Below are 55808 nucleotides of genomic sequence, written 5' to 3'. Positions count from 1 at the left end.
CGAGTGCGCGAAGCGGTCGGAGGCGTCAACGAGCGCTGTCAGCTTGTGTGTTGCGGTTGCTGAGGTCACGGGGAACACCCTTCTGTGAATAGCAACTCAGCCGTATCATTCGCACGGTTGGGGTCCCCGCACAAGAGGGAGGATGCCGTGAGCGAGAACGCCATTCCGCCCCGGGTCCGGGCGGGGCGGCCCACCCGCGAGCAGGCCGAGGCACGTCACCAGGAACTCCTCGACGCCGCCCTCGACTTGTTCCTCGAGCGCGGATTCGAAGTGACGACGATCGAGATGATCGCCGCGCGCGTCAGCATGACCAAGCGCACGATCTACGCCCGCTACCCGGACAAGGCGACCCTGTTCCGCGCGGCGATCCAGCGCGCCGTGGAGCGGCAGATCGTGCCGCAGAACGTGCTCGACGCCCTGGACCGGGGCGAGTTGAGCGCTACGCTCGAGGCCATCGCCCGGCTCCGCGTCGACCAGATCGCCTCGCCGCACGGGCTGCGCCTGCAGCACATCATCAACGCCGAGAGCCACCGCTTCCCGGAGATCTTCACGGCGTACGTCGAACAGAGCACACGCCCGCTGATCGAACACGTCGCCACGGTCCTCCAGCGCGCGGTCGACGCGGGGGAGATCGCTCCCACCGACGTCGACCACGCGGCGTCGGCCTTCATGAGCATGGTGGTCGGCGGCCGGGTCCGCGCCATCGTGGGCGGCCTCGATCCGACCCGAAGCGAACTCGACGAGCGGGTCCGATTCGCGGTGCGCCTATTGCTCGACGGGCTCCGGCCGCGTCCCGACATGTAGCCCCCCGATGTGCGGGCTGCTCGCCTGTAGGAGGACTGCCTTGATGTTCGACACGTCTCGCCCCGTCGTGGTGATCACGGGGGTCAGCTCCGGGATCGGGCGGGCCGCGGCCCGCCGACTCCTCGCGGACGGCGCCCAGGTGATCGGGGTGGGGCGCGACCCGCGGCGCACCGCCGAAGCCACAGCGGAACTCCAGGAGGCGGCCCGCGCGGGCGGTGGTACGTGCCTCATGCTGCGCGCGGACTTCGCGCTGATGGCGGAGGTGGCCCGGACGGTCGACGCGATCAAGGAGCATGCCCCGCACGTCGACGTCCTGGTCAACAACGCCGGCGGGGTACGGGACCGGCGGATCGTCACCGCCGAGGGGACGGAGGCCACCTTCGCCGTCAACCACCTGGCTCCGTTTTGCTGACCCGTGAACTGCTGCCGCGGCTGCGGGAGGCCGCGGCACTGCCCGGCCGCCGGCAGGCGCGGGTCATCACCGTCTCCTCCGAGGCCCACCGCCAGGTCGACGGGCTCGACTGGGACGACCTGCAGAGCTTCGAGGCCGCGCACAGCGTCGTCGGATACTGCCGGGCGAAGCTCGCCAACGTGCTGTTCACGCGCGAACTGGCCCGGCGCGAGCGGGCGTTCGGACTCGTGGCCCAAGCCCTGCACCCAGCCGTCGGGCGCGACGGACCCGAGTCGCGCCGCGCGGGACGGCGACGCCGCCCGACGGCTGTGGGACGAGAGCGAGGCCCTGCTGCGCCGACTGGGTCAATGAGGGGAACTCCGACGTGGTGCGGGAGTCTTACTTTCAAGAAATGAGAATGCTATTCTCGCCGCGTCCGGTGAGAGGAGCCACCCTGTGGATCAGATCCTGTACGAGGCGAAGGACGGAATCGCCGTCATCACGCTCAATCGTCCCGAGGCCGCCAACGCCCAGTCCATGGAGCTGCTCGACGCCCTGGACGCGGCCTGGAGCCGGGCGGCCGAGGACGACGACGTGCGCGTGATCGTGCTGCGCGCCAACGGCAAGCACTTCTCCGCGGGGCACGACCTCAAGGGTGACTCGCACACCCCCGACAAGATCACCCTGGAGCACATCTACGGCCTCGAGTGCCACCGCTACCTCGGCTATTCGCTGCGCTGGCGCAACGTGCCGAAGCCGTCGATCGCGGCGGTGCAGGGCAAGTGCATCGCGGCAGGGCTGATGCTGTGCTGGCCGTGCGATCTGATCGTGGCGGCGGAGAACGCCGAGTTCTCGGACCCCGTGGTGCGGATGGGGATCAGCGGCGTCGAGTACCACGGCCACACCTGGGAGTTGGGGCCGCGCAAGGCCAAGGAGATCCTGTTCACCGGGCGGGCGCTGACGGCCGAGGAGGCCGAGCGGACCGGCATGGTGAACAGGGTCGTCCCGCTCGACGAACTCGACGGCGCGGCGCGGGACCTGGCGGAGCAGATCGCACAGATGCCGGCCTTCGGCCTGCGGCAGGCCAAGCGAGCCGTGAACCAGACGCTCGACGTGCAGGGCTTCCAGTCGGCACTGCAGTCGGCCTTCGACATCCACCAGACCGGACACGGCAACGCCATCAGCGTCGACGGATACCCGATCCTGACCCGCCTCGACGACATGAAGAAGCACATCAAGCAGGCATGAGCACAGGGAGGGAGAGCCCATGGCTTCGCGCACGCTGCCATATCCCCTGTTCGACGCGGACAACCACCTGTACGAGACCGAGGAGACGCTGACCAGGCACCTGCCGGACCGGTACCGCGGCGCGATCCAGTACGTGCAGGTCAACGGGCGCACCAAGATCGCGGTACGCGGCCAGATCAGCGAGTACATCCCCAACCCCACCTTCGACGTGGTCGCGCGCCCCGGCGCCATGGAGGACTACTTCCGCCACGGCAACCCCGAGGGCAAGAGCCGCCGGGAGATCTTCGGTGACCCGATGCGCTCGGTCCCCGCCTTCCGTGCGCCCGAGCCCCGTATGAAGCTGATGGACGAGCTGGGCATCGACCGCACGCTGATGTTCCCGACGCTCGCCAGCCTCATCGAGGAGCGCATGCGGGACGACCCGGAGATGATCCACGCCGTGGTGCACGCGCTGAACCAGTGGCTCGACGAGGTCTGGTCGTTCAACTACCACGACCGCATCTTCACGGTCCCGGTCGTCAGCCTGCCCATCGTCGACAAGGCCATCGAGGAACTCGACTGGTGTGTCGAGCGCGGCGCCAGGGCGATCCTGGTGCGCCCGGCCCCGGTGCCCGGATTCCGTGGCCCGCGGTCCTTCGCGCTGCCCGAGTTCGACCCCTTCTGGAAGCGGGTCGTCGAGCACGACATCCTCGTCACGATGCACTCCTCCGACAGCGGCTACGCGCGGTACAGCAGCGACTGGGAGGGCGCCGGCGGCGAGATGCTGCCGTTCAAGACCAATGTCTTCCGGATGATGGACCAGTGGCGGCCGGTGCAGGACGCCGTGTCCTCCTGGGTGTGCCACGGCGCCCTGTTCCGGTTCCCGGAGCTGAAGATCGCCGTCATCGAGAACGGCTCCGACTGGATCGCGCCGCTGCTGCAGAACCTCGCCGACGTCTACAAGAAGGCGCCCGAGGGCTTCGCCGGCGACCCCGTGGCGGCGGTCAAACGCAACATCCACGTCAGCCCGTTCTGGGAGGAGGACCTCGGCGCGCTCGCGGATCTCATCGGCGAGGACAAGGTGCTCTTCGGGTCGGACTACCCGCACCCGGAGGGCCTCGCGGAGCCGACCAGCTACGTGGACGCGCTGGAGGGCATGAGCCAGGAACGGCAGGCGAAGATCATGGGTGGGAACCTGGCCCGGCTGCTCAAGGTGTGAGGTCCGTCGAACGGGTCGTGCTCAGTCCGCCTTGGCGAACCCGTGCGAGCAGAACGCCCACACCTCGTCGGCGGTGAGCGGATGCGCGGTGTCGTCGTCCGGGGCGCCTGCCGCCTGCGCGTTGAACATGACGGTCTGCATCGTCAACGCGGCCATCCGGTGCGGCGAGACGTCGGAGAGGAGCCGGCCGGCCTCCGCCGCCTCGTCCATCAGCTCGGCGAACAGCGCGAGCAGCGGGGCGTGCGCGACCTTCACCTCGGCGGGGTGGGAGACCAGCAGCTTGGGGGCGAAGTCGGTGAACAGCGGGCGCTGGGCGGCCGGATCGGGCACCGACAGCTCGAAGAGCAGGTGCACGGCGGTCTTGAGACGGTCCAGCGGATCGGACTGGCCGGCAGCGGCGGCCCTGATCTGCTCGGCCGTGCGCCCCAGCGCGTCCTCGAGCAGTGCGAGCAACAACTCGTGCTTGCCGTCGAAGTGCTGGTAGAAGCTGCGCAGCGACTGACGGGACCGCTCGACGACCTCCTGGACGGTGAAGCCGGTGGTGCCCCGCTCGGCCATGATGGCCTGCGCCGCGTCGAGGAACCGGCCCACCCGTTGCTCGGCGCGACGTATCGCGGCCTGAGTGGAGCGCTCGATCGCGCGCTGCTTCCATGCGGGTTCTTCGCTCGCCGTGCTCACCGACCCGCTCGTCTTCTGCGCCATACCAAGAACATTACTGCAGGGTACCCACGGGCCAGGCGGGGAACCGGCCGCCCGGCCCCGCGAACGAGACCATTACTTTCGCGGAACGAGAATGTTATTCTCTCGCGGTGCGCGGCAGCGTGCGGCGCGACGGAGCGCAGGCAGGAGGCCGGGATGCTCTTCGAGTTCGACTCGGATCAGCGACTGTGGCAACGGACCGTCCGGGAGGCCGTCTCCAAGGAGTGCACCCCGGCCTTCGTCCGGTCCGTGGCGGAGGGCGGGGCCGACCCCGCGCCGCTGTGGCGCACCTATCAGAAGCTCGGCTGGACCGAGTTCACCGACCCGGCCGACGCCGTCGAACTCGGCATCGTGCTTGAGGAGTTGGGGTACGCGGCCGATCCGACGCCCTACCTCGCGACCATGACCCAGTTCGCCCCGCTCGCCCCCGAGGTCGCACAGGAAGGGGTGTCGGGCGCCGCGGTGTTCGACGGGGTGCGGGTCCGCCGCGAGGGCGCCGGATGGACCCTCAGCGGCACCGCCACGTACGTCCTCGACGCCGACCGCGCGGAGCGGTTCGCCGTGGCCACCGGCGAGGGCGTCTTCGTGGTGCCCGCCGGCCAGGTCGCCGTGACCCCCTTGCCGGTCTTCGATCCGCTGCTGCACGTCGCCGATGTCACCTTCGACGACGTACGTGTCACCGACGACATCCGCACCGGGTCCGACCCGGGGCGTGCGCGCCACCTCGCCCTGGCGGGCCTTGCGATGACCATGGTGGGAGCCTGCCGGCGCATCCTCGACCTGGCCCTCGACCACGTCCGCACCCGCCACCAGTTCGGCGTGCCGGTCGGGTCCTTCCAGGCCGTGCAGCACAAGGCGGTCGACATGCACGTGGCGGTCGAGCGGGCGCGCGCCCTCGCCTACTTCGCCATGATGACCGTCGCGGCCGACGATCCGCGCCGCGAGGCGGCCGCCGCCATGGCCAAGGCATCGGCAGGAGAGTGCCAGTCCCTCGTGTTCCGGCACGGTGTGCAGCTGTTCGGGGCGATGGGGACCACCTGGGAGAACGATCTGCAGTTCGCGCTGAAGCGGGCCAAGGCCGGGGAGCTGATGCTCGGCGGCGCCGCCGAACACCGGGCCCGGATCGCCGAGCTCGCGAGCCGGAACGGGGGAGTGGCATGAAACTCACCTTCGACGACGAAGTCGAGTCCTTCCGCGCCGAATTGGCGGCCTTCCTGGAGGCGAACCTGCCGCCCGAGGCGGAGGCGGCGGAACGCTCCCGCTCCAGCGCCCACCTCCCCGACTGGGCCCGGCGCTGGCAGCGGACCCAGTTCGACGCGGGCTGGCTGCTGCCCGGCAACCCGCCCGAGTTCGGCGGCCGGAACGCCACCGTGGTGCAGCAGTACGTGCACCTGGAGGAGCTCGCGCGGCGCCGCATCTACCACACCTTCAACCCCCAGGGCGTCGGCATCATCGCCGCCTCCCTGCTCTCCTTCGGCTCCGAGGAGCAGAAGCGGCGCTGGGCAGTGCCGATTCTGCGCGCCGAGATCAGCGCGGCCCTCGGCATGAGCGAGCCCGGGGCGGGGTCCGACCTCGCCTCGCTGCGCACTCGCGCCCAACTCTCCGACGACAGGACCCACTTCACGGTCAACGGCCAGAAGGTGTGGACCTCCGGCGCCCACGACGCCGACGTGCTCCTGACGTTCGTACGCACCGACCCGGAGGCCCCCAAGCACAAGGGGATCAGCGTGCTGCTGATCCCCACCGACACCCCGGGCGTGACCCGCCGCCCCTTCGCGGCCTTCACGGGCCCCGACGACAAGGACTTCAACGAGGTCTTCTTCGAGGACGTACGGGTGCCCGCCGACAACCTCGTCGGCCCGCTCAACGAGGGCTGGCGGGTGGCCAACGGCTCACTCGGCCACGAGCGCACGCTGATGTGGCTGGGCGACGCCGAGCGCATGAGCGACCTGCTGCGCGACTTCCGGCCGCGTACCCCGCTGGAGAAGGACTGGTACGCCACCCTGGTCATGGACCGGCAGGCGCTCACCCTCCTCGGCACGGCCGCCCTGGCACGCGCCGCCCGCGGCGAGACCGATGTCCCCGCCCTGTCCGTGCTCAAGGTGTTCGGCTCCGAGGCCTCCCAGAAGGGCCTGGAACGAGCCCTGGAGGCGGCGGGGCCCGAGGGGCTGATCCATCCCAAGAACACGGCGCCGTACCACCACATGAGCTTCGACGACGCCTTCTCCAGCTGGTTCCACCGCTACGGACGCAGCTTCGGCGGCACCATCGCGGGCGGCACCTCCGAGATCCAGCGCGGCATCGTCGCGCAACGAGTACTCGGCCTGCCGCGCGGCTGAGATCTCCAACATCCGGTACGTGCACGGGACTTGTCGATCCGCGCGAAACCAACCTACCTTCACTTCAGTAGGTTGGTCGAAGGAGACCGGATGCCCGAGCCGATGGCAGATCAGGTGCCTGATCAGCGGCCGTACGCCACGCTGCTCGCCAAGGGCGAGGAGCGGCGTCGGAAGATAGTGACCGTGGCGCAGCGACTCCTCGTGCGCCACGGATGGCGCGCCATCACGCTCGCGCAGATCGCCCGCGAGGCGGGCATCAGCACGGCCGGTCTGCTGCACCACTTCGACTCCAAGGAGCAGCTGCTGCACGCGGTTCTCGACGCCCGCGACGTGTCCGACGACGCCTACCGCCAGCAGCCGGGCGACCCGCTGCGCCAGATGGAGAGCCGCGCCGAACGGTTCCACCGGGCTCCGGAACTGGTCGGCATGTTCGCCGTGCTCCTGATCGAGAACCTCGCGCCCGACGCCCCGCTGCACGACCGCTTCCTCACCCGGTACCGGGCCGGAGTCGACACCATCGCCGCGTTCATCCGGCAGGGGCAGGACTCGGGCAGGTACCGCACCGACCTCGACCCAGCCGTCAAAGCGGTGGAGATCGTCGCCTTTCTCCACGGGATGGAGACATCGTGGTTGCTCGACCCCTCGATTCCGCTCAGTGCCGTGTTCCGCGAGTACGCCAGGTCGCTCGCCGCGCAGCTCGCCCGGCCGGCCGGAACGCCCTGAGGCCGCGCCTCGTCCTCCTCGCGCCGACCGCGGCCGACGCGGTGCGCGGCGCGGGCGGCTGGCTGTTCGACCGGGCGGCGGCCGGCTGGGACGCCACGGCGCTCGTCGTACGCCGCGGCGACGAGCGCGCCCTGCGGATCCTCGGCGCGCACGCGGCCGATCTGGCGGCGGCGCCCGTGGCGTCGGCTCCCGGGCCGGGACGTCTCGCCGTCGCGGTGGAGGCAGGTCTGTACGCCACCGACGAGCGGGTACGACACCTGGTGGCGCGGACCCGCGAGAGCGGCCTCGCCGACATCAGGTTCTGGGGCGCGACCACGACGACGGACCTCGGCGACGGCGGCGGGCCGGCACACCACCGGCTCAGCGTCGCCGCCCGCGCCTTCAAACGCCGGGCGCTGGACGCGGTGGCGCCCGGCGCGTCGGAGCCGGTCGGCGCGGAGGAGTTCTTCCGGCGGGGCGGGGCGCTGCGGGCGGACCAGGGGCCGGCGGCCGTCGCGAGGAGTGTGCGCTGAGCCACCGGCCTTCGGGTCAGTGCGTGTACGTCGTACCGAACGCCTCCAGGAACTCCAGGGTTGCCGCCGCCGAGCGGTGCGGGCACGACACGGCAACCCATGTCACCCCGGCCTTCTCCAACGCGGCGAACGCCTCCCGGTGCCGGTCCGCCTCCAGGGCCGGCTCGCCGAGACCTGCGTCCTGGTACGAGTGCAGGACGTCGATGCGCTCACCGCGTCCCGCCGCGGCGGTGGCGCGGCGCACCTCCTCGATGGCGCGGGCCAGTTCGGGGAGCGGCCCGAGCGCCGGCGTGCGGGCCGTCGCGCTCAGTTCCGCGCCGCCGGACATCGGCATCCAGCCCTGCGCGCGCTCCGCCGCCCGACGCCGGCTCAGCCGCGAGTTGCCGCCGATCCACACCGGTATCGGCTGCTGCGCCGGACGCGGCAGGGCCTGCGCGTCACGGACGTTGAAGTGCCGCCCCGCGTAGCTGAACGGCTCCCCGCTCCAGTGCAGCGGCAGCACGTCCAGGACTTCGTCGAACAGGGCGTTGCGCTCCTCGAAGTCGACTCCCAGGGCGTGGAATTCGCCCTTGAGGTACCCGGCGCCGAGGCCGAGCGTCAGGCGCCCGCCGGAGAGCCGGTCGAGCGTCGCCGCCTGCTTGGCCAGCAGGAGCGGATTGCGGTACGGGGCGACGGCCAGATACGTCAGCAGCCGCAGCCGCGTGGTAACGGCCGCCGCGTGGGACAGCGCCACGAAGGGGTCCAGCGTCTGGTGCCCGCCGTGGTTCAGCCACCGCGCACCGGGTGCGGGGTGTTCGCTGAAGGAGAGGCCCGAGAACCCGAACTCCTCAGCGGCACGGGCCACTTCGGTCAGCTGCCCCGCGTCCAGCAGGTCGGCGTCCGGCCCCTGCGCCTCCGGGTAGTGGAACAGGAATCGCATCATCACGCATCCTCCGGTTCTGTGCGGATCTGTCGGCCGTGTCGGCCGCTGTGGCGGGTACGGCGAGGGCCCTGCCTGCGCGGACCGCTTGACGCACGATCAGACGGGAGAATACCGTTCTCACAACTAGAGATCGAGGTTATCGAATCTAGCGAGTACCGAGTCATCGACCGTGAGTGGTGTCGTCGGACTGGAGGGTCGGACCCCATGGCGCATTTCAAGAAGCCGGCTGAGGGCAGCTGGACCGAGCATCTGAAGATCGGCACCAAGCCGATCAGCTACGAGGACTCGATCTCGCCCGGGCACTACGAGCTCGAGCGGGACGCCATCTTCCGCAGGACGTGGCTCAACGTGGGCCGGGTGGAACAACTGCCCCGCAAGGGCAGCTACTTCACCAAGGAACTGGACGCCGCACGCACCTCGGTGATCGTCGCGCGCGGCACCGACGACGAGATCCGCGCCTTCCACAACGTCTGCCGCCATCGCGGCAACAAGCTGGTGTGGAACGACTTCCCGAAGGAAGAGACCAGCGGCGTGTGCCGCCAGTTCACCTGCAAGTACCACGCCTGGCGCTACGACCTGGAGGGCAAGCTCGCCTTCGTCCAGCAGGAGGACGAGTTCTTCGACCTGGACAAGGCCGACTACGGGCTCAAGACGGTGCACACGGAGGTCTGGGAGGGGTTCATCTTCGTCAACCTCGACCCCGACAACACCACGCCGCTGCGCGAGTATCTCGGCGAGTTCGCCAAGGGCATCGAGGGCTACCCGTTCCACAAGCTCACCCAGGTGCACAAGTACCGGGCGGAGATCGGCGCCAACTGGAAGCTGTTCATCGACGCCTTCGCCGAGTTCTACCACGCGCCGATCCTGCACTCGGGCCAGTACATGGCCGACGAAGCCCGCAAGATCCAGAAGTACGGGTACGAGGGACTGCACTACGCCACCGACGGCCCCCACTCGATGGTGTCCTCCTGGGGCGGCATCGCGCCCCCGCACGACCGCAAGATGGTCAAGCCCATCGAAGCCGCCCTGGAATCCGGCCTGTTCGGCCCGTGGAACGCCCCGGACATCGGCGTGGAGACCAAGGACCTGCCGCCCGCCATCAACCCGACCCGCGACAAGCGCTGGGGCATGGACTCGTTCGTGTTCTTCCCGAACTTCATGCTGCTCATCTGGCGGCCCAACTGGGTGCTCACGTACCACTACTGGCCGACCTCGTACAACACGCACATCTTCGAGGGCACCTGCTACTTCGTGCCGCCCTCCAACGCTTTCCAGCGCCTCCAACAGGAGCTGGCCGCCGTCTCGTTCAAGGAGTACGGGCTGCAGGACGGCAACACGCTCGAGGCCACGCAGACCATGCTCGAATCCCGCACCGTCGACACGTTCCCGCTCAACGACCAGGAAGTGCTGCTGCGGCACCTGCACGACTCCGCGCGCTCCTACGTCGACGAGTACCAAGGCTGAATCCCGGAGGTTCACCCCGCCATGGCCAATGTCTTTCCCGCCGGTTTCGAAGCCCTGGAGCCCTTCGCCGACTGGGCGGTCCAGGGCGAGAAGGCCCGCTACGCAAAGCGGCTCGCCAGCACCATGGACGAGCTCGACGCCTTCTACAACGCCGCGTTCCCGCTGCTCCAGGCCAACAAGGAGTACCTGGAGCGGGTCACGCTCGACGACATCTCGGAGCAGGACAAGCGGCTGCTGTGGCTGTTCTGCGCGCTGGTGACGGTCGCCTTCCCGGTCGAGGCCTGGCGGCAGCCGCGGGTCCCCGACTCCGGCCCCTCCAGCATCGACGCCGTCCTCGAACCGGCCGTCTGACCCGGGAGGCCGACCATGCCCCGCCCGCACACCCCACAGCCCCCCGTCCTGCTCCGCGCCGCCCGCCTCCTCGATGTGGACAAGGGTGAGTACGTCACCCCGGGCGAACTGCTCGTCGAGGGCGAACACATCACCCGCGTCGGGTCCGGCGCCGTTCCCGACGATGCGGTGATCGTCGACCTCGGCGACCTCACCCTGCTGCCCGGACTCATGGACATGGAGGTCAACCTGCTGCTCGGCGGGCCCGACCACCGCAGCCCGCTGATCGCCGTGCAGGACGATCCGGCCGTGCGCACCCTGCGGGCCGTCGCCAACGCGCGCAGGACCCTGCGCGCCGGATTCACCACCGTGCGCAACCTGGGGCTCTTCCTGCAGACCAACGGACTGCTCCTCGACGTGGCACTGAAGAAGGCCATCGACCACGGCTGGATCGAAGGCCCCCGAGTCGTGCCGGCCGGGCACGCGATCACACCCACGGGCGGGCACCTGGACCCGACGATGTTCCAGGCGTTCGCCCCGCACGTGCTGCCGTTGACGGTGGAGGAGGGGATCGCCAACGGTGTCGACGAGGTGCGCAAGGCGGTGCGCTACCAGATCAAGCACGGCGCGTGGGTCATCAAGGTGTGCGCCTCGAACGGCGTGATGTCGCACACCGGCCCGGCCGGCGCCCAGCAGTACTCCGACGAGGAACTGCGCGCCATCGTCGACGAGGCGCACCGCGCGGGACGCAAGGTCGCCGCGCACTGCATGGGCGAACAGGCGGTCACGGCCGCGCTCGACGCCGGCATCGACTGCATCGAGCACGGCTTCCTCACCAGCGGCGAGACCCTCGACCGGATGGTGCGCGAGGGCACCTTCCTGGTGGCGACCACCTCCCTCAACGACGAGATGGACACCTCGCACGCCGACCCCGCACTGCAGGCCAAGGCCGCCGAGGTGTTCCCGCGGGCGCGCGCCACGATCTCCGAGGCCATCCGCCGCGGTGTGCGAGTGGCCTGCGGCTCCGATGCCCCCGCGATCCCGCACGGGCGCAACGCGAAGGAGCTGATCGCGCTCGTGAAGCGAGGCATGTCCCCACTCGACGCCATCCGCGCCGCGACCACCGTCTCCGCCGCCCTCATCGACGTCGACGACCGTGGCAGGCTCGACACCGGCCTCCTCGCCGACGTGATCGCCGTACCCGGCGACCCCCTTTCGGAGGTCGCGGTCACGGGCGACGTCCGGTTCGTGATGAAGGGCGGCAGGATCCACCGCAACGACGTGGGCGGAGCCCGTCAGCCTTGAGGGAAGGTCGACACCATGTGCGGCAGATCGGCCGTCGTACGGATCCCGGGAGCCGCCGCGCACACCCACGGCACCGCGTTCACGGCGCGGTTCGCGGTGTAGCCGGGGTAGGTGGCGGCGGCGTTCTCGGGGGCCACCGGGAAGCGGACGGTGACATCCAGCGGGGCGTCACCGTCCACGGTCAGCCGCCAGCCGGTGTCCCGCAGGTCCCAGTCGCGGTCCAGGTCCTCGGTGCAGTACCAGCTCGCACGGAACCGCAGCACGGGTCGGCCCGCGCGCGTCCAGGCCACGGTGACCCGCTGCGCCGCCACCGAACCGGCCTCCAGCACCCCCGCGGCGATGGTCGTACGCGAGCGGGCGTACGCGAACTCGCCGTGCACCTCGGCCTGTTCGACCTCCAGGCCCAGCGCGTCGGCGACCACCCGCAGCGACGGCGCGAAGCTCGACTTCAGCGAGGCGAGTCGCCGCTCGTCGAACGCCTCGTGCCGCCCGCCGAACCCCATCACCTCGAAGAGCAGCCCGGGGGAGGGGCGCTTCGACAGATCGGCGAACTCCTCTATCAGTAGCCCGTCGAGCCGCCGCTGCACGGACGCGAGCACCAGCGGCAGCGCCTCCGTCACGAAGCCGGGGCTGCTGCCCGTGCTGTGGATGCTGCTGCCGCCCGCCTCACAGGCGGCCTCGATGCGGCGCCGCAGGGACTGGTCCATGGCCTCGGGGTGGTGAAAGTCGGTACGCGTGGCGACGACGTTGACGCCCGCCTCCAACAGCGCGCACACCGCGTCGGCGTCCAGCTCGCGCGGCGCGTAGAGCACACAGTCCGGCTTGAGGTCGAGGACATCCGCCAACTCCGTTGTCGCGCGCACGCCGAGCGGCGGAAGGCCGCACAACTCACCCGCGTCCAGGTCCGACTTGTCGGCGCCGTACACAAGGACGCCGACCAACTCGAGCTCCGGATGCTCGGCGATGCCCCGCAGCGTGCGACTCCCGATGTTCCCGGTCGCCCACTGGACGACACGGTGCGACGCCTTGCGTCCCGTTTCCGTCATGCCGGAAACGGTACTCTCGCCATAAGAGAAGCTGAATACCCGAGTAGTGGGCGCCGTGCCCTACTTCCCCCGCGACATCACCCGATCCGCCGCCGCCCAGTGCTCGTCGGAGACCCACAGCCGCGCGAAGGCCGTCGCGGCCTCCTGGGCCGAAACCCCCGGTGGCCGCACCACACGCTTGATCGACCGAGCCGGCCGATGCGCCAGCGCCTGGGCCGACTTCCGCCAGCCCGCCTCGAATTCACCCCGCGGCAACACCCGGTCCACAACGCCCTCCCGCTCGGCCTCACCGGCGCTCAGCACCTGCCCCGACCCGGCAAGCAGCAACGCCCGCCCCGGCCCCACCAGCGCCGCGAGCCGTTCGGCCCCGCCCCACGCCGGCATGATCCCCAGTGCGACCTGGTTGAAGGCGATCCGTACGTCGTCGGCCGCGACCCGGATGTCGGCGGCCAGCGCGAACTCGGCGCCGCCGCCGAAGGCGTGCCCGTTCAACGCGGCGATCACCGGCCCCGGAAACGCGGCGATGCGGTCGCAGATCGTGCGCATCCGCAGCGCCATCTCCATGGCGGCCTCTTCGGTGCGCAGCGCCGCCAGTTCCTTGAGGTCCCCGCCCGACACGAACGCCTTCTCGCCGGCCCCCTTGATGACGAGCGCGTGTGTCGTGCCACCGGACTCGGCCTCGTCGACGGCGTCGAGCACCTTCTCCAGCCGGTCCATCGTGGCGGGCCCGATGGCGTTGCGTGCGTGCGGACGGTTGATGGTGACGACGGCGAGTGCGCCGTCCAGCTCGAGGTCGACCATGCGAAGCCCTCCCGTAAGTGTGGAACCAGCATATGGAACATAGCTTCTCTATCTGAGAGAGTTTAATTCTCATACGCGTTCTCGCGTGCAGGGGCATGCCACGAGGAGGTTGGTTTCTTCCATGCCGACGATCCCGGTCACCGCGCTCAGAACGATCCCGCCCGAGCTGGCCCGGCGCTACGAGACCGAGGGCTGGTGGACCGTCGAGACTCTCGGTGAACTCCTGACGGAGCGTCTGCGGCTGGCCCCCGACGCGGAGTTCAGGGTGCATTCGAAGGTGCGCCCCTGGTCCGGCACCTTCGCCGACGTGGAGCGGTCCGCGCGGCGGCTCGCGGCAGGACTGCATGAGCGCGGCGTAGGGCCGGGCGACGTGGTCGCCTTCCAGCTGCCCAACTGGCGGGAGGCGGCCGTCGTGTTCTGGGCCTCGGCCCTCCTGGGTGCGGTGGTCGTGCCGATCGTGCACTTCTACGGCCCCAAGGAGGTCGGCTACATCCTGCGCTCCACACGGCCGAGCGCCTTCTTCGCCGCCGAGCGCTTCGGCCGCCAGGAGTTCCACCCCGAACTCAGCGCGTCCGTACCCGTGGTGGGAATCGTGGGACGTGATTTCGAGGAGCTGCTCGCCGACGAGCCGATGGCGGGCTTCCTGCCCGCCGACCCGGCCGCGCCCGCACTGATCGCCTTCACCTCCGGCACCACGCGCGACCCCAAGGGGGTGGTGCACAGCCACCAGACGCTGCTGTGCGAGACACGGCAGCTGTCCGCCGCCTACCCGCCCGACCGGGGCAAGCAGTTCACGGTCGCGCCCGTCGGGCACTTCATCGGGATGGTCAACGCGTTCCTGATCCCCGTGCTCGACGGCTCGCCGATCAACCTCGGTGACGTATGGGACCCGGCCCAGGCGCTCGACCTCATCGCCCACGAGGACCTGGTCGTCGGCGGGGGAGCGACGTACTACATGACGAGCCTGCTCGACCATCCGGACTGCACGCCCGAGCACGTCTCCCGCCTCAAGTACGCGGGGCTCGGCGGCTCCGCCGTCCCGTCCGCCGTGACGACTCGTCTGGAGGGGCTGGGCATCAGGGCGTTCCGCTCGTACGGATCCACCGAGCACCCCTCCGTCACCTGGGCCCCGCACGACGGCCCCGCCCGGATCCGGCTGCACACCGACGGCACCCCGCTGGGCGGCGTGGAGGTGCGCCTCGACGAGGACGGGGAGATTCTCACCCGCGGCCCCGACCTGTGCCTCGGCTACACCGACCCCGAACTCACCAAGTCGGCTTTCGACGCGGACGGTTGGTATCGCACCGGCGACATCGGCGTCGTCGACGAGGACGGCTGCCTGTCCATCGTCGACCGCAAGGCCGACGTCATCATCCGTGGCGGCGAGAACATCAGCGCCCTGGAGGTCGAGGAGGTGCTGCTGGGCATGGCCGGCGTCGCGGAGGCCGCCGTGGTTGCCGCCCCCGATGCCCGCCTCGGCGAGCACGCGGCCGCCGTGCTGCGCATGCTGCCCGGCCAAGTCCTGCCCGGCCTGGCCGAGTTGCGGGCGCACTTCGAGCGCGCGGGCATCGCCCGGCAGAAGTGGCCGGAGGAGATTCACGGCGTCGAGGACTTCCCGCGCACCGCCAGCGGCAAGGTGAAGAAGTTCGTACTCCGACAGGACGTTGTCTCGCGCAACCGGTGAGAATATGATTCTCCCAATCGGTTAAGGAGGATCTCATGCCTTCGCGCAGCCTGCCCTTCCCGCTGTTCGACGCGGACAACCACCTCTACGAGACCCGGGAGGCGCTGACCCGGTACCTGCCCAAGCAGTACGACGGGGCCATCGAATACGTCGACGTCCGCGGCCGCACGAAGATCGCGATCCGCGGGCAGATCAGCGAGTACATACCGAACCCGACCTTCGACGTCGTCGCCAGGCCCGGCGCGATGGAGGAGTACTTCAAGCTCGGCAACCCCGACGGAAAGACCCGCCGGGAGATCTTCGGCGAGCCGATGCGTGCCATCCCCGCCTTCCGCGAACCGGGCCCCCGTCTGCAACTCCTCGACGACCTCGGCATAGAGCGCTCCCTGATGTTCCCGACGCTCGCCTCACTCATAGAGGAGCGGATGAAGGACGACCCGGAGCTGATCCACGCGGTCATCCACGCGCTGAACGAGTGGCTGCACGAGACCTGGGGGTTCGTCCACCAGGACCGCATCTTCACCGTTCCCGTGGTCACGCTGCCGTTCGTGGACAAGGCGATCGAGGAGCTGAACTGGGTGGTGGAGCGCGGCGCCCGCGCGATCCTGGTCCGCCCGGCGCCCGTGCCGGGACCCGGCGGTGTCACCCGTTCCTTCGCACTGCCCGAGTTCGACCCGTTCTGGAAGCGGGTGCAGGAACTCGGAGTGCTCGTCACCTTCCACTCCTCCGACAGCGGCTACTCCAACTACGCCAACGACTGGGAGGGCGGCACCCGCGAGTTCCTGCCCTTCAAGCCCAATGCCTTCCGCCAGATCGCGGAGTGGCGGCCGATCGAGGACGCGGTGTCGTCGATGATCTGCCACGGCATGCTCTCCCGGTTCCCCGAGCTGAAGGTCGCGGTGATCGAGCAGGGCGCCTCCTGGGTGGAGCCCGTCCTCGGCCGGCTCGCCGACGTGTACAAGAAGATGCCGCACGAGTTCCAGGAGGACCCGGTCGAGGTCTTCAAGCGGCACATCCACATCAGCCCGTTCTGGGAGGAGGACATGGCCGCCCTGGGTGACCTCATCGGCATCGAGCGCGTCCTGTTCGGCTCCGACTACCCGCACCCCGAAGGCCTCGCCGATCCCCTCAGCTACGTCGACTTCCTCGGCAAGCTCGACGAGACCGACAAGGCGAAGGTGATGGGCGGGAACCTGGCCCGTTTGATGGCCCCGTGAGCGCCCCCGGAAGCGGCCCGGCGAACGTACCCGTCGGGGAGATGAAGTGGCGCAGCATCCCCGAGATGGCGCTCAGTGCCGCCGAGCGGTTCGGGGACGCAGAGGCCGTCGTGGACGGCCCGGTACGTCTCACGTTCCGTCAGCTCGCGGACCGGATCAGGGTGGCGGCGGGCGCCTACGCGCAGCACCTCGGCATCGGCAAGGGGGACCGGGTCGCGCTCTGGGCGCCGAACTCGGTCGACTGGATCGTCGCCGCCTTCGGGCTCACGGCCGCCGGGGGTGTCCTCGTCCCGGTGAACACCCGCTTCAAGGACGCCGAGGCACACGACATCGTGCGGCGCAGCGGAGCGAAGGCCGTCCTCGTCCACAACGGCTTCCTGGACCGGGAGTTCACGGCGCCGGACGGCATCCCGGCCATCGACGTGACCTCCGGCTTCCTGGCCTCCGGGACACCCTTCGAGCGCGAGGTCGGCGAGGACGACCTCGCCGACATCATCTTCACGTCGGGCACCACCGGACGCCCCAAGGGCGTCATGACCACCCACGGCCAGACCCTGCGCGGCTACGACGAGTGGTGCCGGCTGACCGGGCTGCGCGAGGGCGACCGGTATCTGATGGTCAACCCGTACTTCCACATCTTCGGCTACAAGGCGGGCCTGGTCGCCTCCTTCCTGCGCGGCGCCACCATGCTGCCGGTCCCCGTCTTCGACACGGACGTGGTGCTCGACCTGGTGGAGCGCGAGCGGATCACGGTCCTGCCCGGGCCGCCCACCCTCTACCACTCGCTGCTCGCCGCCCCGCCGGGCCGCGACCTGTCGACCCTGCGCGTCGCCGTCACCGGCTCCGCCGACATCCCGGTGGAGCTGGTGCGACGCGTCACCACCGAACTGCCCTTCCAACACCTCATGACCGGCTACGGGCTGACCGAGGCCGGCACTGTCACCGCCTCCCGTCCCGGCGACCCGTACGAGGCCGTCGCCACCACTGTCGGCCGCCCCTGCGAGGGATTCGAGGTGCGGGTGGCCGAGGACGGCGAGGTGCTCGTGCGCGGGTACGCCGTGATGAGGGGCTACCTGGACGATCCCGCCGCCACCGCCGGGACCATCGACCCGGACGGCTGGCTGCACACCGGCGACCTCGGGGAACTCGACCCGGAGGGCCGGCTGCGGATCGTCGGACGCAAGAAGGACATGTTCATCGTCGGCGGCTTCAACGCCTACCCGGCCGAGATCGAGGGCTTCCTCCTCGAACACCCCGCCGTCGCCCAGGCCGCCGTCATCGGAGTGCCCGACGACCGCATGGGCCAGGTCGGCAAGGCGTTCGTGGTGGCCCGCGCACAGGTCACCGCAGAGGACCTCATCGCCTGGAGCCGCGAGCGCATGGCCGGGTTCAAGGTGCCCCGGCACATCGAGTTCCGCAAGACACTGCCGCTGGGAGCCACCGGCAAGGTTCTGAAGGACCAGCTCATGGAGGAATCGCCGCGCTCATGACCGACGACGCCCAGGCCCGCACCCCGTCAGGACTTCCCCTGAAACCGGTCTACACCCAAGGCGACCGCGCCGCCGAGCCACCCGCCCCGGGCACCTTCCCCTTCACCCGTGGCAACTACGCGACCGGCTACCGGGGCCGCCTGTGGACCCGCCGCCAGTACTCCGGCTTCGGCACCGCCGAGGAGTCCAACCGCCGCTACCGCTACCTCCTGGAGCAGGGCTCGACCGGCCTGTCCGTGGCGCTCGATCTGCCCACCCAGTGCGGTTACGACTCCGACGACCCGGAGTACGGCGACGAGGTGGGGCGCGTCGGGGTCGCCGTGGACAGCCTCGCCGACGCCGAGCTGCTCTTCGAGCACCTCCCGCTCGACAAGATCAGCACCAGCTTCACCATCAACGGGACGGCGGCCATCCTGCTCGCCCTGTACGTGGCCGCGGCCGAGAAGCGCGGCATCCCGCGCGCGCAGCTCACCGGCACGATCCAGAACGACATCCTCAAGGAGTACGCCTCGCGCGGCACCTGGATCTGGCCGCCCGAGCCGTCGCTGCGGCTGATCGCTGACACCATCGAGTTCTGCGCCGCCGAAGTGCCCCGCTTCAACGCCATCTCCGTGGCGGGCGCCCACTTCCGCGACGCCGGGGCCAATGCCGTCCAGGAGATGGCCTTCACGCTCGCCGACGGCGTCACGTACTGCGAGACCGTCCTCGACCGCGGTCGGATGACCATCGACGAGTTCGCCCCGCAGATCTCCTTCTTCTTCTACACGCACGGCGATTTCTTCGAGGAGGTCGCCAAGTACCGGGCCGGACGCCGACGTTGGGCCACCCTCGTACGCGAACGCTTCGGCGCGAAGACCGACAAGGCGTGCATGTTCCGCTTCGGATGTGTGGCGGGCGGCGCCTCGCTCTACGCGCCCCAGGCCCGCAACAACACCGTACGGGTCGCCTATGAGGCGCTCGCGTCCGTCCTCGGCGGGGTGCAGTCCATGTTCACCGCCGCCTGGGACGAGCCGTTCGCGCTGCCCAGTGAGGAATCGGCGACGGAGGCGCTGCGCACCCAGCAGGTGCTCGCGTACGAGACGGGGGCCGCGTCGGTCGCCGACCCGCTGGGAGGTTCGTACTTCGTGGAGGCCCTCACGGATGCCACCGAGGAACGCGTCGTCGAGATCATGGACGACCTGGAGCGGCACGGCGGCATGGTCCGCGCCATCGAGGACGGCTATCTGCAGGGACTCATCGCCGACGAGGCCTACCGTGCCCACCAGGACATCGAGTCCGGCGCACGGCCCGTCGTCGGCGTGAACCGGTTCACGGCCGAGGCGCCGCCGCCGGACCTCGCCACGTACGAGCTCGACGCCGACGGGCGCGAACGGCAGCTCAAGCGGCTCGGGCAGGTGAAGGACGAGCGCGACGGTGCCGAAGTCCGGCGCACCCTGGGGGAGTTGAGGCGGGCCGCGGACTCGCCCGACGTCAATCTCATGGGGCCGCTCGTCGACTGCGCGGCCGCGTACTGCACGGTGGGCGAGATGTCCGACGTGCTGCGCGCGGCGTGGGGCGAGTTCCAGCAGCCGGTGGTGTTCTGATGGGGACGCGGATCCTGATCGCCAAACCCGGGCTCGACGGGCACGACCGCGGCGCGAAGATCGTCGCGCGGGCGCTGCGGGACGCCGGCTTCGAGGTCGTCTTCACCGGTATTCGCCAACGTGTCGCCGACATCGTCGCCACCGCCGTCCAGGAGGACGTGGCCGTCATCGGACTGAGCATTCTCTCCGGCGCCCACATCGCCCTGACCGCGCGGACCGTCGAGGCGCTGCGGGCCGCGCACGCCGAGGACATCGCCGTGGTGGTGGGCGGTTCGATCCCCGCCGCCGACATCCGCCGTCTGACGAAAGCGGGCGCCACCGCCGTGTACCCGACCGGCACACCCCTCGATTACATCGTGGCCGACATCCGCAAGCTGACCGCAGCCCGTTCGTGAGGAGCCCCCAGATGCGTATCGGAGTGATGTCAGGCCCCGAACGGGGCGACAGCGCACGCAAGGCCGCCCGGATGCTCGACGACGTCCGATGGGCGGAGGGAGCCGGGTTCGACACGGTGTGGGTGCCCCAGGTCCCGACCGACTTCGACGCGTTGACGGCCGTCGCGCTCATGGGGTCGGTGACCTCACGCATCGAACTCGGCACGGCCGTCGTGCCGGTCCACACCCAGCACCCCGTCGCCCTCGCCCGCGAGGCCCTCTCCGTGCACGCGGCGGCCGGGGGCCGGCTCGCGCTCGGTGTCGGGGCCTCGCACCACTGGATCGTGCGGGACATGCTCGGGCTGCCCTACGAGAAACCGGCCGCCTACACCCGCGACTACCTCGACGTCCTCAACCCGGCCGTGGGCGGCACGAGTTCGGTGGACGTGGAGAACGGCACCTTCACCGTCCACAACCCGCTCGGCCTCGCCCCCGTCGCCCCGCTGCCCGTCCTGCTCGCCGCGCTCGGCCCGGTCATGCTCCGCATCGCGGGGGAGCGCGCCGACGGAACCGTCCTCTGGATGGCCGACGAGCGCTCCGTCGCCGACCACGTGGTGCCTCGAATCACCAAGGCGGCCCAGGAGGCGGGGCGTCCGGCGCCGCGCATCGTCGCCGGTATCCCGGTGTGCCTGTGCCGTCCCAGCGAGGTGGACGCCGCCCGCGAGCGCGCCAACCGGATCCTCGGCGAGGCCGAGATCTCGCCCAACTACCAGCGGCTCCTTGAGTACGGGGACGCGCGCGACGTCGGAGACCTGTGCGCGGCGGGCGACGAGACGGCCATCAAGGCCCGCTTCCAGCGCTTCGCCGACGCGGGCGTCACGGACCTGTCCGTACGCCTCCTGCCCATCGGCGAAGGCCGCGAGGAACTCGTCGCCTCAAAACGCCGCACCCGCGAGACCGTGGCGGCGATCGCCGCGGAGCTGCGGTGAGTGCCGGACCGCTCGCGGGCATCCGCATCCTGGAGGTCGGCCATATCCTCGCCGGCCCCTACGCGACGATGCTCCTGGCCGACCTGGGAGCAGAGGTCACCAAGCTGGAACCGCCCGGCGGAGACCTGTCACGGCAGGTGTCCGACTCCTACTTCGCGAGCCTCAACCGCGGAAAGCGCAGCATCCGCGTGGACCTGACGACGGACGCGGGGCAGCGGCGGCTCCACGAACTCGCGCGTGAAGCACACGCGTTGCTCGTGAACCTCAAGCCGTCGGCGATACGCCGCTGCGGCCTGACATACGAGTCGCTCAAGTCCCACAACGACCGCCTCGTGTGCGTGGCCCTCACCGGCTACGGCATGGACGAGGGCGACGCGCCGGCCTTTGACTACGTCGTCCAGGCCGCCACGGGCGTCGCCGCCCTGACCGGCGACCCGGACGGCCCGCCACTCCTGCCCGGCTACTCCTCGGCCGACAACTCGGCAGGAATCACAGCGGCGTTGGGGCTGCTCGCACAGATCGTCTCCGGGCGTGGCGGGCAGGTGGACGTGAGCCTGCGCGATGTCATGCTCTCCCAGCTCAACTACCGCGCCGCCGCCTATCTCAACGAGGGCACCGTCCCGGGCCGCACAGGCGGCGCCCACTCCTACTACGTGCCGGCCCAGCTGTTCCCCACGGCCGAAGGGCACCTGGCGCTGTTCGTCACGCACGACGGCTTCTGGCGGTCCTTCGCCGCCGAGGCGGGCATCGGCGAGGCGGCGTTCGCGACCATGCAGGGCCGGGCGGCCCGGCGGGACGACGTGATCGCCGCCGTGACGAAGGCCCTCGCCGCGGACACGGCGGAGCGCTGGGAGGCCCGGCTTGGGCCACTGAACGTCCCGGCGGCCGCGGTCCGTACGCTGCCCGAGGCGCTCGGGCGCACACCCCGCGCGGTGATCGAGGCGGGGGAGTTCCGGCTGGTCGGGAGCCCGGTGCGGATCACCGGGTACGAACCGTCGTACGGGGCGCCGCCGCGGCTCGGGGAGCACGGCGTCACCGGGGACGGCATCGAGGACTGAACGCCGCGCTCACGCGTCGGGCGACGGCTCCGGCGCGCCGTCATAGCGCTTCAGGAAGTCCTCCACGAACGCGATGGTCTCGGCGTGCCGGGTCGACATGCCCATCGTGTTCTCCATCATCAGGATCCGGCCGAGCGCGTTGGTGAGCACCAGGAGCACGGCCGGTGACAGCTCGGCCGGAAGCTCCACCCCCAGTTCGGTGAGCCTGCGCGTCAGGGCCGCGACCTGTGCCTCCCGGTAGCGGTCCGCGTGCGCCGACAACTCGGCGCGGATCGCCTTGCGGTGGTTGGCGAGCGCCGCGAACTCGGTCGTGAGCGTATTGCCGGGGTGGCTGCTGAGCCGCCACAGCGTGCGCAGCGGCTCCGGCCCGTCGAGGACCCGGTCAACCCGTGCCAGCTCCTGCTCCGCGCGCCGTCGCAGCACCGCGAGGAACAGGTCGTCGAGCGTGCGGAAGTAGTACAGGACGAGTGCCGGCGCCACCTCGGCCTCGCGCGCCACCCGTCGTACGCCCACGGCCGCGTACCCCTCGTCCAGCATCAACCGCTCGGTGACGTCGAGCAGTTGCAGGCGGGTCTTCGAAGTCTCGGCGCCCATGCGGCGCGGCGCAGCAGTCATGCCGTCATTGTGCTTGACGGTGGCGATCCGTGGGTGTTAAACAGTCGTTCAGCACCTCGGTTAAACAGTCGTTCAGCATCATCCGGTATCGGGATGGAGGAACGTACCGATGGCACCAGGCGGTGGACCGCCCCCGCACGCCCCGTATGTGGGCACCAGCACCCCGCGAGTCGAGGACCCCCGGCTCCTGACCGGCAGCGGAACCTACGTGGACGATGTCGTGCGTCCCGGCATGCTGCACGCCCACTTCGTCCGCAGCCCCATGGCGCGCGCCCGCATCCTCGGCATCGACACCTCCGAGGCGCGCCAACTCGACGGCGTGCACGCCGTGTTCGTGGCGGCGGACCTCAACTCCGGTGTGCACGAGCAGTGGTACACCCTCAACGGCACCGACGACCCGGACACACCACGCCCACCGCTGGCCGAGGGCGAGGCGCGCTTCGTAGGTGATCCGGTCGCGATGGTCGTCGCCACGGACCGCTATGTCGCCGAGGATGCCGCCGAGTTGGTCTTCGTGGACTACGAACCACTGCCCGCGGTCGTCGACTACGCGAACGCCCTCGACTCGACGGAATCCGTGCACGCCGACCGGCCCGGCAATCTCGTCGGACAGCTCGGCGGGCGCCCCATGGCCGACCTCGACCCTCTCTTCAGCTCGGCCCCGCACGTCGTCAGCCAGACGCTGCACCAGCAGGCGTACGGCCCCGTCCCCATGGAGACCCGCGGCATCGTCGCCGAGTGGGCGGCGGCCGTCGGGGAGATGGCGGTCTGGGCGGCCACCCAGTCCCCGCACGAGGTGCGCGCCTTCTGCGCCCGCCTGCTCGCCATCGACGAACACCGGGTGCGCGTCGTGGCCCGTGACACCGGAGGCGGCTTCGGGCAGAAGGTGCTGCCCCAGCGGGAGGACATGTGCGTGATGCTCGCCGCCCGCCGGCTGCCCGCCCCGCTCAAGTGGATCGAGGACCGGCAGGAGCACCTGCTCGCCGCCGGGCAGGCGCGCCACGAGCACGGCGAGGCCCGCATGGCCTTCGCCGAGGACGGCACGATCCTCGCCGCGACCCTCGACCACGTCCAGGACGCCGGCGCCTACCCCACCCCGTCGCCCGTGCAGAGCGGCATCGCCGTCGGCATGCTGTTCCCCGGCCCGTACCGGATCCCGGAGGGCACGTTCTCCTCCCGGTTCGTGTTCTCCAACACCAGTGGGCGCGTGGCGTACCGAGGCCCCTGGCAGTACGAGTCGATGGCGCGCGAGGTCCTGCTCGACACGGCCGCCCGTCAACTCGGCCTCGATCCCGTCGAGTTGCGCCGCCGCAACATGCTCAGCCGCGACGAGCTGCCCACCACCAACTGCAACGGCATGCCCTACGACCACATGTCCCCACGCGAGACCTTCGAGCAGGCCCTGAAGATGCTCGACTACGACACCTTCCGCCGCGAACAGGAACGGGCCCGAGCCGCCGGACGCCACCTCGGCGTCGGCAGCTGCACGTATGTCGAACCGACCGCGGGCGCCACCCCCTTCCACGCCACCGAAGGTGCCACCCTCCGCATCGAACCCTCCGGCAAGGTCAACGTGTACGTCGCCGGGGGCTCCTGCGGCAACAGCCTGGAGACCACCGTCGTCCAGCTGACGGCGGACGCGCTCGGCGTCCCCGTCGAGGACGTCGGCACGATCCAAGGGGACACGGCCGTCACCCCCTACGGCGCCGGCACCGGTGGCAGCCGCTCCGGGCCCATGACGGCGGGCGCGATCGCCGAGACGGCCGGCGTACTCAGGGAACGCATCGTCGCCATCGCCGCGCACAAACTCCAAGTTCCGCTCGAAAGCGTCGAGTTCGCCGCCGGCCGGGCGCGCGTCGTCGGTGCTGCGGCCACCCTGACGCTCGCCGAGATCGCCCACCTCGCCTACTACCAGGTGCACGAGCTGCCGCCGGGGACCCCCGCCGGACTTGAGGCCAGTGGGCGCTTCCACACTCCGCACCCGATGATCTGGGCCAACGCGACCCACCTGTGCACCTGCGAGGTCGATCCCGTCACCGGAGAGGTGACACTGCTGCGTTACATCGTCAGCGAGGACTGCGGACCGATGATCAACCCGAGTGTCGTCGAGGGGCAGATCATCGGCGGCACCGTGCAGGGCATCGGCGGCGCCCTCTACGAGAGTTACGTCCACGACGAGGACGGCAACCCGCTCGCCACCACCTTCCTCGACTACCTGCTGCCGACCGCCACCGAAGTACCGGTGATCGAGATCGGACATGTCGAGACGGCGGGGCCGGGACCCGGTGGGTTCAAGGGGGTCGGTGAGGGCGGCGCGATCGGTTCCGCCCCGGCCGTCGTCAACGCCGTCGCCGACGCGCTCGCACCCCTTGGCGTACACATCAGCCACCTGCCCCTGACGCCCGCGTCGATCGTCGGTCTCATCGACGCAGCGCGGGCGCGGGAGGTGGCGGCCCCGTGAAACCCGCGCCCTTCACCTACCACGCACCCACCACCACCGACGAAGCGGTCGCGCTGCTCGCCGAGTGGGGCGACGAGGCGAAGGTCCTCGCCGGAGGACAGAGCCTCGTGCCGATGCTCGCCCTGCGGCTCGCCGCCTTCGGGCACCTCGTCGACCTGCGTCGCGTCGAGGAACTGCGTGGCATCGAGCGGCGCGCCGACGGAGCGGTACGCATCGGTGCGGCCACCACCCAGGCCGCCGTCGAGCGCTCCGAGGAGATCCGTGCCGCCGTCCCACTCCTCGCCCTGGCCACACCCCTCATCGGACACTTCCAGATCCGCAGCCGCGGCACCGTGGGCGGCTCCCTCGCACACGCCGACGCGGCGGCCGAATACCCCGCCGTCGCGCTGACGCTGGACGCGGAACTGGAGGCCGTCTCGCCGCGAGGGCGCCGCACCCTCCCGGCCGCCGACTTCCTCACCGGCATGTGGAGCACCGCACTCGCCGAGGACGAGCTGCTCACCGCCCTCACCATCCGCCCCTGGGACGGGCGTTGCGGATTCGCTGTCGAGGAGTTCGCCCGCAGGCGCGGCGACTTCGCCATCGCCGGGGCCGCCGTCGCGCTGCGCGTCGGGACCGATGGGCACATCGACCGGTGTGCCATCGGCCTGTTCGGACTCGGCCCGACCGCGAGCCGGGCCCGTACCGCGGAAGCCCAGCTCATCGGCGCCGACCCCGTCGAGGTGTCGCCCGACGACATCGGCGGCGCCGCGACCGAAGACCTCGAATCCGTCCCCTCCGATCTGCACGGATCCGCCCGCTACCGCACCCGCGTCGGCGCCGCCATGGTCGCCCGCGCCTGGCGCCGCGCCGTACAGGAGGCACTCCATGCCTGACCCGACGACCGTGGACATCCACGTACGTGTCAACGGAACCGGCCGCCGAGCCACCGTGTCACCACGCCTCACCTTCGCCGACTTCCTCCGCGTCGACTGCGGACTCACCGGCACCCACCTCGGCTGCGAACACGGTGTGTGCGGCGCCTGCACCGTCCTGCTCGACGGGGAAGCGGTGCGCGCCTGTCTCCTGTTCGCCGTGCAGGCCGACGGCGCGGAGGTCACGACCGTGGAGGGACTCTCCGGGCAGAACGGTGAACTCACCAAGGTCCAGGCGGCGTTCCGTGAGCACCACGGCCTGCAGTGCGGGTTCTGCACGCCCGGCCTCGTGGTCTCGGTCACCGCCTTCCTCGCCGAACACCCCAAGCCCACCGACGACGAGATCCGCGAGGCCCTCACGGGGAACCTCTGCCGCTGCACCGGATACCAGGGCATCGTCAACGCGGTGCGGGCGGCCGCCCAGGGAGAGGAGGCGCCCGCATGAAGCTGGAGAACACCCTCGGCATTCCCCTCCCGGTCGACGCCGCCTGGCAGGCACTGCTCGACGTCGAGCGTGTCGCGCCCTGCGTCCCCGGCGCCACGCTCACCTCCAGCGACGGTGACACACACCAAGGCAGGATCAAGGTCAAGCTGGGCCCCATCGGCCTCGTCTACCACGGCACCGTCACCTTCCTCTCCCGCGACGAGGAGGCGAAGGTCGTGGTGCTCGAGGCGGGCGGCCGTGAGAGCCGCGGGAACGGCACGGCGAAGGCCGTCGTCACCTGCCGCCTCTCCGCAGCCGGCCGCGACCGCACCGACATCCACGTCCACACCGAACTCACCATCACCGGCAGACCCGCACAGTTCGGCCGTGCCACCCTCGGTGAGGTCTCCGCGGCGCTGATGGACCGGTTCGCGCAGAACCTGTCGGCCGAGCTGTCCGCCGGCTCCGCCGCACCGGCGACCCCCGCGGCAACGGCCCCGCTCGACCTCGTCGAGGCCACCGCAGCAGGCGACGCGGCGCTCAAGCGCGCCGTCCCCGTCGCGCTCGCCCTCGGCGCCCTCCTCGTGCTCGCCTTCGCCCGCCGACGCCACCGCTGAAACACCGACCCGAGCCGACCCCACCCGTCAGGAACGAGGTACCCCATGCCCGGACGCGTAGCAGGCAAAGTCGCATTCATCACCGGAGCGGCACGCGGCCAAGGCCGCAGTCACGCCATTCGCCTCGCCGAAGAGGGCGCCGACATCATCGCCATCGATGTCTGCAAACCGCTCGACGGCGTCCAGTTCGCCATGTCGACCCCCGAGGACCTGGACGAGACCGTCAACCAGGTCCAGAAGCTCGGGCGCCGCATCCACGCCGTCCAGGCCGACGTCCGGGACCACGACGCGCTCAAGGCCGCCGTCGACGAGGGTGTCGAGCAGTTCGGCCGACTCGACATCGTCTGCGCCAACGCCGGCATCGGCAGCAACGGCGCGCTCATGCACCAGATGGACGAGAAGACCTGGCGCGACACCGTCGACATCAACCTCACCGGCGTCTGGCTCACCGCCAAGGTGTCGATCCCGCACATCATCGCCGGCGGCCGCGGCGGCTCGATCATCCTCACCAGCTCCGTCGGCGGCCTGCGCGGCCACGCCCACATCGGTCACTACGTGGCCGCCAAGCACGGGGTCGTCGGCCTGATGCGCACCCTGGCCTGGGAGCTGGGCGAACACAACATCCGCGTCAACACCGTCCACCCCAGCCAGGTCAACACCCCGATGGTGATGCACGAGGGGACGTACAGGATGTTCCGCCCCGACCTGGAGAACCCCACCGTCGACGACTTCGCCGAGGCCTCCCAGAGCATGCACATCCTGCCGACGCCGTGGGTCGAGGCCCGCGACATCAGCAACGCGATCCTCTACCTCGCCTCCGACGAAGGCCGCTTCGTCACCGGCAGCACACAGACCGTCGACGCGGGAGCCATGCTCAAATGACCACCGCCGAAACCCTCGCCTGGGACCCCTTCGACCCCGCCCTCGCCCAGGACCCCTACCCCCTCTACGCCCGCCTGCGCGAAGAAGCGCCGCTCTACTACAACGCGGAGCACGACTTCTACGCCGTCAGCCGGCACGCCGATGTGCAGAGCGGACTCGCCGACTGGCAGACCTACTCGTCCTCGCGCGGCGACATCCTGGAGATCATCCAGGCGAACGTCGACATCCCGCCCGGCACCCTCATCTTCGAGGACCCGCCCGTCCACGACATCCACCGACGCCTCCTCGCCCGCGTCTTCACCCCGCGCCGCATCGCCCAACTCGAGCCACGGATCCGGGACTTCTGCACCCGTGTCCTCGAACCGGTGACCGGCGCCGCACGCTTCGACCTCGTCGAGGCCGTCGGCGCCGAGATGCCCATGCGGGTCATCGGCATGCTCCTCGGCATCCCGGAGGCCGACCAGGAGATCTACCGCGACCGGACCGACGCGATCCTCGACACCACGGGCCGCGGCAGGCTCGACCCCTCCGAGATGCTGAACACCGAAGGGCTCCAGGAGTACATCGACTGGCGCAAGAAACACCCCTCGGACGACCTCATGACCGAGCTGACGACCGCCGAGTTCGACGACGAGAAGGGCGTGCGGCGCACCCTCACCGACGAAGAGGTGCTCACCTACTGCACGGTGGTCGCGGGGGCGGGCAACGAGACGACCGGACGCCTCATCGGCTGGTTCGGCGCCCTTATGGCCCGCTACCCGCAGGCCCGACGGGAACTCGCGGCCGACCCCTCCCTCGTCCCGGGCGCCATCGAGGAGATCCTGCGCTTCGAGCCGACCGGGCCCTTCACCGCCCGCTACGTGACCAGGGACGTCGAGCTGTACGACCGGACGGTGCCGGCGGGCAGCGCCATGCTCTTCATCCAGGCCGCGGCCAACCGGGACCCCGCCCGCTTCCCCGACCCGGACCGGTTCGACATCCACCGCGTCACCCAGCACATGTCGTTCGGCGTCGGAGCTCATTACTGCCTCGGCGCGGCCCTCGCCCGCCTCGAAGGACGGGTGGCCGCCGAGGAGATCCTGCGGCGCTTCCCCGACTGGGAGGTCGACTGGGACGGCGCGGAGCTCGCCCAGACCTCGACCGTACGCGGCTGGAAGACGCTGCCCCTGGTGATCGGGGGTGCGGGGCGATGACGGAACGGTGGGACGTGTCGGTCGACCCTCGGGTCTGCGTCCGCACCGGCCTGTGCGTGGCCTCCCTGCCGGACGCCTTCGAACGCGACGACCAGGGCCAGGGCCGGGCACGCGCCGCGTCGATGCCCGAGTCCGAGGAAGTGCTGGAAATCGCGGAATCGTGCCCGGTCGAGGCGATTTCGATCACCGGCACGGACAACGGGAAACCGGTGTTTCCCCCCGAGTAGAAGAGCGTGAAGGGGAGTCGCGAGCAGCTCCGCTCAGCGGGTTCGTTCGGGGCCGCCGCGCATCAACCGTCCTGAACGCTCTCAAGGATCACGTCGACCAGCCCCCAGTCCAGGGCCTCGTGCGCGGTCAACTGAACGCCCGACAGGGCCAGCCAGGCCGTCCTGTGGCGGCCGATGCGGCGAGGGATCCCGGCTGTGCCACCGGCGCCGGGGATCAGCCCCATGGCGACCTCGGGCAGCCGGATCCAAGTGTCGGGCGTCGCCACGATCCGGCCGGCGAACGAAGCGAGTTCGATGCCGGCCCCGACGCACGCGCCATGCAGATGTGCGGTCACCCGTTGCCCGCAACGGGCCAACAGGCCCGCCGGGCTGCGCTCGACGCGTACCCGGTGGGCGCGGGCAGAATCGGTCGACGAGCCGAACTCGCTGAGGTCGCCGCCGCTGCAGAACGCGGGTCCGCTGCCGCGCAGGTCCACCCGCGCGACCGAAGGGTCGGCGACGGCCACCGTCAGCGCCTCGCATAGAGCGTCCCTGGTGGCCGCGTCGACGGCATTGCGCACCCAGGGCCGGTTCAGGGTGACGCTCAGCAACTCACCCGCGCGATCCAGGCGCACCGGATGCGCGGCGGGCCGGGCGGCGCCGCGCGGCGTGCTCGCGAGCCAGTGCCGAAAGCGCGCGCCGCCCTGCAGGGCGGAGTACGCCAGCGACTCCGCCACCAGACGCTCCGGCACACCAAGACTCCGTCCCAGGCGCAGGACATGGACCAGCGCGACCGCCGCGTCGGCGCTCGCCTCGACCGCCTCACACAGCCGGGCGGCGCTCTCCCGGGGGTCCGGGCACCGAACCCAGGGGCGCGGCGCATCCTCGGCTCCGGTCAGGAGCACGTCGCACGCCTCGGCCGCGACGTCCACGGGGCGCGCGGCGAATGCGATGACGACGCGCGGCACCGGTTCGGAAAGGCGGCAGCCCTTCGTGCCACGACTGAAGTCGTCGTCGAGGTCGACGAGTTCCCAGGGGGTGTCCATGCGTTCCGGTACCCGCCCTCCTGCTGGATGTCTCCCGTTCGCGTCGGCGCGAGTGTAATTTGTCGATCCATACGGGAGAAGGGTGGTCGTCGATTTGGAGAACGTCGCTCTGCCTGGGGAGGGGGAGACGGGAGCCCGTCTTCTGGACGGGCCGCTGCGCCGGCTTCCCTCAGTCGCCCGGGACTTCACAGAGCTCACCGGTGTCCCGGTCGACCTCGACACGGAACTCTTCCTGCGGGCCCGGCTCGCCGGCTTCGCGCCTCCAGGACGTACCTCGTCGGGTGGCACCTGCCGCCTGCTGCGCGCCGCCGACGGCTGGGTGGCCGTCAACCTGGCGCGCGCCGAGGACCGCGCCTGTCTACCGGCTCTCCTCAATCTGCTCGGCGACAGGGACGAGTTGGCGGACGCGGTGGCTGGCAGCTCCGCCTCGGAGGTCGTCGGCAGAGCCCAACTGCTGGGGCTTGCCGCGGCTTCCCTCGGCTCGGAGCGGTGCAGCCGCGCGCCTGTGCGCCACGAACGCGTCGGTCCCACCGGTCCGCCCCGGACGCCCGAGGGGATCCGCATTGTGGACTTCTCGGCGCTGTGGGCAGGGCCGCTGTGCGCCCGACTGCTCGGCCTCGGCGGCGCCCAGGTGCTGAAGGTGGAGAGCACGACACGTCCCGACGGCGCACGTGGCGGCAGCCCGGCCTTCTACCGGCACCTGCACGACGACCACCAAGGTGTCGTCCTCGACTTCGCCGACCCCGCCGCGCTGAGCTCCGCGGTGGCCGATGCCGACGTGGTGATCGAGGCGTCGCGCCCCCGGGCCCTGCGCCGTGCGGGGCTCGACGCCGAACGGTTCCTCGCCGGGCGCCCCGGCCGCGTGTGGGCGAGCATCACGGGTTACGGGCGCGCCGACGACCGGATCGCCTTCGGCGACGACGCGGCGGTGGCCGGCGGACTCGTCGCGTGGCCCCTGGACGGCGCCGGCCCTGTGTTCCTGGGCGACGCCCTGGCCGACCCTGTCACCGGCCTGTACGCGGCCCGCTCCGTGGCCCGGTCGCTGCGGGACGGCGGCGGGCACCTCCTGGACGTCGCCATGGCGGCATGCGCGGCGGATGTAGCCGCCGCGGGGCGGTGATGCACCGTGCTGATCCGGGACGTGGAAGTCGAGGCGCTCGGGCGGGTGGACGTGCGCGTGGCGGCCGGGCGCGTAGTCGAGGTGGGGGCGCGGCTCGCCGGACGCGACGGGATCGACGGGCAGGGCGGTGCGCTGCTGCCCGGGCTGCACGACCACCATGTGCACCTCGCCGCGCTGGCCGCCGAGCAGGCATCCGTGCGCGTCGGCCCGGCGGACGTGGGCGGGGCCGAACGACTCGCGGAGGCGCTGCGGGGCGGGAAGCCGGGGGAGTGGGTGCGGGCCGTCGGCTATCACGAGAGCGTCGCGGGCCCCCTTGACCGAGCGGCGCTCGACCGGATCGTCGCCGACCGGCCGGTGCGCGTGCAGCACCGCAGCGGCGAACTGTGGATGTGGAACGGCGCCGCACTGCGCGCCGCGGGTCTGGACAGCGCCGGGGACGGCAGGTTCTGGCGCGCGGACGAGCGCCTGCGGCCCCGCGTCCCACCGACGCCTCTGGACCTGGCGGGGGTCGGCCGCCGGGCAGCGGCCCGTGGCATCACCGGGTTCACCAACGCCGACCCCGAACCCGCTGCCGATCTGCGCACCCTCCTCCGTCCCCTTCCGCAACGTCTCACCGTCCTCGGCCTGGACCCCGCCGCCCCGGTGAAGATCCGCCTGGACGATCCGACACTGCCCACACCGAACGAGCTCGCGACGCGCGTCGTGGCGGCCCGCCCCCGCGCCGTCGCCGTCCACTGCGTCACCCGCGTCCAACTCTTCGTCACGCTGCTCGCGCTCGACGAGGCGGGCAGCGTGCCGGGCGACCGCATCGAGCACGGTGCGGTGATCCCCACGGAGGCTCTCGGCTGGCTGGGCCGGCTCGGCGTCACCGTGGTCACCCAGCCGCACTTCCCGGTGGAGCGGGCGATGGCGTACGAGACGGACGTGGCCGACGACGATCAGGCCCACCTGTACCGCTGCGGCACCCTCCGCGCCTCCGGTATCCCTGTGGCCGCCGGCACGGATGCCCCGTACGGCACGGCGGACCCCTGGGCGGTGATGCGCGCGGCCGCTGGGCGGAGCGGTCCCGAAGGAGTGGCGCCGCGTGAGGCCCTCGGGCTCTTCCTGGGCGCTCCGCATGCTCCGGCCGGCCCGCCCCGGTCCGTCGCGCCGGGCGCGGCGGCGGACCTGTGCCTGCTCCACGTATCGCTGCGGGAGGCGCTCGAGAACCTGACGGCCGACTGCGTACGGGCGACACTTGTGGGCGGGCGCGCTGTATGAGGTGTGCGGCGTGCCGGGGGATGCTTCAGTGGGGCGTGCCGCGGGGCGGATCTGCTGCTGTTTCGCCCGCCTCCTCGGGCTTCAGCTCCAGTCGTTCACGCATGTCTACTCGTGCCGCCAGTCGCGCGAAGGCGCACACATGCCGCTCCATGCGACGCTTCGCGCCCTTCCCGTCCCGCTCCCGGATCGCCCGGGTGACCCGTGCGTGGGCCCGCACGGTCGCCCGGCGAATGTCGTCGTCCAGGAACCCCTCGATGTCCGTGGCCGCGTGGATCGATCCGGACAGGGCGCTCATGAAGCCGATCAGCAGCTCATTGCCCGACGCGCGGGCCACGACGGTGTGCCAGCGGATGTTGCCGCGCAGGAACCGCGGCACGTCACCGGCGGCGCCGGCGTCCACCAACTCCGCGTGGGCCGCATCGAGTTGTTCCAGGTCATGCTCCGTGCGACGGACGGCGGCCAGCTCCGCGCAGGCGGGCTCGAGGGCCTCCCTCGTCTCGTGCAGGGCGTCGAGCCGCAGACGCTGGCCCCGGATCACCAACTCGACGGCACTGGCCAGGGATTCGTGGTCGGGGCGGTGCACGAACGCGCCACCGCCCCGCCCCGGCCTGATCCGCAGCAGCCGCTCGACCTGAAGGATGCGCAGCGCCTCGCGCACCGTGGCGCGGCTCAGGCCCGTCTGCTCCGCCAACTCCCGTTCCGGCGGCAGCATCGAGCCCTCCGGGAGGCCACCGGAGAGGATGCGTTCCCGGATGTCGGCGGCCAGGACATCGGCCGCCTTCGGCACGGTGACGGGGGTGAACGACTTTCCGGCGACCACGGTTCAGTAGCTCCTCGGCAGGCCCAGCGTGTGCGAACCCAGATAGTTGAGGATCATCTCCTGGCTGATCGGCGCGATCTTCATCAGCCGCGCCTCCCGGAAAAACCGCGCGACCGCGTATTCCTCGGCGTATCCCATCCCTCCATGCGTCTGCAGCGCCCGGTCCGCCGCGTCGAAACCGGCCTCCGCGCACAGGTACTTGGCGGTGTTCGCCTCGCGGCCGCACGGGCGCCCGTTGTCGTACAGCCAGGTCGCCTTGCGCAGCATCAGCTCCGCGGCGTCGAGCCGGGCGAGGGAGTCGGCGAGCGGGAACTGCAGGCCCTGGTTCATCCCGATGGGCCGCCCGAACACCTCCCGCTCGTTGGCGTATTTGACCGCGCGCTCCAGCGCCACCCGCCCGATCCCCAGCGCCTCGGCGGCGATCAGCATCCGCTCCGGATTGAGCCCGTCGAGGATGTAGCGGAATCCCTGCCCCTCCTCGCCGACCCGGTCGGCGACCGGCACCCGCAGCCCGTCGATGAACAGCTCGTTGGAGGTCACGGCGTTGCGGCCCATCTTCGCGATGGGGCGGATGTCGACGTGCGCGCGGTCGAGATCGGTCAGGAACAGCGTCATGCCGTCCGTCTTCTTGTCCACGTCGTCCGCGCGCGTGGTGCGGGTCAGGAGCAGGATCTTCTCCGACTCCATGGCCTTGGAGATCCACACCTTGCGGCCGTCCACGACGTAGTGGTCGCCCTCGCGTCGCGCGAACGTGGTGATCCGCGTGGTGTCGAGCCCGGCTTCCGGCTCGGTGACGCCGAAGCAGACGTGCAGATCGCCGGTGGCGACGCGGGGGAGAGTGCGCCGCTTGAGCTCCTCCGAGCCGTGCACGACCACGGGATGCATGCCGAAGATGCTCAGGTGGATCGCGCTCGCCGCGTTCATTCCGCCGCCCGAGCGCGCCACCTCCTCGAGCAGCAGCGTGGCCTCGGTGATCCCGAGGCCATGGCCGCCGTACTCCTCCGGGATCGTCAGGCCGAGCCAGCCACCGCGCGCCACGGCGGCGTAGAACTCCTCGGGGAATTCGTGCTGTTGGTCCTTGGAGCTCCAGTAGGCGTCGTCGAACTCGCGGAGCAGTCCTGCGACGGCCTTGCGGATCGTTTCCTGGTCCTCACTGAGCTGGAAGTCCACGTGCGCACACCTCCGTGACGGCGTCATAGCTGACAAAGGTCAGACCGAAAGACGGTACTGAAGACTGCGTCCGCTGGTACAGGGGGCGGAGCGGAGACATGCCCGACGCTGGAGTGCGCTCCGCGTTGAGTACGTGGGCGTTGTGCGTGCCGACAAACACGTCCGTGCACGTCAGCAGACATGCCGGTATGCGTGGATCACGCCGCTGAGGCGGTCGTGTCGGCGAATGCTTAGGCGGTCGATTTGTTCCGGATCGAGGGGTTCGGGCGAGGCGTGGAGTGGGGCGGCTGCTTGGAGTGTTCGGTGCGTGCGGTGCTTGTTGTCGTGCTGCTCGTATTCCTTCAGTGCGTGCAGTGCGTGGCGCAGGTGGTGTTCGTTCCAGATCAGGGTGCGGTCGAGGAGCTCGCGTCGCAGGGTCCGTACCCAGCGTTCCGTGATCGAGTTCATGCGGGGGATCCGGATGCCGGTGAGGGTGGTGGTGATGCCAGCCTGCTCGACGATGTCGTCGATCGCTGGTGGGTACTTGGCGTCTCGGTCGCGGATGAGGTACTTGATCGCAGGGGCTTGTCCGGCGTCTTCCAGGTCCATGACCAGGTTTCGTTGCCCAGGACGCGGATCCTTCTGCCGGCGTGGTGGATGGCGACGAGGACGTACTGACGCTGGCCGGTGAGAGTGACGGTCTCGATGAAGTCCATCGCGAGGATCGCCTCAGCTTGGGAGCGCAGGAAGTTGGCCCAGGTGATTGGTGGTTCGCTGTGGGGCTGGGTCGATGCCGTCGGCCTTGAGGATCTCCCGGACGGTGGATGGTGCGATCCGGATGCCGAGGAGGGCGAGTTCGCCGTGGATGCGCTGGGGGTCAAGGGGGCGCAGGTTCAAATCCTGTCGTCCCGACAAGTTCGAACGATCGAACGTCGCGGGTGAAGGGCCGTTTTCGAACGGCCCTTTTTCTGTTGCTCCCACGCTCCCCGCTCCCAGCCCATAACCGGCCGTTCAGGGGCGGATGAGGGCCTTGAGGACCTGACGGTCCGCCATGGCCCGGTAGGCGTCCGGAGTCTGGTCGAGGGTGAAGGTCTGATCGAAGACGCGGCCGGGGGCGATGGTGCCGTCCAGGACGTCGGGCAGCAGCTGCTCGATGTACGCGCGGGCGGGGCTGGCGCCGCCGGTCAGGGTGATGTTGCGCATGAACAGACCGGGGCCGATCGGGCCCTCCTCGTACTGCGGCACGCCGAGGCGGCTGATGATGCCGCCGTCACGGACCGCGCCGAGTGCGGTGTCGAGGGCCGGGCGGGTGCCGACGGCCTCGATCACCTTGTCCACGCCGCCGGCCAGCTCGCGGATCCGGGCGATGCCCTCCTCTCCGCGGGCGGCGACGACATCGGTGGCGCCGAAGCGGCGGCCCAGGTCGGTGCGGGGTGTGTGGCGGCCGGCGAGGACGATCCGTTCGGCGCCGAGCCTGTGCGCGGCGAGGACCGCGCACAGGCCGACCGCGCCGTCCCCCACGACCAGCACGGTGTCGCCGCGGGTGACGCCAGCGGTGACGGCGCCGTGGTGGCCGGTGGTCATCACATCGGACAGTGCCAGCAGGGAGGGCAGCAGCGCGGAGTCGGCGGCCACGGGCAGCTTCACGAGGGTGCCGTCCGCGTGCGGGACACGGACGGCTTCGCCCTGGCCGCCGTCGACTCCGTCGAATCCGTACCGGCCGCCGTCGCGGCACGAGATGTGCAGGCCCTTGGCGCAGTAGTCGCAGGTGTTGTCGCTGTACGTGAACGGCGCGACAACGAGGTCTCCCGCCTTGAGGCCGGTCACGTCCGCGCCGGTCTCCTCGACGACGCCGAGGAACTCGTGACCCATGGGTCGGCCGGTGCCGGTGGCGGGCATGGACGCGTAGGGCCACAGGTCGCTGCCGCACACGCAGGAGGCGACCACGCGGACCACCGCGTCGGCCGGCTGGACGATCTTCGGGTCGGGCCGGTCCTCGACGCGGACGTCTCCGGCTCCGTACATCACTGCTGCACGCATGAGGGGGTTGCTCCAAACGGGGGGTGGGCTGAGATCGTGGCGGGGCGGCGTCAGCGCTCCAGCATGCGGGCCTGGGCCTCGGTGTGGGTGGCGCCCGCAGCGGGCGGCAGACCGGAGAGCCTTTCCAACTGCCCGGCGGTCAGCGTGACGGCGTCGGCGGCGGTGTTCTCCTCGACCCGGGCCACGCGCTTGGTGCCGGGGATCGGGGCGATGTCGTCACCCTGGGCCAGCAGCCAGGCCAGCGCCACCTGCCCGGGTGTGGCTCCGGCCTCGTCGGCCAGCGCCTTGACCTCGTCGGCCAGGGCGAGGTTGCGGCGGAAGTTCTCGCCGGTGAAGCGCGGGTTGCCGCGGCGGAAGTCGTTCTCGTCGAACTGGTCGGTGGAGCGGACGGTGCCGGTCAGTACGCCCCGGCCGAGCGGGGAGAACGGCACCAAGCCGATGTTCAGCTCCCGCAGCACCGGCAGGACACGGTCCTCGATACCGCGGGTGAACAGGGAGTACTCGGACTGGACGGCGGTGACCGGCTGCACGGCGTGGGCGCGGCGGATCGTGTCCGGGCCGGCCTCCGAGAGCCCGAAGGCTCGCACCTTGCCTTCGGAGATCAGCTCCCGCACGGCGCCGGCGGTCTCCTCGACCGGCGTGTGCGGGTCGACCCGGTGCTGGTAGTACAGGTCGATGTGGTCGGTGCCCAGCCGCTTCAGGGAGCCCTCGACGGCGGTGCGGATGTTGGCGGGGCCGGAGTCCAGGTTCCACGCACCCTCGCCGCCGTGGGAGACCAGGCCGAACTTCGTGGCCAGCACCACCTGGTCCCGACGGCCCTTCAGCGCGCGCCCGAGCAGCTCCTCGTTGGTGTACGGGCCGTAGATCTCGGCGGTGTCGATGAGCGTGACGCCCAGTTCCAGCGCCCGGTGCACCGTCCTGATCGACTCCGCGTCGTCGGTGCCGGAGCCGGTGTAGCCGTGGGACATGCCCATGGCGCCCAGCCCGATCCGGGAAACCTCCAGGTCACGCAGTTTGATGTACCGCATCTCGCCTTCTTCGCATCGTGGTGTCGCCCGGCATCCGTGTCGTCGTCCGGATCAGCGGATCGTGCCTGTGCCGCTCCGGAGAACCGATCACGATGTCGGCGTCTTGCCCAACCACCTTCGCCCGGATCGCGGCGGTGTGGCAGGGCGGGCTCTTCGGGGGTACTGACAGGGCCCCCCTCCCGCCCGCGCCGCGGGCACCGACCGGGTGAGACTGGGGTCATGGCATCCGAGAGCGCGCACAGCGAGGGCGCCGAGCTGGGCCGCTACCTGCGTGCCCGCCGGACCCAGACCAGCCCCGAGCACGTCGGCCTCACCATCGGCGCCGGCGTACGCCGCACCCCAGGGCTGCGCCGCGAGGAATTGGCCACCCTCGCAGGCATCAGCATCGACTACTACGTGCGTCTGGAACGCGGCAAAGAGACCCGCCCCAGCCCCGCCGTGCTCGACTCCCTCGCCCGCGCCCTGCGCATGGACGACCAGGAGCACCAGCACCTGCGCGAGCTCGCCGCCCGCGCCGCCCGCTACGTCGGCGAGCCACCGCCCGCCCCCAGCCGGACCGTGCGCCCCCATCTGAAGCTGCTGCTCGAGTCACTGCGCCCGAACCCGGCCTACGTCATCAGCCGCAGCATGGACATGCTCGCCTCGAACCCCGGCGGCCTCGCCCTGTACGCGGGCCTCGACGACTGGTCGGCCAAGCACCGCAACCTCGCCCGCTATCTCTTCCTCCACCCGGCCGCCCGCGATCTGTTCCCCGACTGGGACCGCCAGATCACCGCGTGCGTCGCCCGCCTGCGCGCCATCGCCGGGACCGCGCCCGACGCCCCCGACCTCACCAACCTCGTCGGCGAACTCCTCCTCAAAAGCCCCGACTTCGCGGGCCTGTGGGAGCGCTACGAGGTGACCGGCCGTAAGCCCGCCCACAAGACGTTCCACCACCCGCACGTCGGAACGATCACCCTCACCTCGCAGTCGCTGCACGTCGAAGGCACACCCGGCCAGCGCCTCGGCGTCTACACCGCCGAACCCGGCACCCCCGACCACGACGCCCTGCTTCTCCTCGACATGACCGCACCACGCCCCACCCCCAGGACCACCGGCCCGCAGCACTCCTCAGGCAGCTGAAGGATCGTGGGTGGCGGCCCATGAGGCGAGCAGGCGCAGGCCCTCCTCCGATGCGGAGCCGGGCTCGGCGGCGTAGATGGTCAGGGTCAGGCCGGGCTCGGCGGCCAGTTCGAGTCCCTCGAAGGCGAGGGTGAGGTCGCCGACGGTCTCGTGGTGGAAGCGCTTGGTGCCGGTGCCGTGGTGGCGGACGTCGTGGGCGCCCCAGCGGGTGCGGAACTCCTCGCTGCGGGTGGACAGTTCACCGACGAGGTCGTGCAGACCCTTGTCGTACGGGTTGCGGCCCGCCTCGGTGCGCAGGATGGCGACGGCCACGTCCGCGAACCGGTCCCAGTCCGGGTAGAAGCGCCGGGAGGCCGGGTCCAGGAAGTTGAAACGGGCGAGGTTCGCCTGGTTGGCGGGGGTGGCGTAGAGGTCGCGGTAGAAGGCGCGGGCCAGTTGGTTCGTGGCGAGGACGTCCATGCGGCCGTTGCGGACGAACGCCGGTCCCGCGGTGATGGTGTCCAGCGTCCACTGCAGGCTGCGGTGTGCGGTCCAGCCGTCCTTGGCGCGGCGGCGCCGTGGCCGGGTCAGGGCGTCGCTCCCGTCGGCGGCCTGCGCCAGGTTCAGCAGGTGGGCGCGCTCGGCGTCGTCGAGCTGGAGGACACGGGCGACCGCTTCGAGGACGGCCGGGGAGACCCCGGCGAGGTGGCCGCGCTCCAGCTTCGCGTAGTACTCCACGCTCATGTCGGCCAGGGCGGCGACCTCGCTGCGGCGCAGGCCCGGTACCCGGCGACGGGAGCCGGTGGGCAGCCCGGCCCGTTCGGGGCTGATCTTGGCGCGCCGCGAGGTCAGGAACTCGCGGACCTCGTCACGGTTGTCCATGTCTCGACCGTACGGCCAGGTGGGATCCGGAGCGATGTACTGCCGGTACACCCCTCGTCGGTGACTCGCTCTCCGCGCGGGACGGCGCTTGCCTGGGTGAGGTGGCACAACACCGGCGCCGCGTCCACCACACGCCGACACGCACATCCGTACACCTCGTTGCACCTCGTTGCACCTCGTTGGGAGCACACACCATGAACCCCACCTACGACTTCGTCGGCCAGGTCGCCCTCATCACTGGCGCCGGCTCCGGCATGGGCCTGGCCACCGCCCGGGCCTTCGCCACCGCGGGGGCCGCCGTCGCACTCGCCGACATCGACGGGAATGCCGCGAAGGCCGCCGCCGAACAGCTCGTCGACGACGGCCACCGGGCGCTCGCGCTGGTCTGCGACGTCTCGGACGAGGACCAGGTCGCCGCCGCCGTCGACCGCACCGTGGAAACGTTCGGGCGGCTCGACATGGCGTACAACAACGCCGGCATCATGGTCCCGCCCACCGACGCCGCCGACGAGAGCGCCGACCAGTTCGACCGCGTCCAGGCCGTCAACCTGCGCGGTATCTGGGCGAGCGTGAAGCACGAACTGCGCCACATGCGCGCCCAGGGCAGTGGCGCGATCGTCAACTGCTCGTCCCTCGGCGGCCTCGTGGGCAACCCCGGCCGCGCCGCCTACCACGCCGCCAAGCACGGCGTGGTAGGCCTGACGAAGAGCGCGGCCCTTGAGTACGGCTCCCGCGGCGTACGCATCAACGCCGTCTGCCCCGGCACCATCGCCACCCCGATGGTCGACGCCATGGTCGAAGGAGGCGAACTCGATCGCGGCCGGGCCGCGTCCGGCCAGGCCATCGACCGGCTCGGCACCGCGGACGAGATCGCCCAGGCCGTTCTGTGGCTGTGCAGTGACGGTGCCAGGTACGTCACCGGCGTCGCTCTCCCGGTCGACGGCGGCTACACCGCCCAGTGACACGGGCCGACCACGACACCCCACCCCACCCACCAACCCCACCCACACAGAAAGCGCACGGAAAGCCGTCATGGAACACATCACTCGGACCCCCACCCACCAAGCCCCCGCCGAACGCTTCACCGGCGACGTCTACCTCAACATGATCGAAACTCCGGCCGAACCCGCCCGCCTGGCCGCCGCCCTGGTCCGCTTCACCCCCGGCGCCCGAACCAACTGGCACTCCCACGCCAACGGCCAGACCCTCTACGTCACCGACGGAACCGGCCTCGTCGGCACCCGCGACGGCAGCGTCGTACGTGTCAGCGCCGGCCAGACCATCAAGTGCCCACCCGGCGAGGAGCATTGGCACGGTGCCACCGACACCTCCCTCATGGCGCACATCGCCATGGTCGTCGGCGACGCCAATGGCGACGGAACCACGTGGCTGGAGCCCGTGACCGACGATCAGTACACCCACGCCGTCGACATCACGAACTGAAACCACGCCCGCCCGGCGCCGTCGCCGTGGAGATCGCGGACACCGGAAACGATCATCCGGCGACAAGGGAACGGCCGGCCATCCCATCGAGTGTTTCCGCACTTCGGAGTGGCTAACGCGGAGGATTCGCGCGGCCTCGGGCCGATAGCGTCCGGTGGCGTTCGGCAGCAGGCCGAAGGCGGGACGACGTGTGCCCGGACGGTCCGTAGCCGACCGCGGCGGCAGGTCGTACTTCACCTCCCCCGGATCAACAGGAGTGACGACATCAGTATCGACGAGCAGTACGACGTCATCGTGGTGGGCGGCGGACCGGCCGGGGCGGTGACCGCCGGGCTTCTGGCCAAGGAAGGGCGCCGCGTCCTGGTGCTCGAACGGGACAAGTTCCCGCGCTATCACATCGGCGAGTCCCTCAACCCCGGTCTGGTGCCCGCACTGGAGCGCATGGGTGTACGCGAACGGCTGGACGAGATCGGCTACTTGCGCAAGTACGGGGCCACGTTCGTGTGGGGCGCCGGCATCGAGCCGTGGGACTTCCGGTTCAACGAGGGCTCACCGTACGAGAACGTGCACCAGGTGCGCCGCGCCGACTTCGACGCGCTGCTCCTCGCCCGCGCCCGCGAACTCGGCGCCGTCGTCGTCGAGGAAGCCACCGTCAAGGACATCCTCCAGGACGGCGACCGCGTCACCGGCGTGACCTACCAGCCGAAGGGCGCGGCGACGCCGAGGACCGCCCGCAGCCGGATGCTCGTCGACGCCTCCGGTCAACAGCACCTCCTGGCCCGCCGGTTCGACCTCATCGAATGGCACGACGACCTGCGCAACATCGCCGTGTGGTCGTACTGGCAGGGCTGCGAGCGCTACCCCGGCAACCGGGCAGGCGACACCCTCATCGAGAACCTGCCCGACGGCTGGCTCTGGTACATCCCGCTGTCCGACGGCACCGTCAGCATCGGCTACGTGACCCCCGTCGACGCGTACAAGAAGGAAGCACCCCGGGACGCGGAGGCCTTCGTCCGCGCGAAGATCGCCGAGTCCTGCGAGGTGAGCCGGCTGACCCGGGACGCCGTCCAGGTCGCAGGGATGCGCACCATCAAGGACTGGTCGTACCGGGCGACGCGCTTCCACGGGCCGGGCTGGGCGCTGGTCGGGGACGCCGCCGCGTTCGTCGACCCGCTGCTGTCCTCGGGCGTGACCCTCGCGCTGCGCGCCGCCGAGCGCCTCGCCGACGGCCTCGGGCGCGTCCTGGACAAGCCCGAGTGCGAGGAGGAGGTGCTTCAGCGGTATCAGAAGAACTACCAGGAATTCCTCGGCGTGATCCTGGAGTTCGTGCGCGTCTTCTACGACCGGACCAGGCTCAAGGAGGAGTACTGGGACGAGGCCCAGCGCGCCATCGACCCCAATGGGCTGCTGAACAGCAAGGCCGACTTCGTCACCCTCATCTCCGGCCTGTACGGCACCGCCGAGATCTTCGAACCGGTCGACACCCCGTAGCCCGGCACGAGGGCGGGGCCCGTGCCCCCATGCGCCGGTGACGCACCGGGCACGGCGGGGCAATCTCGGCTGGAGGCCGGATGGGGAGGGCCCCGCTCCCCGGCCCGAAGGGGCTCCGCCAGCCTGCCAGCACAGGAGCTGCTCCATGACCGGAAGTGCCGTCGCCGACTTCTTCCTGACCCTCGCCCTCGCCCTCGGAGCCGCGCACCTCGCGGGCCGGCTCGCCCGGCGCGCCGGCCAGCCCGCCGTCGTCGGCGAGATCTGCGCCGGGCTGCTCGCCAGCCCCATGGTCCTCACCGCCTCGGGCTCCGAGGCCGTCCTGCCCGCCGACGTGAAGCCACTGCTCGGCGCGCTCGCCAACGTGGGCCTCGCGACCTTCATGTTCCTCATGGGTTACGAACTCGACGGCGGCCTACTGCGCGAGCGGCGCGGCGCAGCCCTCGGCGTGGCCACAGGATCCGTCGTCCTCCCGCTCGCCGCGGGCACCGCCCTTGCTGTCCCTCTGGCCGACACCTACGCCCCCGGCAGCCACACCGCCTTCGTCCTCTTCGTCGGCGTGGCGATGTCCGTGACGGCCTTCCCGGTACTGGCCCGGATCCTCGCCGACAGCGGCCTCAGCAGGCACCCGGTGGGCAGCCTCGCGCTGGGCGCCGCGGCCCTCGGCGATCTGGTCGCCTGGATCGGCCTCGCGGGCGTCGTCGCGTACGCCGGTACCTCCGGGCAGTGGCGCACGGCGGCGCTTCCCGTCTATCTGCTGCTCATGGTCGTCGTCGTACGCCCCGTACTCGGCGCGGCCGTGCGCCGAGCACAGCACCGCGACCGGCCCGCGGAGCGCCTGCTGCCGCTGCTGGTCGCCGGGCTGATGCTGTCCTGCGCGGCCACCGAATGGCTCGGCATCCACTTCATCTTCGGCGCCTTCGCCTTCGGCGCGGTCATGCCACGGAACACGCTCGGCTCCGTCCGCACCGGGATCATGCGGCAGATGGAACAGGTGGGCCATGTGCTGCTGCCGCTGTACTTCGTGGTGGCGGGCAGCAAGGTCGACCTGTCGGGTTTCACCGGCGCGGCGCTGCTCACCCTGCTCGCCGTCATAGCCGTGGCGGTGCTCTCCAAGGCGGGCGGAGCGTATGCCGGGGCCCGGCTGTCCGGGCTCGACCACTCCGCGGCCGTGCCGCTGGCCGTACTGATGAACACCCGCGGGCTCACCGAGATCGTCATCGTGGCCGTCGCGCTCGACATGCACCTGATCGACCAGAGCTTCTACTCCACGATGGTCGTCATGGCCGTCGTCACCACCGCGATGACCGGCCCGCTCCTGAAGCTCCGCGCAACGTCAAGTGGCGGGCCGCAGCACTCTGTTCTCCACTCGCATGCGTACGGAGAGCAGCGCGGCGTCGGCCACGGTGAACAGGGTCGCGGTGATCCACGCGCTGTAGACGAGGGGTAGTGCGAAACCCTCGAGGATCACGATCAGATAGTTCGGGTGCCGCGTCCAGCGGTAGGGGCCCGTGGTGACCAGTGGCATGCCCGGCACGACGATGACGCGGGTGTTCCACTGCGGGCCGAGGGCGTGCATGCACCACCCGCGCACGACGTTCGCGAGGACCACCGCGGTCAGCGCGGGCCAGCCCACGGCGGGGGTGAACTCGCGTGGTACGAGGGCGACTTCGGCCAGTGTGCCGGCGATGAGGCCCACGTGCAGCACCACCATCACCGGATAGTGGCCGCGCCCGTACTCGACGCCTCCGCGGGCGGCGGCCCAGCGCGCGTTGCGCTTGGCCACCACGAGTTCGAGGAGCCGCTCGGCGGTGATGGCCGCGAGCAGGACGAGCAGCCCCGCCGGCACGTGGATCGAACCTGGATCGGTCACGGCGGACGTTCCTTCCTGAGGTGGCTCGCGGGGCTCAGTGGGTCTCGGGGTGCGTCGGCCGCCGCGGCGTACGGAAGAGGGCGCAGCCCGCGACGACGACGATGACGGTGACCGTGCCGAGCGCCACCGACATCCCGTTCACCAGCGCGTCCTTGACCGCCGACGCGAGCAGCGGGCCCTGGATCCCGCCCACCCGGTCGGCGACCTCCAGGCCGCCCACGGGGGAGTGCCGCACGGCGTCGGCGGCGGGCTCCGGAAGGCGTGAGAGGTCGGGCAGCGAGGAGCGGTAGTGGCGGCCGAACAGCGAGCCCATCAGCGCGATGCCGATGGCGGCGCCCGCCTCGCGGGTCACGTCGTTCATCGCGGAGGCGACGCCCTGCTGGTCCCGGGGGAGCGAGCCGGTGATCGCCGAGGTGCCGACGACACCGGTGAGCCCGATCCCGAGGCCCGCCAGCACGAGGCTGCCCAGGAACGGCATGTACCCGGAGTCGACGTCGATGAGGGACAGCGCGAAGAGCCCGGCGCCGAGCAGCAGCAGCCCGCCGACCGTGACGGTGCGCATGCCGATCCGGTCGACCAGACGCGGCGTCACCTCGGAGACCAGCGCGACGACCACCGCCACCGGCACCAGGGCGACCGCGGACCTCAACGGGCTGTAGTCGAGGACGAGTTGGAGGTATTGCAGGCCGACGAAGAAGAAGCCGAACACGGCCATGAACTGCACCGCGATCGTCACGGCCCCGGCCCGGAAGCCCCGGTTGCGAAAGAGCCGCGGGTCGAGCAGCGGCTGCTCGGAGCGCAGCCCCAGGACGACGTACGCGACACCGGCCGCCACCATGACGGCCAGTGCCACCAGGACTTGTGGCTGCCCCCAGCCGACGTCGTTGCCCTCGATGAGCGCGTACACGAGGCCCGCGGGCGCGAGCGCGGTGCACGCCGCGCCACCGACGTCGAACCGGTGCCGGTGCCCGCCCTTCGTCTCCGGCGCCAGAAGCGCGGCGGACAGGGCGACGCCCGCCGCGGCCACGGCGCCGGACACGAAGATCGACCGCCAGTCGAACCACTGCAGCAGCAGGCCCGAGGCGAGCATCCCCAGGATCACCCCGACCGCGGCGCTCGCGGACCAGACGGCGACGCCCTTCTCCCGCTGCTCCTGGGGCAGTACGGCCGTCACCGTGGACAGCGTGCCCGGCATGATCATGGCCGCGCCGAGCCCCATCACCGCCCGCCAGGCGATCAGCGCCGTCGTCCCCGACGCCTCTGAGGCGGCCAGCGCCGCGACGCCGAGGACGACCGTGCCGGCGAGCAGCGTCCTGCGCCGGCCGATCCGGTCGCCGAGCGCGCCCAGTGGAAGGACGAGCCCGGCCAGCGCCAGCACGTACCCGTCGACGACCCACGTCAGCGAGGTGGTGGACGCGGACAGGGCGAGCGCCATGTCGGGCAGGGCGAGATACAGGCTGGACATGGAGGCGGTGACCAGGATCAGCGCGAGACACATGGAGAACAGCACTCCACCGGTCTTCGCGGCCGACGGCCGGGGGAGCGGGAGGTCTGAGGCGATCACCCGACCATAACTATCCGCATCCGCCGCCCACATCACGCTTCGTCCCGCGAAAGCCGCACGTCGTGCGGGGTGTGTTGACGCGCTGGACGCGAACGAGTGAAAGATCGTTTCCGGTTTTGCCGAATCCGCGTTTGCAGGCCGCGACAGAACGACTTTTGACGAACCCTCAGATGCGGGTCCCGTCCGGGACGACGAAGGGAACGGGTGCATGACCGACGCCGATGCCGGGGCGCAGCGCGTCCTGCGAGAGCTGGAGCCGACGGTGGAGCGGCTCCTCGAACGGCATCTGGCCACCGCGCACGACTGGTTCCCGCACCAGTACGTGCCGTGGAGCGCGGCCCACGACTACGACGGCCCGCTGGGCGGCACCGCCTGGTCGCCCGAGCAGACCCCGCTGCCGCGGGCCGTGCAGGACGCGCTGGTCGTGAACCTGCTGACCGAGGACAACCTGCCCAGCTACCACTTCGAGATCGCCACCCGGTTCGGCCGCGACGGCGCCTGGGGCACCTGGGTGCACCGCTGGACGGCCGAGGAGGACCGGCACGCCGCTGTGCTGCGCTCCTACGTCCACGCCCGCCGCGTCGTCGACCCCGTCGCGCTTGAGGACCTGCGGATGCGGCACGTCGGCACCGGCTACCACACGGGCGCGCCGAGCACCCTGCACGTACTGGCGTACGTCACCGTCCAGGAACTGGCGACCCGGCAGGCGCACCGCAACGCCGGTGCCGCGTGCGGGGATCCGGCGGGCGAGCAGCTGATGGCGCGGATCGCCGCAGACGAGAACCTGCACATGCTCTTCTACCGGGAGCTGTTCGCCGACGCGCTCGACCGGTACCCCGACGCGGCCCTCGGCGCCCTGGCCGACATCCTGGAACGCTTCGAGATGCCAGGCGCGGCGATCCCCGGCTTCCGGGCCCGCGCGGCGCGGATCGCGGCCTCCGGCATCTACAACCTCGACGTACACCTGGAGCACGTGGTGTCCCCGCTGCTGCGGGCGCTGAAGGTGTCGTCACTCGCCGGCCTCTCCGCCGCAGGGGAGCAGGCACGGCTACGGCTCGACGCGCATGTGCGGCAGCTCACCGAACGGGCCGCCCGCTCCCGGGAGTTGTTCGCACGGATGCGGTCGGCCGACAGAACCCCCTACCCGAACACCCCACGTCTCGCAGGAGGAAACCAGACATGACCCAAGCCGCCGACAACACACTGCCCGAACCCTTCGTGGCCCTGCTGAGCGAGCAGTTGGGCAGCGAGGCGGAGTCCCACGAGCTCACGCCGCACGCCACCTTCGAGAGCCTCGGCATGGACTCGCTGGCCCTGATGGAGATGGTCGTGGCGGCGGAGGAGCGGTTCGGCATCGTGCCCTCCGAAGAGGCCATGGACCTGTCGCCGTCCGCCACCCTCTCCGACGCCGCGCGCGCCTTCGCCGATGCTCGCTGACGTCGCCGTCACCGGGCTCGGGCTCGTCACCCCGGCCGGACACACGCGCGAGGACAACTGGGCGGCCCTGTGCGAGGGCCGCTCACTGGCCGCCCCGGATCCCGAACTCGCCGGGCTTCCCATCGACTTCTCCTGCCAGGTCACCGGCTTCGACCCGGCCGAGGAGCTCGGAAGGCCGCTGGCCCGGCGGGTGGATCGGTTCATCCAGTTCGCGCTCGTCGCCGCGCGCCGCGCCGTCGCCGACGCCCGCCTGTCCACCGAGGGCGGGCTCGGCGAACGGGTCGGCGTCGTCCTCGGCGTCGGCTCCAACTGCCTCAGTACGTACGTCACCGAGTTCGGCCACCTCGGTGCGGACCTGCCGCGGCGGGTCTCGCCGCTCGCGCTGCCGCGCAGCGTGCCGAGCATGGCCGCGGGCGAGGTCGCCATCGACCTGGGCGCGCAGGGCCCCAACTTCACCACCGCGAGCGCCTGCGCCTCGGGCGCGACCGCGCTCGGAGTGGCCCGGGACCTGCTGCGCTCGGGCACGTGCGACGTCGTCCTCGCGGGCGGCAGCGAATCGGCCCGCTCCAGGATGACGGCCACCTGCTTCACGCGGATGCGCGCGCTGTCGCCCCGCCACGACCAACCCCACCTGGCCAGCAGGCCGTTCGACGCCGCCCGCGACGGCTTCGTCCTCGGCGAGGGCGCCGCGGTCCTCGTCCTGGAGCGGGAGCGCGACGCGCGGGCCCGCCGCGCCGACGTCCTGGCCCTGCTGCGCGGCTACGGCGCCGGATCCGACGCCCACCACCCCGTGGCGCCGCACCCACGGGGCGACGGCGCGGTGCGGGCCATCGAGGCCGCGCTCAAGGACGCCGGATTCGGGCCCCGCGACATCGGACTCGTGAACGCGCACGGGACCTCCACCACGGTCGGCGACGCCGCCGAGGCGGAGGCCTTGACACGCGTCTTCGGCGACACCGTGCCCCCGGTCACCGCGGCCAAGGGGGTCATCGGGCACTCCCTCGGGGCGTCGGGCGCGATCCAGGCCGCGTACTCGGTGCTCGCGCTGCGCCACGGCACCGTGCCGCCCATCGCCAACTTCGAGGCACAGGGCGGCGATCACAAGATCGACATCGTGGCGGGGCAGCCCCGTCCGCTGGCCACGGGCGCGGCGGTCAGCTGTGCCTTCGGATTCGGCGGACAGAACGCGGTCCTGCTGCTCACTGCCGCGTAGCCCGCCGTGGCGCCATCATCGGACCGTACACATGCAGAACCCGGAAGGGGCGAAGGGCGAGTGTCCACACAGGGAGTGACGGCGGGTCCGCCGACGGCGGGTCCGCTGACGGCTGGCCGCGAGGACGGGGCGCCGGTCGCCCGGTGGCCGCGAGTGACGTCGATCGCGACCGCCGTGCCGCCCCACAAGTTCGCGCAGGAAGAGATCATGAACTACCTGGCGGGAACGACGCTGGGGCGTTCCGTGACCGGAGCGGCGATGCTCCGCCAGATCCAGACGAACGCGGGGGTCAGCACGCGCTACTTCGCCCGCCCCCTCGACGAATTGCGCGGACTCACCGACTTCACCGACTCCAATCGGGCCTGGCTCGAGTCCGCCCTGGAGATCGGCGAGCAGGTGCTCACGGAGGCCCTGGACAGTGCGGGCGTCCGCCCCGAGGACGTCGACGCCGTGATCAGTACGACGGTCACCGGCGTGGTCGTACCGTCGATCGAGGCGCGGCTCGCGCACCGGATGGGCATGCGTCCCGACGTCCGGCGGATCCCGCTGTTCGGCAACGGATGCGCGGGCGGCGCGGCCGGGCTCGCGCGACTGCGGGAGTATCTGCTCGGCCACCCGGACCACACCGCGGTGCTGCTGTCGGTCGAACTGTGCTCGCTGCCCTACCAGATGGAGGACACCTCCATGGCGAACATCGTCGCCGGGAGCCTCTTCGGGGACGGCGCGGCGGCCGTGGTGGCCACGGGAGCGAACCGCGGGCGGGTCGGCAGCGGGCCCGAACTCGTCGACTCCCTCAGCTACTTGGTGCCCGGCACCGAGGACGTCCTCGGCTGGGACATCGGCTCGCACGGACTGCGCATCCTGCTGGCTCCCGAGGTGCCCGAACTGACGGCGGAGTACCTGCCCAAGGCCGCGCACACCCTGCTCGACCGGCACGCGATCACGCCGCCGGAGATCGCCACCTGGATCGTGCACGGCGGCGGCCCCAAGGTCATGACCGCCTTCGAGCAGGCCATGGACCTGTCCCCACAGGCCCTCGACCCGACCCGCGAGTCCCTGTCCGACAAGGGCAACCTCTCCTCCGCGTCCGTCCTGCACGTGCTCCACTCGGCCATCGCCTCGGGACCGCCGCCCCCGGGCGCCCCCGGACTCATCGCGGCCATGGGCCCGGGGTTCGCGATCGAACTGGCGCTGGCGCGGTGGTGAGGGGCCCGGCGACGTGCGGCGCGGCAACTCCTTAGGATGAACGCCATACGGTCAACACGACGTGACCGTGCCGGACGGACAGGACGCGGGAACGATGGCCAAGGCCACCTATGAGCCCCACCCGTACATCGGGGGGCGCAACGCCGTGCTCCGCGCGCTCGCCGCGTGGCGGATGGAGTGGCCGGGCGCGCCCCGGGTCGTCGTCCTGACCGGAAGCCAGGGCACCGGGCGTTCGCGGCTGCTCACGGGGTTCCTGATGCTCTGCGACCCGGAGTACCGCAAGGACATCGACCTCGACGCGCTCGATCCGGCGACCGTGCCCCCGGACCTGCCCGCACCCGCCGTCCCGGGCGTCGTGGGCCGGACGGCGGCGCAGACCCTGTGGCTCCTCGCCGACCACTACGGACTGTCCGCGACCCGCGCCGCCGACGTCATACCCGAGCTCGGCCGGCTTCCCGCAGCCGGGGGACCGGTCACCGTCGTCGTACCGGATGTGGACCGGGCAGGGCCGGTACGCGGGGCGGGGGAGCCCGCGCGCGTGGTGCGGGACGTCCTGAAGCCGCTCGCCGCCATCGAGTCCGTACGCCTGGTCGTCGACGTGCCACGCGAGTTCGCCGCCGAACTCGCCGAGGGCCTCGCGCCCGGCGCCGCCCGGATCATCGACCTCGACGCCCCCGAGTGGGCCGACCCCCAAGGGCTCGTGTTCCAGGCCGAGACGCTGCTCGACCCCCAATGCGGCGCGCCCGAGCTGCCGTTCACGACCGACCCCGACGCGCGCCGCGCCCTCGCCGAGGCGATGGCCCGGCGCGCGGGAGACGGCGCGGGCAGCCGGCTGACCGTGCGGCTCGCCGTACGGTCCATCCTGACGCACCCGGAGGGCTTCGACCCGGCGGACGAGGGTCAACTCCCCGGCAGCGTAGGCGAATTGCTCGATCTGCACGCCCGGCGAGTCGGCGCCGACCCCGCAGCGCTGCGGCAGATACTCGCGCCCCTTGCCCTCGCGGAGGACGCCGGCCTGCCCGTGGAGCTGCTTGCGCCGCTGGCCTCCGCCGTCGCCGGGCGGGACATGGGCGAGGACGTGGCGCGGGGCCTGCGGTTGGTCGCTCCGTTCGTCCGCCGCCCCGTCGGGAGGGGCGAGGAAGACGTCCCCGACGGCGAGCGGACGCTCGTGGCGCTGGAACACCCGGGCGTCGGCGAGGCCGTTCGGGCGGACATGCCGGACGTTCCCGGGGCGCAGGCGCGTATCGCCCGGGAGTTGCTTGCGGCCGTGCCCGATCAGGACTGGGCCCGGGCGGGCGAGTACGTGCGCGACCGCATCGCAGGACACACCCTGGAGGCCGGGCTGCTGCCCCGGCTCCTCACCGACCCCAACCTGTTCGCCCAGGCCGACCCCGTGCTGCTCCGTGCCGCGGTCGAGGCGCTGCCCGCCGAGCAGTTGGCCGCACCCGCGCGCACCTACCTGCGCACGGCCCCGCTGCTCACGCGCCCCCGGACGCCCGCCGTGCTGCGGGCCGCGCTCCTGGAGACCGCGTTCGTCGAGGACGGGCTGCCGGAGTACGCGGCGGTGTTGCGGCGGACGCTGCCCGAGCTTGTCTGGCACACGGTGTGGAGTGTGCCGGTCGCCGGGGTCGAGGCGGTGAACGTCGGCACGCTGCTCCCGGCCGGGGGCGAGGCCGCGGAGTCGGGGCCGGTCGCGGTGTCCGTGAGTGTGGTGCCTCAAGGCACCGTGGGCGCACGGCCGTTGAGGGCGGACGATCCCGAGGCGCCCGCCGTGCTGGTGCACGACCTCGCCACCGGCTCCGTCGTCGACGCCGACCCGGCCGGGATCCGGCGCCCCTCGGACGATGAGCGCGCCGCGATGCCGCTCGGGCTCAGCCGTGGCACCGACCACGTTCGCGTGTGGCAACGCGGGGAGCGGCAGGGCGACGAGAAGCGCGTCACGGACCTGCTCTCCGCCACGCCCGTCACGGGAGCCGACATCTCCGCCGACGGCATCCTTCTGCTCGCCACGGAGCGTGGTGTGAAGGCGCTGCGGGTCCGCCCGTAGACCCGAACAGGCGCCAGATGCATGGCAGTTGCATTTCGGCCATGAACGCGAGCGGGTAAAGAGCGGGGAAAGTCGGGGCAGTTGTCGAGCGGAAGGTTCCGCTTGTGTGCTGCCGCGTGGGGTCGAAGTGCCTGGGTAGAGCGCGGTTCCACGAGTCGGGGCGTATGTCGCGCCGGGCCATCCGGCGGGTTCGGATGTGCTTCCGGAATGCCCCTGCGAAGCGCGGCTCGGAACCATGGTCGCTCCTTGACCGATCATCGGCGGTTAAGTACCACATAACTTCGGCGTGACCACAACAAGTTGGCCGCGCCCGCACACCGCACACCGCACACCGCACACCGCGCACCGACCACGGAACACCTCTCACTGACCAGGGAAGGGGTACGGGGGATGGCCAGGGGAAGTCGGCCGGGCCTGCGCGCAACGGGGAAGCTTCGCACGGCATGGATCGGCGCGGTGGTCACCGCGCTCGTCGCCACGCTCACCGGAGTCGCCCCAGCTGCGCAGGCGGAGGCGGCCATCGTCGCCGACACCGACCCACGCGAGGGCTGGCGGCCCAACAGCGAGCGCGACGAGGGGAATTGGGCCACCGAGCCACCGGCCGCCGCGCCGGGCGGCATCGCGCTGGACCGCTCACTCGGGGCCCGGCCCTCGCACTGGAAGGTGGCCGGAGCCGCCCACGGACTGCGGCTCGACGCGCCGAAGTCGCCGCGGGCCACGGGAGCCGACCTGTCGTGGGGCGCGTACCCCGGCGACGACCTGCGCGAATACCAGGTCCACCGCGCCACGCGGAAGGACTTCGCACCCTCCGCGGAGACCCTGGTGGCCCCCGTCCCCGCCACCACACACCAATATCGGGACCGGTCCGCGCCGCCCGCCGCCGAGGGCCGGGGCACCACGTACCACTACAAGGTCGTCGCGCTGCTCGAAGACGGGCGGCTCCTCGACAGCCCCGCTCGGACGCTGCGGCTGCCGCTGCTCAGCGACCTCCTGAAGCCACCCACGGGCGAGGAGCCCGAGGACGAGCGCGACCCCCAGGACCCCGCCGCCGACGGCACCTACTACCTGCCGGCCACGCCCGCCCGCGCCGTCCCCGGCGAGCGGCAGACCGTCGAGGCGACGCTCACCAACACCACCGACGAGGTGTGGAAGGCCGACGAGAAGGCCCTGTCGTACCGGTGGAGCCTGGGCGGCCACGACGTCTCCAACCCGGTCAACCAGAAGCCGACCGGCCTGCCCAGGGACGTACGGCCCGGGGAGAGCGTCACCTTCGACGCCAGGCTCGCCATTCCCAAGCTGGGCAACCTCCTCGCCTCCCGTGTCACCTACGACCTCGACTGGGACCTGCGGGACCGGCGCACGCACAGCTGGCTCTCGCGCACCGACGACGTGCCACCCTCCAGCCACGAGGTCGTCGTCGAGCGGGCCACCTCCAACCGGCTCGGCCTGGAGAAGTTCCAGTCCTACTCGGGCCAGAACACCGGCGCGAACTCCACCGTCATGGGCAACCTGGCCTCCGGCAACGCCGTCTGGTCGTACAACGCCTTCAACAACCCCTCCCGCGGCTTCAATTCGTTCGCCCGGCTCTCCTACAACTCGCAGGACTTCTCCTCCGGCCCCGCAGGACGCGGCTGGTCGCTCCAGCTGTCATCGCCGCTGCGGCTCGGCAGCCCGCTGCAGTTCTCCCCGCTGCGGGCCCTGCCGCTGAAGGTCTTCATGACGGACGGCGACGGCACGACACACGTCTTCCGCAAGGACCTCAAGAAGCACGAGTGGCGGGCGCCCGCCGGTGTCCACCTCAAGCTCAGAAAGCTCGCCAAGACCTGCCTGCCGCTGCTCTCCCACGAGCGCGAGGCATGGGAGATGGTGCGCCCCGACCGGACCCGGTTCCTCTACGACTGCCAGGGCTACCCCACGGCCATGGTGGACAAGAACGGCAACCGGATGGAGTTCACGTACAAGAAGAAGCTGCTCGGCCTGCTCGGCAAGGAGCTCCAGTACGTGACCGACGCCGACGGCCGGCGCACCATGACCGTCGACTACTGGGACAAGTTCGAACCGTACCGGTACGTCGACGGGGACGGCCGGGTCCGTGAGGGCCGCCTCCTGGTCAACCCGCACATCGCGGGCAAGGTGAAGAGCGTCACCGATGTCTCAGGCAGGCGCATGGACCTGACGTACACCCAGCACGGGCAGCTCGCGCGGGTGGCGGACGGGGCCGGTTCCGCGCAGCCGAAGGTGTTCGCCTTCGACTACGGCAAGGCGTGGGGGCTGCCCTTCCACAAGCTCGACAAGGTCACGGACCCGCGCGGCAACTCCACGAAGCTGGCCTACGTCACACCCCACGACAAGGACCAGCGACACTACTTGGGGAACCTGAAACACGTCACCGACCGGCTCGGCGCGACGACCCGGTACTCGTACGAGGACCCGGACGGCCACAAGGGGCGCACGACCCGGTCCGTGGTGACCGACGCCGAGGGCAACCCCGGCACACAGGTGCTCGACGGCTACGGCCGGCCGGTGCGGATGACCGACGCCAAGCGGCACACCACGACACTCGGCTGGGACGCCCAGAACAATGTGACCCGCCTCGAAGAGGCCAACGGCGCCGTCACCACCTGGAAGTACGACCCCAAGACCGGCTATCCGCTCGAAATGCGGGACCCGGAAGCCGTCAAGAACGGCCGCCCCGCCGCCCGGTTCGGCTACGCCACCGGCGAGGACGGCCACATCGCCGAACTCGCGGGCCGGATCAGCCCCGAGGGCCGCAAATGGCGCTTCGGGCAGGACGCGCGCGGCAACCTGACCTCCGTCACCGACCCCAAGGGTGTCGAGAGCGACGCCGACGGCGACTACACGACCACGCACGCCTACGACGACGCGGGCCGCCTGACGGCGACCACCGACGCAGGCGGCCACACCACCCGCTTCGCCGACTACCACCCGAGCGGCTTCCCGACCGTCACCACGGACCCGCTCGGCAACCGCACCACCAACGCGTACGACGCCCGTGGCAACGTGACCGCGCTGCGGGAGGCCAACGGCGCCACCACCACGCAGACCTACGACGTCTTCGGCCGCCCCCTGGAGAACCAGAAGCCCAAGGACGAGCAGGCCGGGGAGTACCTCACCACCCCGGCCCCGGAGTACGACGCCAACGACAACACGGTCACCTTCACCGCGCCGAACAACGTCTCCTCCCACAGCACCTACGACGCCGCCGACCGGCTCGTCGCCCAGGAGAAACCGCGGGACGAGCCCGACGGGCCGCGCCGCCAAGTCACCTACACCTACGACAAGGTCGGCAACCAGCTCACCGAGACCGAACCCCGGGGCAACCTCACCGACGACCCCGACGACTTCACCACGACGACCCGGTACGACGAGCTCAACCAGCCCGTCCGGATCACCGACGCCGAGGGCGGCCGCACCACCTCCGCGTACGACAGCGTCGGCAACCTCGCCCGGGTCACCGACCCCCGCAAGAACCAGAACGACGACCCCGACGACTACACCAGCCGCTACGGATACGACCTCAACAAGCAGCTGGTGACGTCCACCGACGCGAAGGGCGAGTCGACCGGGACGGTCTACGACTG

The 55808-nt window shown here is 71.1% G+C and carries 55 protein-coding genes (2 of these 55 only partly in view); 40 read left to right on the top strand and 15 right to left on the bottom strand.

Going from position 1 to position 55808, the window contains the following annotated elements; translation table 11 throughout:
• Nucleotides 1–69 carry the 5' end (the start) of a hypothetical protein gene (locus RBJ65_RS31625; RefSeq protein ID WP_306320047.1) on the bottom strand. Its footprint begins 1296 nt before the window's first position, so 69 of the gene's 1365 nt are visible here — the first part of the coding sequence; the start codon lies at nt 67–69; its stop codon lies off the left edge, out of view.
• 78 nt (nt 70–147) lie between these two features.
• On the opposite strand from RBJ65_RS31625, the gene RBJ65_RS31620 reads away from it, so the two are divergent.
• Genes RBJ65_RS31620 through RBJ65_RS31600 form a run of 5 tightly spaced genes read left to right on the top strand, consistent with a single transcriptional unit; the run spans nt 148 to nt 3641 of the window.
• Complete coding sequence (locus tag RBJ65_RS31620; protein WP_306320046.1) at nt 148–804, top strand: TetR/AcrR family transcriptional regulator; 657 nt, start codon at nt 148–150, stop codon at nt 802–804.
• Nucleotides 805–847: 43 nt separating this feature from the next.
• Nucleotides 848–1216, top strand: coding sequence for an SDR family NAD(P)-dependent oxidoreductase (locus RBJ65_RS31615; RefSeq protein WP_306320045.1), 369 nt, complete (start codon nt 848–850; stop codon nt 1214–1216).
• Nucleotides 1210–1611 carry a hypothetical protein gene (locus RBJ65_RS31610; protein WP_306320044.1) on the top strand — a complete coding sequence of 134 codons (402 nt, stop codon included), beginning with the start codon at nt 1210–1212 and terminating at the stop codon, nt 1609–1611. The genes RBJ65_RS31615 and RBJ65_RS31610 overlap by 7 nt, the downstream gene beginning before the upstream one ends.
• A gap of 40 nt (nt 1612–1651) precedes the next feature.
• The gene (locus RBJ65_RS31605; protein WP_306320043.1) at nt 1652–2443 is read left to right on the top strand and encodes an enoyl-CoA hydratase; all 792 of its coding nucleotides are present in this window, start codon (nt 1652–1654) and stop codon (nt 2441–2443) included.
• 19 nt (nt 2444–2462) lie between these two features.
• A complete protein-coding gene (locus RBJ65_RS31600; RefSeq protein ID WP_306320042.1) occupies nt 2463–3641 on the top strand; it encodes an amidohydrolase family protein in 1179 nt (392 codons plus the stop codon).
• A 21-nt stretch (nt 3642–3662) separates the two neighbouring features.
• Here the strand turns inward: RBJ65_RS31600 and RBJ65_RS31595 are convergent, their stop codons facing one another.
• Nucleotides 3663–4343 carry a TetR/AcrR family transcriptional regulator gene (locus tag RBJ65_RS31595; protein WP_306320041.1) on the bottom strand — a complete coding sequence of 227 codons (681 nt, stop codon included), beginning with the start codon at nt 4341–4343 and terminating at the stop codon, nt 3663–3665.
• A gap of 153 nt (nt 4344–4496) precedes the next feature.
• On the opposite strand from RBJ65_RS31595, the gene RBJ65_RS31590 reads away from it, so the two are divergent.
• The 4 genes from RBJ65_RS31590 (at nt 4497) to RBJ65_RS31575 (ending at nt 7914) form a co-directional block, all read left to right on the top strand.
• Nucleotides 4497–5501 carry an acyl-CoA dehydrogenase family protein gene (locus RBJ65_RS31590; RefSeq protein WP_306320040.1) on the top strand — a complete coding sequence of 335 codons (1005 nt, stop codon included), beginning with the start codon at nt 4497–4499 and terminating at the stop codon, nt 5499–5501.
• A complete protein-coding gene (locus RBJ65_RS31585) occupies nt 5498–6679 on the top strand; it encodes an acyl-CoA dehydrogenase family protein (protein ID WP_306320039.1) in 1182 nt (393 codons plus the stop codon). Before RBJ65_RS31590 ends, RBJ65_RS31585 begins: the two co-directional genes overlap by 4 nt.
• Before the next feature lie 90 nt (nt 6680–6769).
• Nucleotides 6770–7402: a TetR/AcrR family transcriptional regulator gene (locus RBJ65_RS31580; protein WP_306320038.1), complete on the top strand. Its 633-nt coding sequence runs from the start codon at nt 6770–6772 to the stop codon at nt 7400–7402.
• Nucleotides 7403–7443: 41 nt separating this feature from the next.
• Nucleotides 7444–7914: a hypothetical protein gene (locus RBJ65_RS31575; RefSeq protein WP_306320037.1), complete on the top strand. Its 471-nt coding sequence runs from the start codon at nt 7444–7446 to the stop codon at nt 7912–7914.
• Between the two features lie 16 nt (nt 7915–7930).
• On the opposite strand, the gene RBJ65_RS31570 is transcribed toward RBJ65_RS31575, so the two are convergent.
• Complete coding sequence (locus tag RBJ65_RS31570; RefSeq protein WP_306320036.1) at nt 7931–8836, bottom strand: LLM class F420-dependent oxidoreductase; 906 nt, start codon at nt 8834–8836, stop codon at nt 7931–7933.
• 204 nt (nt 8837–9040) lie between these two features.
• Between RBJ65_RS31570 and RBJ65_RS31565 the strand changes: the two genes are divergently transcribed.
• From RBJ65_RS31565 to RBJ65_RS31555, 3 genes are read left to right on the top strand one after another with little or no spacing between them, the layout of a single operon-like run.
• Nucleotides 9041–10300, top strand: coding sequence for an aromatic ring-hydroxylating dioxygenase subunit alpha (locus RBJ65_RS31565; protein WP_306320035.1), 1260 nt, complete (start codon nt 9041–9043; stop codon nt 10298–10300).
• A gap of 21 nt (nt 10301–10321) precedes the next feature.
• Nucleotides 10322–10651: a hypothetical protein gene (locus RBJ65_RS31560; RefSeq protein WP_306320034.1), complete on the top strand. Its 330-nt coding sequence runs from the start codon at nt 10322–10324 to the stop codon at nt 10649–10651.
• A gap of 15 nt (nt 10652–10666) precedes the next feature.
• Nucleotides 10667–11935 carry an amidohydrolase family protein gene (locus RBJ65_RS31555; RefSeq protein ID WP_306320033.1) on the top strand — a complete coding sequence of 423 codons (1269 nt, stop codon included), beginning with the start codon at nt 10667–10669 and terminating at the stop codon, nt 11933–11935.
• Here the strand turns inward: RBJ65_RS31555 and RBJ65_RS31550 are convergent.
• Together RBJ65_RS31550 and RBJ65_RS31545 are read right to left on the bottom strand one after the other, a co-directional pair.
• Complete coding sequence (locus RBJ65_RS31550) at nt 11926–12981, bottom strand: dihydrodipicolinate reductase (protein WP_306320032.1); 1056 nt, start codon at nt 12979–12981, stop codon at nt 11926–11928. The genes RBJ65_RS31555 and RBJ65_RS31550 overlap by 10 nt on opposite strands.
• 60 nt (nt 12982–13041) lie before the next feature.
• On the bottom strand, nt 13042–13782 hold the full coding sequence (locus RBJ65_RS31545; RefSeq protein WP_306320031.1) for an enoyl-CoA hydratase/isomerase family protein: 741 nt from the start codon (nt 13780–13782) through the stop codon (nt 13042–13044).
• Between the two features lie 121 nt (nt 13783–13903).
• On the opposite strand from RBJ65_RS31545, the gene RBJ65_RS31540 reads away from it, so the two are divergent.
• From RBJ65_RS31540 to RBJ65_RS31510, 7 genes are read left to right on the top strand one after another with little or no spacing between them, the layout of a single operon-like run.
• Nucleotides 13904–15466: an AMP-binding protein gene (locus RBJ65_RS31540; protein WP_306320030.1), complete on the top strand. Its 1563-nt coding sequence runs from the start codon at nt 13904–13906 to the stop codon at nt 15464–15466.
• Nucleotides 15467–15501: 35 nt separating this feature from the next.
• The gene (locus RBJ65_RS31535; protein WP_306320029.1) at nt 15502–16683 is read left to right on the top strand and encodes an amidohydrolase family protein; all 1182 of its coding nucleotides are present in this window, start codon (nt 15502–15504) and stop codon (nt 16681–16683) included.
• A gap of 41 nt (nt 16684–16724) precedes the next feature.
• Nucleotides 16725–18173, top strand: a complete 1449-nt coding sequence (locus tag RBJ65_RS31530; protein WP_306320141.1) for a FadD3 family acyl-CoA ligase — start codon at nt 16725–16727, stop codon at nt 18171–18173.
• On the top strand, nt 18170–19756 hold the full coding sequence (locus RBJ65_RS31525) for a methylmalonyl-CoA mutase family protein (RefSeq protein WP_306320028.1): 1587 nt from the start codon (nt 18170–18172) through the stop codon (nt 19754–19756). The genes RBJ65_RS31530 and RBJ65_RS31525 overlap by 4 nt, the downstream gene beginning before the upstream one ends.
• Nucleotides 19756–20151, top strand: coding sequence for a cobalamin B12-binding domain-containing protein (locus RBJ65_RS31520; protein WP_306320027.1), 396 nt, complete (start codon nt 19756–19758; stop codon nt 20149–20151). The genes RBJ65_RS31525 and RBJ65_RS31520 overlap by 1 nt, the downstream gene beginning before the upstream one ends.
• A gap of 11 nt (nt 20152–20162) precedes the next feature.
• Nucleotides 20163–21119, top strand: a complete 957-nt coding sequence (locus RBJ65_RS31515; protein WP_306320026.1) for an LLM class F420-dependent oxidoreductase — start codon at nt 20163–20165, stop codon at nt 21117–21119.
• Nucleotides 21116–22177: a CaiB/BaiF CoA-transferase family protein gene (locus RBJ65_RS31510; RefSeq protein ID WP_306320025.1), complete on the top strand. Its 1062-nt coding sequence runs from the start codon at nt 21116–21118 to the stop codon at nt 22175–22177. Before RBJ65_RS31515 ends, RBJ65_RS31510 begins: the two co-directional genes overlap by 4 nt.
• 9 nt (nt 22178–22186) lie before the next feature.
• Here RBJ65_RS31510 and RBJ65_RS31505 read toward each other — a convergent pair whose 3' ends face one another.
• On the bottom strand, nt 22187–22792 hold the full coding sequence (locus tag RBJ65_RS31505; RefSeq protein ID WP_306320024.1) for a TetR/AcrR family transcriptional regulator: 606 nt from the start codon (nt 22790–22792) through the stop codon (nt 22187–22189).
• Between the two features lie 109 nt (nt 22793–22901).
• On the opposite strand from RBJ65_RS31505, the gene RBJ65_RS31500 reads away from it, so the two are divergent.
• From RBJ65_RS31500 to RBJ65_RS31470, 7 genes are read left to right on the top strand one after another with little or no spacing between them, the layout of a single operon-like run.
• Nucleotides 22902–25253 carry a xanthine dehydrogenase family protein molybdopterin-binding subunit gene (locus RBJ65_RS31500; RefSeq protein ID WP_306320023.1) on the top strand — a complete coding sequence of 784 codons (2352 nt, stop codon included), beginning with the start codon at nt 22902–22904 and terminating at the stop codon, nt 25251–25253.
• On the top strand, nt 25250–26128 hold the full coding sequence (locus RBJ65_RS31495) for a xanthine dehydrogenase family protein subunit M (protein WP_306320022.1): 879 nt from the start codon (nt 25250–25252) through the stop codon (nt 26126–26128). Before RBJ65_RS31500 ends, RBJ65_RS31495 begins: the two co-directional genes overlap by 4 nt.
• Nucleotides 26121–26612: a (2Fe-2S)-binding protein gene (locus tag RBJ65_RS31490; RefSeq protein ID WP_306320021.1), complete on the top strand. Its 492-nt coding sequence runs from the start codon at nt 26121–26123 to the stop codon at nt 26610–26612. The genes RBJ65_RS31495 and RBJ65_RS31490 overlap by 8 nt, the downstream gene beginning before the upstream one ends.
• Nucleotides 26609–27208 carry an SRPBCC family protein gene (locus RBJ65_RS31485; protein WP_306320020.1) on the top strand — a complete coding sequence of 200 codons (600 nt, stop codon included), beginning with the start codon at nt 26609–26611 and terminating at the stop codon, nt 27206–27208. The genes RBJ65_RS31490 and RBJ65_RS31485 overlap by 4 nt, the downstream gene beginning before the upstream one ends.
• A 45-nt stretch (nt 27209–27253) precedes the next feature.
• On the top strand, nt 27254–28090 hold the full coding sequence (locus RBJ65_RS31480; RefSeq protein ID WP_306320019.1) for a mycofactocin-coupled SDR family oxidoreductase: 837 nt from the start codon (nt 27254–27256) through the stop codon (nt 28088–28090).
• On the top strand, nt 28087–29283 hold the full coding sequence (locus tag RBJ65_RS31475; protein WP_306320018.1) for a cytochrome P450: 1197 nt from the start codon (nt 28087–28089) through the stop codon (nt 29281–29283). Before RBJ65_RS31480 ends, RBJ65_RS31475 begins: the two co-directional genes overlap by 4 nt.
• Nucleotides 29280–29510, top strand: coding sequence for a ferredoxin (locus RBJ65_RS31470; RefSeq protein ID WP_306320017.1), 231 nt, complete (start codon nt 29280–29282; stop codon nt 29508–29510). Before RBJ65_RS31475 ends, RBJ65_RS31470 begins: the two co-directional genes overlap by 4 nt.
• Before the next feature lie 62 nt (nt 29511–29572).
• Here the strand turns inward: RBJ65_RS31470 and RBJ65_RS31465 are convergent, their stop codons facing one another.
• Nucleotides 29573–30535, bottom strand: a complete 963-nt coding sequence (locus tag RBJ65_RS31465; protein WP_306320016.1) for an enoyl-CoA hydratase/isomerase family protein — start codon at nt 30533–30535, stop codon at nt 29573–29575.
• Nucleotides 30536–30629: 94 nt separating this feature from the next.
• On the opposite strand from RBJ65_RS31465, the gene RBJ65_RS31460 reads away from it, so the two are divergent.
• Complete coding sequence (locus RBJ65_RS31460; protein ID WP_306320015.1) at nt 30630–31655, top strand: CoA transferase; 1026 nt, start codon at nt 30630–30632, stop codon at nt 31653–31655.
• 6 nt (nt 31656–31661) lie between these two features.
• On the top strand, nt 31662–32915 hold the full coding sequence (locus tag RBJ65_RS31455; protein ID WP_306320014.1) for an amidohydrolase family protein: 1254 nt from the start codon (nt 31662–31664) through the stop codon (nt 32913–32915).
• Nucleotides 32916–32940: 25 nt separating this feature from the next.
• Here the strand turns inward: RBJ65_RS31455 and RBJ65_RS31450 are convergent, their stop codons facing one another.
• The 3 genes from RBJ65_RS31450 to RBJ65_RS31440 all read right to left on the bottom strand — a co-directional run bounded on the left by RBJ65_RS31450 (nt 32941) and on the right by RBJ65_RS31440 (nt 35493).
• The gene (locus tag RBJ65_RS31450; protein ID WP_306320013.1) at nt 32941–33735 is read right to left on the bottom strand and encodes a FadR/GntR family transcriptional regulator; all 795 of its coding nucleotides are present in this window, start codon (nt 33733–33735) and stop codon (nt 32941–32943) included.
• A gap of 3 nt (nt 33736–33738) precedes the next feature.
• Nucleotides 33739–34905: an acyl-CoA dehydrogenase family protein gene (locus tag RBJ65_RS31445; RefSeq protein WP_306320012.1), complete on the bottom strand. Its 1167-nt coding sequence runs from the start codon at nt 34903–34905 to the stop codon at nt 33739–33741.
• Nucleotides 34906–35076: 171 nt separating this feature from the next.
• Nucleotides 35077–35493, bottom strand: a complete 417-nt coding sequence (locus tag RBJ65_RS31440; protein ID WP_306320011.1) for an integrase core domain-containing protein — start codon at nt 35491–35493, stop codon at nt 35077–35079.
• A 96-nt stretch (nt 35494–35589) separates the two neighbouring features.
• On the opposite strand from RBJ65_RS31440, the gene RBJ65_RS31435 reads away from it, so the two are divergent.
• Nucleotides 35590–35826: a hypothetical protein gene (locus RBJ65_RS31435; RefSeq protein WP_306320010.1), complete on the top strand. Its 237-nt coding sequence runs from the start codon at nt 35590–35592 to the stop codon at nt 35824–35826.
• Nucleotides 35827–35895: 69 nt separating this feature from the next.
• Here RBJ65_RS31435 and RBJ65_RS31430 read toward each other — a convergent pair whose 3' ends face one another.
• Nucleotides 35896–36924 (bottom strand): alcohol dehydrogenase catalytic domain-containing protein, encoded by a 1029-nt coding sequence (locus tag RBJ65_RS31430; protein WP_306320009.1) that lies wholly within the window; start codon nt 36922–36924, stop codon nt 35896–35898.
• 50 nt (nt 36925–36974) lie between these two features.
• Nucleotides 36975–37952: an aldo/keto reductase gene (locus RBJ65_RS31425; protein WP_306320008.1), complete on the bottom strand. Its 978-nt coding sequence runs from the start codon at nt 37950–37952 to the stop codon at nt 36975–36977.
• Between the two features lie 219 nt (nt 37953–38171).
• Here RBJ65_RS31425 and RBJ65_RS31420 point away from each other — a divergent pair, with 219 nt between their 5' ends.
• On the top strand, nt 38172–39074 hold the full coding sequence (locus RBJ65_RS31420) for a helix-turn-helix transcriptional regulator (protein ID WP_306320007.1): 903 nt from the start codon (nt 38172–38174) through the stop codon (nt 39072–39074).
• Here the strand turns inward: RBJ65_RS31420 and RBJ65_RS31415 are convergent.
• Nucleotides 39063–39935 carry a helix-turn-helix transcriptional regulator gene (locus RBJ65_RS31415; protein ID WP_306320006.1) on the bottom strand — a complete coding sequence of 291 codons (873 nt, stop codon included), beginning with the start codon at nt 39933–39935 and terminating at the stop codon, nt 39063–39065. The genes RBJ65_RS31420 and RBJ65_RS31415 overlap by 12 nt on opposite strands.
• Before the next feature lie 194 nt (nt 39936–40129).
• Between RBJ65_RS31415 and RBJ65_RS31410 the strand changes: the two genes are divergently transcribed.
• The 4 genes from RBJ65_RS31410 (at nt 40130) to RBJ65_RS31395 (ending at nt 44316) form a co-directional block, all read left to right on the top strand.
• A complete protein-coding gene (locus tag RBJ65_RS31410; RefSeq protein ID WP_306320005.1) occupies nt 40130–40897 on the top strand; it encodes an SDR family NAD(P)-dependent oxidoreductase in 768 nt (255 codons plus the stop codon).
• Between the two features lie 70 nt (nt 40898–40967).
• Nucleotides 40968–41378, top strand: coding sequence for a cupin domain-containing protein (locus tag RBJ65_RS31405; RefSeq protein WP_306320004.1), 411 nt, complete (start codon nt 40968–40970; stop codon nt 41376–41378).
• Nucleotides 41379–41486: 108 nt separating this feature from the next.
• Nucleotides 41487–42869, top strand: coding sequence for a tryptophan 7-halogenase (locus RBJ65_RS31400; protein WP_306320003.1), 1383 nt, complete (start codon nt 41487–41489; stop codon nt 42867–42869).
• 145 nt (nt 42870–43014) lie between these two features.
• Nucleotides 43015–44316 carry a cation:proton antiporter gene (locus RBJ65_RS31395; RefSeq protein ID WP_306320002.1) on the top strand — a complete coding sequence of 434 codons (1302 nt, stop codon included), beginning with the start codon at nt 43015–43017 and terminating at the stop codon, nt 44314–44316.
• On the opposite strand, the gene RBJ65_RS31390 is transcribed toward RBJ65_RS31395, so the two are convergent.
• Nucleotides 44203–44739: an isoprenylcysteine carboxyl methyltransferase family protein gene (locus RBJ65_RS31390; RefSeq protein ID WP_306320001.1), complete on the bottom strand. Its 537-nt coding sequence runs from the start codon at nt 44737–44739 to the stop codon at nt 44203–44205. The genes RBJ65_RS31395 and RBJ65_RS31390 overlap by 114 nt on opposite strands.
• A gap of 34 nt (nt 44740–44773) precedes the next feature.
• On the bottom strand, nt 44774–46303 hold the full coding sequence (locus RBJ65_RS31385) for an MFS transporter (protein ID WP_306320000.1): 1530 nt from the start codon (nt 46301–46303) through the stop codon (nt 44774–44776).
• 208 nt (nt 46304–46511) lie between these two features.
• Here RBJ65_RS31385 and RBJ65_RS31380 point away from each other — a divergent pair, with 208 nt between their 5' ends.
• From RBJ65_RS31380 to RBJ65_RS31355, 6 genes are all read left to right on the top strand, one after another.
• On the top strand, nt 46512–47486 hold the full coding sequence (locus RBJ65_RS31380) for an acyl-ACP desaturase (protein WP_306319999.1): 975 nt from the start codon (nt 46512–46514) through the stop codon (nt 47484–47486).
• Nucleotides 47483–47740: an acyl carrier protein gene (locus tag RBJ65_RS31375; RefSeq protein WP_306319998.1), complete on the top strand. Its 258-nt coding sequence runs from the start codon at nt 47483–47485 to the stop codon at nt 47738–47740. The genes RBJ65_RS31380 and RBJ65_RS31375 overlap by 4 nt, the downstream gene beginning before the upstream one ends.
• On the top strand, nt 47730–48953 hold the full coding sequence (locus RBJ65_RS31370; RefSeq protein WP_306319997.1) for a beta-ketoacyl synthase: 1224 nt from the start codon (nt 47730–47732) through the stop codon (nt 48951–48953). Before RBJ65_RS31375 ends, RBJ65_RS31370 begins: the two co-directional genes overlap by 11 nt.
• A gap of 60 nt (nt 48954–49013) precedes the next feature.
• A complete protein-coding gene (locus RBJ65_RS31365; protein WP_306319996.1) occupies nt 49014–50159 on the top strand; it encodes a type III polyketide synthase in 1146 nt (381 codons plus the stop codon).
• Nucleotides 50160–50220: 61 nt separating this feature from the next.
• Complete coding sequence (locus RBJ65_RS31360) at nt 50221–52206, top strand: ATP-binding protein (RefSeq protein WP_306319995.1); 1986 nt, start codon at nt 50221–50223, stop codon at nt 52204–52206.
• A 390-nt stretch (nt 52207–52596) separates the two neighbouring features.
• Nucleotides 52597–55808, top strand: the 5' end (the start) of a protein-coding gene (locus tag RBJ65_RS31355) for a polymorphic toxin-type HINT domain-containing protein (RefSeq protein ID WP_306319994.1). The gene runs 3847 nt beyond the window's last position; the window shows 3212 of its 7059 coding nt (coding positions 1–3212); it begins with the start codon at nt 52597–52599; its stop codon lies beyond the right edge, outside the window.

This window comes from Streptomyces sp. KL109B (assembly GCF_030766935.1).
Classification (GTDB): domain Bacteria; phylum Actinomycetota; class Actinomycetes; order Streptomycetales; family Streptomycetaceae; genus Streptomyces.
Note: the sequence above shows the minus strand (reverse complement) of the source record. Positions and strands in the feature narration are given on the sequence as shown.

Bases quoted from the DNA above. Each gene is read 5' to 3' on its own strand.
- RBJ65_RS31615 (WP_306320045.1), top strand. From the start codon at position 848: ATGTTCGACACGTCTCGCCCCGTCGTGGTGATCACGGGGGTCAGCTCC.
- RBJ65_RS31600 (WP_306320042.1), top strand. From the start codon at position 2,463: ATGGCTTCGCGCACGCTGCCATATCCCCTGTTCGACGCGGACAACCAC.
- RBJ65_RS31595 (WP_306320041.1), bottom strand. From the start codon at position 4,343: ATGGCGCAGAAGACGAGCGGGTCGGTGAGCACGGCGAGCGAAGAACCC.
- RBJ65_RS31590 (WP_306320040.1), top strand. From the start codon at position 4,497: ATGCTCTTCGAGTTCGACTCGGATCAGCGACTGTGGCAACGGACCGTC.
- RBJ65_RS31585 (WP_306320039.1), top strand. From the start codon at position 5,498: ATGAAACTCACCTTCGACGACGAAGTCGAGTCCTTCCGCGCCGAATTG.
- RBJ65_RS31580 (WP_306320038.1), top strand. From the start codon at position 6,770: ATGCCCGAGCCGATGGCAGATCAGGTGCCTGATCAGCGGCCGTACGCC.
- RBJ65_RS31570 (WP_306320036.1), bottom strand. From the start codon at position 8,836: ATGATGCGATTCCTGTTCCACTACCCGGAGGCGCAGGGGCCGGACGCC.
- RBJ65_RS31565 (WP_306320035.1), top strand. From the start codon at position 9,041: ATGGCGCATTTCAAGAAGCCGGCTGAGGGCAGCTGGACCGAGCATCTG.
- RBJ65_RS31560 (WP_306320034.1), top strand. From the start codon at position 10,322: ATGGCCAATGTCTTTCCCGCCGGTTTCGAAGCCCTGGAGCCCTTCGCC.
- RBJ65_RS31555 (WP_306320033.1), top strand. From the start codon at position 10,667: ATGCCCCGCCCGCACACCCCACAGCCCCCCGTCCTGCTCCGCGCCGCC.
- RBJ65_RS31550 (WP_306320032.1), bottom strand. From the start codon at position 12,981: ATGACGGAAACGGGACGCAAGGCGTCGCACCGTGTCGTCCAGTGGGCG.
- RBJ65_RS31545 (WP_306320031.1), bottom strand. From the start codon at position 13,782: ATGGTCGACCTCGAGCTGGACGGCGCACTCGCCGTCGTCACCATCAAC.
- RBJ65_RS31540 (WP_306320030.1), top strand. From the start codon at position 13,904: ATGCCGACGATCCCGGTCACCGCGCTCAGAACGATCCCGCCCGAGCTG.
- RBJ65_RS31535 (WP_306320029.1), top strand. From the start codon at position 15,502: ATGCCTTCGCGCAGCCTGCCCTTCCCGCTGTTCGACGCGGACAACCAC.
- RBJ65_RS31530 (WP_306320141.1), top strand. From the start codon at position 16,725: ATGAAGTGGCGCAGCATCCCCGAGATGGCGCTCAGTGCCGCCGAGCGG.
- RBJ65_RS31525 (WP_306320028.1), top strand. From the start codon at position 18,170: ATGACCGACGACGCCCAGGCCCGCACCCCGTCAGGACTTCCCCTGAAA.
- RBJ65_RS31520 (WP_306320027.1), top strand. From the start codon at position 19,756: ATGGGGACGCGGATCCTGATCGCCAAACCCGGGCTCGACGGGCACGAC.
- RBJ65_RS31515 (WP_306320026.1), top strand. From the start codon at position 20,163: ATGCGTATCGGAGTGATGTCAGGCCCCGAACGGGGCGACAGCGCACGC.
- RBJ65_RS31505 (WP_306320024.1), bottom strand. From the start codon at position 22,792: ATGACTGCTGCGCCGCGCCGCATGGGCGCCGAGACTTCGAAGACCCGC.
- RBJ65_RS31500 (WP_306320023.1), top strand. From the start codon at position 22,902: ATGGCACCAGGCGGTGGACCGCCCCCGCACGCCCCGTATGTGGGCACC.
- RBJ65_RS31490 (WP_306320021.1), top strand. From the start codon at position 26,121: ATGCCTGACCCGACGACCGTGGACATCCACGTACGTGTCAACGGAACC.
- RBJ65_RS31485 (WP_306320020.1), top strand. From the start codon at position 26,609: ATGAAGCTGGAGAACACCCTCGGCATTCCCCTCCCGGTCGACGCCGCC.
- RBJ65_RS31480 (WP_306320019.1), top strand. From the start codon at position 27,254: ATGCCCGGACGCGTAGCAGGCAAAGTCGCATTCATCACCGGAGCGGCA.
- RBJ65_RS31475 (WP_306320018.1), top strand. From the start codon at position 28,087: ATGACCACCGCCGAAACCCTCGCCTGGGACCCCTTCGACCCCGCCCTC.
- RBJ65_RS31470 (WP_306320017.1), top strand. From the start codon at position 29,280: ATGACGGAACGGTGGGACGTGTCGGTCGACCCTCGGGTCTGCGTCCGC.
- RBJ65_RS31465 (WP_306320016.1), bottom strand. From the start codon at position 30,535: ATGGACACCCCCTGGGAACTCGTCGACCTCGACGACGACTTCAGTCGT.
- RBJ65_RS31440 (WP_306320011.1), bottom strand. From the start codon at position 35,493: ATGGACCTGGAAGACGCCGGACAAGCCCCTGCGATCAAGTACCTCATC.
- RBJ65_RS31435 (WP_306320010.1), top strand. From the start codon at position 35,590: ATGAAGTCCATCGCGAGGATCGCCTCAGCTTGGGAGCGCAGGAAGTTG.
- RBJ65_RS31430 (WP_306320009.1), bottom strand. From the start codon at position 36,924: ATGCGTGCAGCAGTGATGTACGGAGCCGGAGACGTCCGCGTCGAGGAC.
- RBJ65_RS31425 (WP_306320008.1), bottom strand. From the start codon at position 37,952: ATGCGGTACATCAAACTGCGTGACCTGGAGGTTTCCCGGATCGGGCTG.
- RBJ65_RS31420 (WP_306320007.1), top strand. From the start codon at position 38,172: ATGGCATCCGAGAGCGCGCACAGCGAGGGCGCCGAGCTGGGCCGCTAC.
- RBJ65_RS31415 (WP_306320006.1), bottom strand. From the start codon at position 39,935: ATGGACAACCGTGACGAGGTCCGCGAGTTCCTGACCTCGCGGCGCGCC.
- RBJ65_RS31410 (WP_306320005.1), top strand. From the start codon at position 40,130: ATGAACCCCACCTACGACTTCGTCGGCCAGGTCGCCCTCATCACTGGC.
- RBJ65_RS31405 (WP_306320004.1), top strand. From the start codon at position 40,968: ATGGAACACATCACTCGGACCCCCACCCACCAAGCCCCCGCCGAACGC.
- RBJ65_RS31395 (WP_306320002.1), top strand. From the start codon at position 43,015: ATGACCGGAAGTGCCGTCGCCGACTTCTTCCTGACCCTCGCCCTCGCC.
- RBJ65_RS31380 (WP_306319999.1), top strand. From the start codon at position 46,512: ATGACCGACGCCGATGCCGGGGCGCAGCGCGTCCTGCGAGAGCTGGAG.
- RBJ65_RS31375 (WP_306319998.1), top strand. From the start codon at position 47,483: ATGACCCAAGCCGCCGACAACACACTGCCCGAACCCTTCGTGGCCCTG.
- RBJ65_RS31370 (WP_306319997.1), top strand. From the start codon at position 47,730: ATGCTCGCTGACGTCGCCGTCACCGGGCTCGGGCTCGTCACCCCGGCC.